Annotated in this window: 43 protein-coding genes and 1 pseudogene (1 of these 44 running past the window's edge); 19 read left to right on the forward strand and 25 right to left on the reverse strand. The window is 41.2% G+C overall.

Annotation, left to right across the window (positions count from 1 at the left end):
* Window positions 1-569 precede the first annotated feature (569 nt).
* From N3A72_00005 to groES, 4 genes and pseudogenes are all read right to left on the reverse strand, one after another.
* Window positions 570-662, reverse strand: a pseudogene (locus N3A72_00005) (prepilin-type N-terminal cleavage/methylation domain-containing protein).
* A 172-nt stretch (window positions 663-834) separates the two neighbouring features.
* On the reverse strand, window positions 835-1,131 hold the full coding sequence (locus N3A72_00010; protein MCX7917994.1) for a zinc ribbon domain-containing protein: 297 nt from the start codon (window positions 1,129-1,131) through the stop codon (window positions 835-837).
* A 117-nt stretch (window positions 1,132-1,248) separates the two neighbouring features.
* The gene (gene groL, locus N3A72_00015) at window positions 1,249-2,880 is read right to left on the reverse strand and encodes a chaperonin GroEL (GenBank protein MCX7917995.1); all 1,632 of its coding nucleotides are present in this window, start codon (window positions 2,878-2,880) and stop codon (window positions 1,249-1,251) included.
* A 128-nt stretch (window positions 2,881-3,008) separates the two neighbouring features.
* Entirely contained in the window at window positions 3,009-3,302 is a 294-nt protein-coding gene (gene groES, locus N3A72_00020; protein MCX7917996.1) for a co-chaperone GroES, read from the reverse strand.
* A gap of 673 nt (window positions 3,303-3,975) precedes the next feature.
* Between groES and N3A72_00025 the strand changes: the two genes are divergently transcribed.
* The 3 genes from N3A72_00025 (at window position 3,976) to N3A72_00035 (ending at window position 6,864) form a co-directional block, all read left to right on the forward strand.
* Window positions 3,976-5,076 (forward strand): DUF1460 domain-containing protein, encoded by a 1,101-nt coding sequence (locus N3A72_00025; protein MCX7917997.1) that lies wholly within the window; start codon window positions 3,976-3,978, stop codon window positions 5,074-5,076.
* Between the two features lie 117 nt (window positions 5,077-5,193).
* Entirely contained in the window at window positions 5,194-6,189 is a 996-nt protein-coding gene (locus tag N3A72_00030) for an MBL fold metallo-hydrolase (GenBank protein ID MCX7917998.1), read from the forward strand.
* A gap of 99 nt (window positions 6,190-6,288) precedes the next feature.
* Window positions 6,289-6,864 carry a nitroreductase family protein gene (locus tag N3A72_00035; GenBank protein ID MCX7917999.1) on the forward strand — a complete coding sequence of 192 codons (576 nt, stop codon included), beginning with the start codon at window positions 6,289-6,291 and terminating at the stop codon, window positions 6,862-6,864.
* 152 nt (window positions 6,865-7,016) lie between these two features.
* Here N3A72_00035 and N3A72_00040 read toward each other — a convergent pair whose 3' ends face one another.
* From N3A72_00040 to N3A72_00050, 3 genes are all read right to left on the reverse strand, one after another.
* Complete coding sequence (locus tag N3A72_00040; GenBank protein MCX7918000.1) at window positions 7,017-10,112, reverse strand: efflux RND transporter permease subunit; 3,096 nt, start codon at window positions 10,110-10,112, stop codon at window positions 7,017-7,019.
* A gap of 119 nt (window positions 10,113-10,231) precedes the next feature.
* Complete coding sequence (locus N3A72_00045; GenBank protein MCX7918001.1) at window positions 10,232-11,425, reverse strand: efflux RND transporter periplasmic adaptor subunit; 1,194 nt, start codon at window positions 11,423-11,425, stop codon at window positions 10,232-10,234.
* A gap of 106 nt (window positions 11,426-11,531) precedes the next feature.
* The gene (locus N3A72_00050; protein ID MCX7918002.1) at window positions 11,532-12,881 is read right to left on the reverse strand and encodes a TolC family protein; all 1,350 of its coding nucleotides are present in this window, start codon (window positions 12,879-12,881) and stop codon (window positions 11,532-11,534) included.
* 258 nt (window positions 12,882-13,139) lie between these two features.
* Between N3A72_00050 and lysS the strand changes: the two genes are divergently transcribed.
* The 4 genes from lysS to N3A72_00070 all read left to right on the forward strand — a co-directional run bounded on the left by lysS (window position 13,140) and on the right by N3A72_00070 (window position 17,966).
* Window positions 13,140-14,612 carry a lysine--tRNA ligase gene (gene lysS, locus N3A72_00055; GenBank protein ID MCX7918003.1) on the forward strand — a complete coding sequence of 491 codons (1,473 nt, stop codon included), beginning with the start codon at window positions 13,140-13,142 and terminating at the stop codon, window positions 14,610-14,612.
* Between the two features lie 74 nt (window positions 14,613-14,686).
* On the forward strand, window positions 14,687-15,847 hold the full coding sequence (locus tag N3A72_00060; protein ID MCX7918004.1) for a GuaB3 family IMP dehydrogenase-related protein: 1,161 nt from the start codon (window positions 14,687-14,689) through the stop codon (window positions 15,845-15,847).
* Window positions 15,848-15,946: 99 nt separating this feature from the next.
* Window positions 15,947-17,422: a pyridoxal-phosphate dependent enzyme gene (locus N3A72_00065; protein ID MCX7918005.1), complete on the forward strand. Its 1,476-nt coding sequence runs from the start codon at window positions 15,947-15,949 to the stop codon at window positions 17,420-17,422.
* Window positions 17,423-17,615: 193 nt separating this feature from the next.
* Window positions 17,616-17,966, forward strand: a complete 351-nt coding sequence (locus N3A72_00070; protein ID MCX7918006.1) for a hypothetical protein — start codon at window positions 17,616-17,618, stop codon at window positions 17,964-17,966.
* A gap of 60 nt (window positions 17,967-18,026) precedes the next feature.
* Here the strand turns inward: N3A72_00070 and N3A72_00075 are convergent, their stop codons facing one another.
* Window positions 18,027-19,418, reverse strand: coding sequence for an HD domain-containing protein (locus N3A72_00075; protein ID MCX7918007.1), 1,392 nt, complete (start codon window positions 19,416-19,418; stop codon window positions 18,027-18,029).
* 141 nt (window positions 19,419-19,559) lie between these two features.
* Complete coding sequence (locus tag N3A72_00080) at window positions 19,560-21,752, reverse strand: HEAT repeat domain-containing protein (protein MCX7918008.1); 2,193 nt, start codon at window positions 21,750-21,752, stop codon at window positions 19,560-19,562.
* A 180-nt stretch (window positions 21,753-21,932) separates the two neighbouring features.
* Between N3A72_00080 and N3A72_00085 the strand changes: the two genes are divergently transcribed.
* The 3 genes from N3A72_00085 to N3A72_00095 all read left to right on the forward strand — a co-directional run bounded on the left by N3A72_00085 (window position 21,933) and on the right by N3A72_00095 (window position 28,185).
* Entirely contained in the window at window positions 21,933-23,540 is a 1,608-nt protein-coding gene (locus N3A72_00085) for a glycosyltransferase family 39 protein (protein MCX7918009.1), read from the forward strand.
* A gap of 79 nt (window positions 23,541-23,619) precedes the next feature.
* On the forward strand, window positions 23,620-24,885 hold the full coding sequence (locus tag N3A72_00090) for a sugar ABC transporter substrate-binding protein (protein ID MCX7918010.1): 1,266 nt from the start codon (window positions 23,620-23,622) through the stop codon (window positions 24,883-24,885).
* Window positions 24,886-24,918: 33 nt separating this feature from the next.
* A complete protein-coding gene (locus tag N3A72_00095) occupies window positions 24,919-28,185 on the forward strand; it encodes a DUF4962 domain-containing protein (GenBank protein ID MCX7918011.1) in 3,267 nt (1,088 codons plus the stop codon).
* Between the two features lie 373 nt (window positions 28,186-28,558).
* On the opposite strand, the gene N3A72_00100 is transcribed toward N3A72_00095, so the two are convergent.
* Window positions 28,559-29,512 (reverse strand): hypothetical protein, encoded by a 954-nt coding sequence (locus tag N3A72_00100; GenBank protein ID MCX7918012.1) that lies wholly within the window; start codon window positions 29,510-29,512, stop codon window positions 28,559-28,561.
* A gap of 65 nt (window positions 29,513-29,577) precedes the next feature.
* Window positions 29,578-30,351 carry an amidohydrolase family protein gene (locus N3A72_00105; protein ID MCX7918013.1) on the reverse strand — a complete coding sequence of 258 codons (774 nt, stop codon included), beginning with the start codon at window positions 30,349-30,351 and terminating at the stop codon, window positions 29,578-29,580.
* A gap of 121 nt (window positions 30,352-30,472) precedes the next feature.
* Between N3A72_00105 and N3A72_00110 the strand changes: the two genes are divergently transcribed.
* The gene (locus N3A72_00110; GenBank protein ID MCX7918014.1) at window positions 30,473-30,799 is read left to right on the forward strand and encodes a polyhydroxyalkanoic acid system family protein; all 327 of its coding nucleotides are present in this window, start codon (window positions 30,473-30,475) and stop codon (window positions 30,797-30,799) included.
* A 64-nt stretch (window positions 30,800-30,863) separates the two neighbouring features.
* Here N3A72_00110 and N3A72_00115 read toward each other — a convergent pair whose 3' ends face one another.
* The 4 genes from N3A72_00115 to N3A72_00130 all read right to left on the reverse strand — a co-directional run bounded on the left by N3A72_00115 (window position 30,864) and on the right by N3A72_00130 (window position 36,760).
* Entirely contained in the window at window positions 30,864-32,087 is a 1,224-nt protein-coding gene (locus N3A72_00115) for an ABC transporter permease (protein ID MCX7918015.1), read from the reverse strand.
* Between the two features lie 178 nt (window positions 32,088-32,265).
* A complete protein-coding gene (locus N3A72_00120; GenBank protein MCX7918016.1) occupies window positions 32,266-33,588 on the reverse strand; it encodes an efflux RND transporter periplasmic adaptor subunit in 1,323 nt (440 codons plus the stop codon).
* 148 nt (window positions 33,589-33,736) lie between these two features.
* Window positions 33,737-35,194, reverse strand: coding sequence for an efflux RND transporter periplasmic adaptor subunit (locus N3A72_00125; GenBank protein ID MCX7918017.1), 1,458 nt, complete (start codon window positions 35,192-35,194; stop codon window positions 33,737-33,739).
* A gap of 126 nt (window positions 35,195-35,320) precedes the next feature.
* Window positions 35,321-36,760: a TolC family protein gene (locus N3A72_00130; GenBank protein ID MCX7918018.1), complete on the reverse strand. Its 1,440-nt coding sequence runs from the start codon at window positions 36,758-36,760 to the stop codon at window positions 35,321-35,323.
* A gap of 274 nt (window positions 36,761-37,034) precedes the next feature.
* On the opposite strand from N3A72_00130, the gene N3A72_00135 reads away from it, so the two are divergent.
* The 5 genes from N3A72_00135 (at window position 37,035) to N3A72_00155 (ending at window position 41,343) form a co-directional block, all read left to right on the forward strand.
* Window positions 37,035-37,331 carry a EutN/CcmL family microcompartment protein gene (locus N3A72_00135; GenBank protein MCX7918019.1) on the forward strand — a complete coding sequence of 99 codons (297 nt, stop codon included), beginning with the start codon at window positions 37,035-37,037 and terminating at the stop codon, window positions 37,329-37,331.
* 153 nt (window positions 37,332-37,484) lie between these two features.
* A complete protein-coding gene (locus tag N3A72_00140; protein MCX7918020.1) occupies window positions 37,485-37,775 on the forward strand; it encodes a EutN/CcmL family microcompartment protein in 291 nt (96 codons plus the stop codon).
* 9 nt (window positions 37,776-37,784) lie between these two features.
* Window positions 37,785-38,516, forward strand: coding sequence for a glycerophosphodiester phosphodiesterase family protein (locus N3A72_00145; protein MCX7918021.1), 732 nt, complete (start codon window positions 37,785-37,787; stop codon window positions 38,514-38,516).
* A 448-nt stretch (window positions 38,517-38,964) separates the two neighbouring features.
* Complete coding sequence (rlmD, locus tag N3A72_00150) at window positions 38,965-40,428, forward strand: 23S rRNA (uracil(1939)-C(5))-methyltransferase RlmD (protein MCX7918022.1); 1,464 nt, start codon at window positions 38,965-38,967, stop codon at window positions 40,426-40,428.
* Between the two features lie 120 nt (window positions 40,429-40,548).
* Entirely contained in the window at window positions 40,549-41,343 is a 795-nt protein-coding gene (locus N3A72_00155; GenBank protein ID MCX7918023.1) for a M55 family metallopeptidase, read from the forward strand.
* A gap of 156 nt (window positions 41,344-41,499) precedes the next feature.
* On the opposite strand, the gene N3A72_00160 is transcribed toward N3A72_00155, so the two are convergent.
* Window positions 41,500-41,934 (reverse strand): hypothetical protein, encoded by a 435-nt coding sequence (locus N3A72_00160; GenBank protein ID MCX7918024.1) that lies wholly within the window; start codon window positions 41,932-41,934, stop codon window positions 41,500-41,502.
* A gap of 145 nt (window positions 41,935-42,079) precedes the next feature.
* On the opposite strand from N3A72_00160, the gene N3A72_00165 reads away from it, so the two are divergent.
* Both N3A72_00165 and N3A72_00170 read left to right on the forward strand, forming a co-directional pair.
* Window positions 42,080-42,460: a methylenetetrahydrofolate reductase C-terminal domain-containing protein gene (locus N3A72_00165; GenBank protein MCX7918025.1), complete on the forward strand. Its 381-nt coding sequence runs from the start codon at window positions 42,080-42,082 to the stop codon at window positions 42,458-42,460.
* A 113-nt stretch (window positions 42,461-42,573) separates the two neighbouring features.
* The gene (locus N3A72_00170) at window positions 42,574-43,410 is read left to right on the forward strand and encodes a DUF3108 domain-containing protein (GenBank protein MCX7918026.1); all 837 of its coding nucleotides are present in this window, start codon (window positions 42,574-42,576) and stop codon (window positions 43,408-43,410) included.
* Between the two features lie 75 nt (window positions 43,411-43,485).
* Here the strand turns inward: N3A72_00170 and N3A72_00175 are convergent, their stop codons facing one another.
* The 3 genes from N3A72_00175 to N3A72_00185 all read right to left on the reverse strand — a co-directional run bounded on the left by N3A72_00175 (window position 43,486) and on the right by N3A72_00185 (window position 46,569).
* On the reverse strand, window positions 43,486-44,172 hold the full coding sequence (locus N3A72_00175) for a glycosyltransferase family 2 protein (protein ID MCX7918027.1): 687 nt from the start codon (window positions 44,170-44,172) through the stop codon (window positions 43,486-43,488).
* Window positions 44,173-44,302: 130 nt separating this feature from the next.
* The gene (locus N3A72_00180) at window positions 44,303-45,793 is read right to left on the reverse strand and encodes an SPFH domain-containing protein (GenBank protein ID MCX7918028.1); all 1,491 of its coding nucleotides are present in this window, start codon (window positions 45,791-45,793) and stop codon (window positions 44,303-44,305) included.
* 194 nt (window positions 45,794-45,987) lie between these two features.
* On the reverse strand, window positions 45,988-46,569 hold the full coding sequence (locus tag N3A72_00185; GenBank protein ID MCX7918029.1) for an NfeD family protein: 582 nt from the start codon (window positions 46,567-46,569) through the stop codon (window positions 45,988-45,990).
* A 446-nt stretch (window positions 46,570-47,015) separates the two neighbouring features.
* Here N3A72_00185 and N3A72_00190 point away from each other — a divergent pair, with 446 nt between their 5' ends.
* Window positions 47,016-49,307 (forward strand): O-antigen ligase family protein, encoded by a 2,292-nt coding sequence (locus N3A72_00190; GenBank protein ID MCX7918030.1) that lies wholly within the window; start codon window positions 47,016-47,018, stop codon window positions 49,305-49,307.
* Between the two features lie 211 nt (window positions 49,308-49,518).
* On the opposite strand, the gene N3A72_00195 is transcribed toward N3A72_00190, so the two are convergent.
* The 6 genes from N3A72_00195 to N3A72_00220 form a co-directional block, all read right to left on the reverse strand.
* Window positions 49,519-50,247, reverse strand: coding sequence for an MBL fold metallo-hydrolase (locus N3A72_00195; protein ID MCX7918031.1), 729 nt, complete (start codon window positions 50,245-50,247; stop codon window positions 49,519-49,521).
* A 123-nt stretch (window positions 50,248-50,370) separates the two neighbouring features.
* Window positions 50,371-51,432 carry a dihydrodipicolinate synthase family protein gene (locus tag N3A72_00200; GenBank protein MCX7918032.1) on the reverse strand — a complete coding sequence of 354 codons (1,062 nt, stop codon included), beginning with the start codon at window positions 51,430-51,432 and terminating at the stop codon, window positions 50,371-50,373.
* Between the two features lie 87 nt (window positions 51,433-51,519).
* A complete protein-coding gene (locus N3A72_00205) occupies window positions 51,520-52,563 on the reverse strand; it encodes an NAD-dependent epimerase/dehydratase family protein (protein ID MCX7918033.1) in 1,044 nt (347 codons plus the stop codon).
* Window positions 52,564-52,572: 9 nt separating this feature from the next.
* Entirely contained in the window at window positions 52,573-55,407 is a 2,835-nt protein-coding gene (locus N3A72_00210) for a beta-N-acetylhexosaminidase (GenBank protein ID MCX7918034.1), read from the reverse strand.
* Between the two features lie 244 nt (window positions 55,408-55,651).
* Window positions 55,652-57,247, reverse strand: a complete 1,596-nt coding sequence (locus tag N3A72_00215) for a phosphodiester glycosidase family protein (protein ID MCX7918035.1) — start codon at window positions 57,245-57,247, stop codon at window positions 55,652-55,654.
* A 95-nt stretch (window positions 57,248-57,342) separates the two neighbouring features.
* Window positions 57,343-57,671: the 3' portion of a phosphodiester glycosidase family protein gene (locus N3A72_00220; protein MCX7918036.1), read on the reverse strand. 1,450 nt of this gene lie beyond the right edge of the window; the window shows 329 of its 1,779 coding nt (coding positions 1,451-1,779); its start codon lies off the right edge, out of view; its stop codon occupies window positions 57,343-57,345.

Consider the following 57,671-nt stretch of genomic DNA (forward strand, 5'->3'; position numbering starts at 1 on the left):
GTCCCTACTTCAATCAACTAATTATTGATAATTTCGTTTGCGATTCCGTTCGGATAATCGAGTTTGCCTGGTCCGCCGAATCGAATAATATCTCCATTACTAATGGTTCCATTCGTCGGGTCATAATAGTTTGGCCAACCTGTTACCCCTGAAGACCATGGTTTCCAAGTTCCATAAGGTGAATCCCATGATTTTGCATAGTCTTGCTTTAAATCTGGACCCGCACTCGACATTCGCCACGCTCGACCCCAAGTATGCCCACCCCATGATTGTCGTGGATTTGACGAAACATCAATAAAATACTGTTCATCAAAATAATCATAGGTATCGTAGATAAACGGGTCTCGTGCTGGGTCTGGGAACGGATCTTTTGGTACGCGAGTAATATATGCTACTGGTGTAGTAATCGCCCAGAACCGCCAGCTACACGGTCTACCTTGAGGGGTAGAAGGAGTCCAACGATAACTAGGATAACAGTTATAATCGGTATAATAAGCTTCGCAACCAGTAGCAAGCGTCTTCATTTCACCTTTGGCACGGGATACTTTCGACCGAGTCTGTGCAGCGAGAAAGTTCGGAATCGCAATTGCCGCTAAAATCGCAATAATCGCTACGACAATTAACAACTCAATTAAGGTAAATCCATATTTTTGTTTATGCATGTTTGATTTCACCTCCTTTTTGATATAAATTCTGTTTCGGATTTCAATTTATAACTATAGCACTTTTAATTAAATTAGTCAAGTAGGAAAAGATATTTTAGGGGGTAATCTGATAAATTCGGATTATTCCAATATTGCAGAGATAAAAGAATAATCAATCGAGGAGGAAGATTTACTCCGATTTCTTTTGAGAGGTTTCTTTCTGAACTGAAGAAGTATCAGCGGATTTACTTGATGAAGAAGCATCGGTTTTTTCTGCGGAAGCTTTCTTTTTATAATCTTCGCTACGATAATCGGTAATATAGAAACCGCTACCTTTAAAAATAAATCCTGCTCCCGGACTAATCAACCGTTGAACTTTTCCGTTCCGTTTACATTTCGGACAAGTTCGAATCGGTGGTTCCGTTATTTTTTGAAATTCTTCAAACTTATATCCGCAATGTTCACAGAGATATTCGTAGGTTGGCATATGAAAAACAGTCCTAAGTTCTAAGGCATTCGTCTCAACCACAGACGATACCCTAGAACTTAGGACGAACTTATCTACTTACGAATTTTGATGCGACTTTTGCCGCCTTTTAACCTTTTAATACATATCTCCGCCGTAACCGCCGCCATGTGGTGGCATCGGTGGTTTCTCTTTTTCCGGTACATCAGTAACCAACGCTTCCGTAGTCAGCATTAATCCCGCGATACTCGCTGCATTCTGCAACGCAGTTCGGGTAACTTTCGTCGGGTCAATAATCCCTGCAGCAACTAAATCTTCAAATTCGATTGTTTCCGCATTAAATCCAAAGTTTCCTTTTTCACTTTTCACTTTTTCAACGATAACTGACCCTTCTTGCCCTGCATTTTCTGCTAACTGACGTAACGGTTCTTCAAGCGCCCGTTTAACGATTTCAACTCCGACTTTTTCTTCACCGCTCGCTTTAACTTTCTCGAGCGCTGGTAAAGTGCGTAAATATGCTACTCCACCGCCAGGAACAATCCCTTCTTCTACAGCAGCGCGCACCGCATGCAAGGCATCTTCAACCCGCGCTTTTTTCTCTTTCATTTCAGTTTCCGTTGCCGCACCTACATTGATTACCGCAACACCTCCTGCGAGTTTCGCTAACCGTTCCTGAAGTTTTTCACGGTCGTAATCGGATTTGGTATCTTCGATTTGCATCCGAATTTGCGCAATTCGTCCTTCAATATCAGCTTTTTTCCCAGCACCTTCAACGATGGTGGTATTATCCTTATCGATGGTGATTCGTTTCGCACGACCGAGGTCTTCTAACTTAACATTTTCAAGTTTGATCCCTAATTCTTCACTAATCACGCGACCTCCGGTTAAAATCGCGATATCTTCCAGCATCGCTTTCCGTCGATCACCAAATCCAGGCGCTTTCACCGCCGCACACGCTAATGTTCCACGAATCTTATTCACCACTAATGTCGCTAACGCTTCTCCTTCAACTTCTTCTGCAATAATCAGCAACGGTTTCCCACGTTGCGCGATCTTCTCTAATAGCGGCAATAAATCTTTCATCACTGAAATCTTCTTTTCGTGAATGAGAATATACGCATCTTCTAATACCGCTTCCATTCTTTCCGGATCCGTCACGAAATACGGTGAAATATATCCACGGTCAAACTGCATCCCTTCAACAACTTCCAGCGAAGTTTCCATTGCTTTTGCTTCCTCGACGGTAATAACCCCATCTTTCCCGACTTTTTCCATCGCATCCGCTATCAGGTTCCCGATTTGGGAATCGCCATTCGCTGAAATCGTTCCAACTTGAGCGATTTCTTTCTTGCCTTTGGTTGGAATACTTAACTTCTTTAATTCCTCTACAACTGCTTCAACAGCTTTATCAATTCCGCGTTTTAACGCCATCGGATTCGCTCCCGCAGTAACGTTTTTCATTCCTTCTCGATAAATTGATTGCGCTAGTATGGTTGCGGTTGTTGTTCCGTCACCAGCGACATCTGAGGTTTTACTGGCAACCTCTTTAACCATCTGCGCACCCATATCTTCAAATGGGTCTTCTAGCTCAATTTCTTTCGCTACGGTTACCCCATCTTTGGTTATCGTTGGAGAACCAAATTTCTTATCCAGCACGACGTTCCGCCCTTTCGGACCTAGGGTAACTTTAACGGCATCCGCCATTTTATCTACTCCACGAAGGATCGCGCGTCGTGCTTCATCGCTATAAAGCAACTGTTTTGCTGCCATAACCTTTCCAACCTCCTTGTTAGATTAAACCTCCAAATCCAAAATTTACACTCCAAAGTCCAAATAAATCATTTTAATCCTTGATTGATTAAGTGATTTATTTGACATTTGGATTTGGGATTTTCCATTTATTCTATGATTCCTAAAACATCTTCTTCCCGCATGATGAGATATTCTTCATCACCGAGTTTAACTTCATTACCTGAATATTTCCCGAATAGGATTTTATCACCTTTTTTAAGTTCCATCGGGATTTTCTTGCCGGAATCATCAACTCGACCCGGACCAACCGCAATCACTTCACCCTGTTGCGGTTTTTCTTTTGCGGTATCCGGAATAATGATTCCGCCTTTTTTAACTTCTTCTTCTTCAATTCGTTTGACCAGAATACGGTCACCTAATGGTTTTATCTTAATTGCCATAATGTTCTTCGACTCCTTTCCTCAAAAATTTTTTAGCGTAACTAGGTTTGGTTAGTTCAAGGTTGGGTAATAATGAATTCACCTCCTTTTCAACACATAATTTATCGTTGTAAATAATAACTATTATGGTATTGATTTATCTAGGGTTATGTTTTATAGATATTATTGAGACTGGCTATATAATAAGAAATGGCGTACCATTGAAAAGCAACTTCTATGCCGATAAAAAATAATTTATTATTTGCCTAGGGTAATCTTGTTCATGCATTTAATAAACGATTGAATTTATTGAGTATTATAGTTGACCAAGTTATTGTCAAATTTTTATAACTTTTTTTCATGGTCGAAAGATACTGTTGCGACTACGCCATTTTGGCACGAACGCCCAGACAAGTGCATCCTATTCTCTGTCATATTGGCTATTGTATCTGATTTATACTGGAGAGGAAACGGAATTGAACTGATCAATTCCGTTCCAAAGCCGTTTGATGTAAACAATGCTTAATAAAATGATATTGATTTTTTTCCATAGAGACGCCAATCTTACTTATGATGAGAAATAAGTCACATACTTTATTGGTTTTTTGAAAAGAAAATTATAGAATATAATAATTCTGATAATTAAATATTGTGCTACAATATTACCCAAAACTGTTAAGAAAGGAAACTGTTTATGTTTCGGAATTACCCAATGTATCTATCAGTATTTACGTTCTATTTCATTTTTCTTGGTTTGAGCTATAGTATCGCAAAAACGAAAATAACTCTTACTGAACAGGATAAACTCATTGCGCTTGAACTGAACATCAAACCGGATAAACTCGCTGAATTAAAAGCAAAACCGATGTATAAATTTTCAGAGAAAGATTTAGATATTTATCTCGGGTATATCCAAAAAGCGGAACCGAACCTACGTAATCGCGTTGTCCATCTTGGCCGGAAAAATATCGGACAACCATATAAAATATATCTACTCGGTGAGTTCCCGTTCGAACTCTATGATGCTGACCCGATGTATTGCTTGAAACAGAGCGATTGTGTCGTTTTCTCTGAGCATACGTATGCGATGGCGTTAGCGAAAAACTGGCGTGAATTTTTCGTTCTCTTGCAACGGATACGATACAAAAATGGCGAAATCGGTATGCTTACTCGTAACCATTACACGGAAGCAGATTGGGATATTAACAACTCTTGGTTGGTAGAAGATATCACGGAAGAATTGGTCGGGAACCGAGCGGCAACGTTCTCTGCGGATATCAACCGGGCAGCATTTTTCGAAAAATATCATATCGGACAAGATATTCCGATTCAGAAATTTTCAACGAAATATATCCCCTGCGAACTTATTCCGGAAGTTCTTGATAAATTGCAAAACGGCGATTTCGTTAATGTGGTTCGTGGTTACGATGCCCCGAGTTGGGTCGGCCATACCGGATTGATCGCTATCGCTCCAGATGGCACAGTCGATTTCCTGCATTCAACTCCACCGAAAGTAACTGAACAACCGCTATTAGAATATATGAATAAAGCGGTTAGCCGCTGGGCTGAAATTGATAAACATAACGCGTATGTTGATGAAATGAAGAAAAAAGGGATAACCTATGAACGGAAAGGGTTTTTCCGTAAAAAAGTAGCATTAAAAAAACAAGCGAAATTATACGGATTCAAATTTTTACGGCTGCGCGATAATCCGCTTGATGAACTTCGTAAACTCGATGGAGCTGATACTCCTCGAGTGACTGCACCATTAGGATTATTGAAAAACCATGAATAATGCTAAGCGTTTTTTACAGACGAATTTTTTTGCGCGCTTTGCGATTTGCTTTCTTATATAATTTAACCGCAAAGAACGCAAAGTATATGCGCAAAGTTCGCAACGTAAATCTTATCAATGAAATTAAGTCATCGGATTGAGTGGGATAACGGGGTTCATATTAATGGATTAAATTTAGTGCTGGATGCAACGAAATCGGTTCCGTGTGCATTCGTTTCCCATGCGCATACTGACCATTTCGCTAACCATGGATCGATTCTCGCTTCTGCACCAACCGCGAAACTTTGCGCCGCCCGACTGAAGTCGAAATCACGCCTACCGAAATTTAAGGAAATGAGATATAACCATCCTATCTTGTTTCATGATACCCACGTAGAACTACTTCCTGCAGGACATATTCTCGGTTCATCGCAGATTCGAATTACTTCAGGAAATCAAACGCTACTCTACACTGGCGATTTCAGATTATATCCGAGTTTAACCGCTGAACCGATTATCATCAAATCGGCGGATATTCTGGTTATGGATGCAACCTATGGTGACCCGATGTACATTTTCCCTCCCCGAGAAAGAGAATTGATCCGATTAACGAATTACCTTGATACCTGCTTATCGCATCACGTTACCCCGGTTCTATTAGCGTATACGCTCGGGAAAGCGCAGGAGATACTTAAATACCTTGGCGATATCGGCTATCATTTAACTGTCCACCCTAAAATTGCAGAGTTAGCTGATGTATATACCCAATTCGGAATCACGTTTGCACCCTATAAGAAATTGAATGAAAAAACAGTCGCTCTACCCAACCGAGTTCTACTTGTTCCACCGAATGGGCAGAAGAATGAACTCGTTGGTTCTATTCGGAAGAAAAGTGTTGCAATTCTTACCGGCTGGGCAGTAGATGATTCTGCAAAATATCGCTATCACGCCGATGAACAATTCATTATTAGTGACCATGCAGATTTTCAAGAACTGATTGATTTCGTTCAGTTGGTTAATCCGCGATTGGTTTATATCTGTAATGGAGAAAAGAATTTCGTTAAATATCTCAGAAAATTAGGATTCAATGCTCAACTGCTGGAACGAACTAGACAACTGAATCTATTTGAATAACTTAATAGCGAATATCTCGAATGATAACTAATAACGCGAACAATTACTCATTCAATAGAATCGTTATCGTTCGAGTTATTCGTTCATGGGAGGTTACCAATGAATGTTTACGAAGCTATAATCAATCGCCGGTCTATCCGCCGGTATCAGCAGAAACCGATTGATGAAACGATTCTCGAAAAACTGGTTAACGCTGCGCGATTAGCGCCCTCCGCAGCGAATTTGCAACCCTGCGAATATATTATTGTTCATGATAAAGCTATTGTTGACCAAATTTTCCCTTGTTTAAAATGGGCGGGATATATTGCGCCGGCTGGCAATCCGCCGGAAGGAGAACGACCAGTAGCATACATCGTGGTTCTCTTAAATCGGAACTGGCGAAAAGAAGGCGGTGAAGTTGATGCAGCCGCTGCAATCGAGAATATCCTGTTAACTGCGCTTGAAGAAGGCATTGCTTCCTGCTGGATTGTTTCCGTTGATAAACCGAAAGTCCGGCAAATTCTCAATGTTCCTGATTACTGCGATATAGATTCAGTTATTGCGCTCGGCTATCCGAATGAGAAATCGGTTGTTGAAGAAATGACTGATTCGGTTAAATATTGGAAAGATGATTCTGGGATATTCCACGTCCCCAAGCGGAACCTGAACACTATCCTGCACAAGAACAAATATTGAGTAGAAGCCAGGAATCCAGGCAAGTAACCATACAAAAGGTTCCATTAGCAATGCTCAATTAAAAAAATGAACCTGGAGAATTGAATATTTACGGCGCATATCGTCGAGGATTCCCGGATTCACCCTATATTAAGGTTAGTTTTATGTTTTTCTTATGCCATGCTTTCGTGGTCAGCAACAGGTTTTCTGCGGAAGTGCTGGAGGAATCTTCCGAACTTCTTACTAAATGATTCCATATAGATATAAAACACTGGGGTGATATAGAGGGTAACGAACTGCGAGAAGATTAATCCACCAACGACCGCGAGCCCGAGCGGCTGTCGGGTCTGACCACCGGCACCAACCCCAAGCGCTATGGGCAGCGTGCCCATTAACGCACACATCGTGGTCATCATAATCGGTCGGAACCGAATCAAACAACCCTGATATATCGCTTCCGCTGGGGTTTTCCCCTGAGTTCGTTGCGCTTCTAATGCAAAATCAATCATCATAATCGCATTCTTTTTCACCAAGCCAACCAACATTATCACACCGACAAACGAATAGATGTTCAGTTCAACTCCGAATAGTAATAGAGTCAATAACGCACCGATTCCAGCAGATGGTAACCCTGATAAAATCGTTATCGGATGTGCATAACTTTCATACAGTATTCCCAAAACGAGATAAATCACTAGAATTGCCATAACCAACAATATCCCTAACCCCTTCATCGACGACTGGAACGCTTGTGCGCTGCCAGCGAAATTGGTGCTGATTGAATCAGGTAAAACTTGTCGCGCCGCCGCTTGCACCTTATCCACCGCTTCACCTAAACTCACGCCCGGTTTTAGATTGAATGAGAGTGTTACGGAAGGTAGCTGCCCAGCATGATTGATTGATTGTGGACCTAACCCTTGAGATACATTCGCTACCGCATCTAACGGAACCAGATTTCCATTACTCGACCGAATATAAAGCATCGATAACGATGAGGGGTCGGCTTGATATTGGTCTTCGATTTCCATAATCACTGGATAATCGTTATTCGGTGCGTAAATGGTTGAAATCTGCCGAGAGCCATATGCGGTATAGAGCGTCTGCTCAAGCTGGTGCGGAGTTATTCCAAGCGCCATCGCTTTGTCCCGATTAATCTGAATATTCAGTTGTGGATTTCTTAACTGCAAATCACTGGCTACATCTTCTAATTCTGGCATCATTTTCAGCCGCTGCTCGAATAAACTTGCATAATAATAGAGTTCTCTGGTATCCGGACTCTGGAGCGTAAATTGATAGAGACTCCGCGAAGAAATACCACCGATTCGAATCGGAGGCGGATTGGTAAGATAAACTTTAATCCCGGGAATTTTCGCTAGTTTCGGCCGGAGTTCTTGAATAATCTGGTCAGGGGTAAGTTTCCGTTCTTCTCTGGGTTTCAGTCGCATCGAAATCCCGCCGGAATTACCGCTTACCCGTGACATAAATCTATCGATATTCGGATTGTTGCGAATAATATCGACTACTGCTTGTTGATGTCGTACCATTTCAGGATATGGTATTCCTTGCATCGCTTCAATAGATGCGGTTATCATACCGACATCTCCACTCGGAAGAAATCCTTTTGGGATAATGATAAAGAGGTACACGGTAACTATCAGCATCAATAGAGCCGAGATTATAGTTGCCCGTCGATATTTCAGCACAAGTTTCAAACTCCAATCATACGCATTCAACATCGCTTTAAATGCTTTTTCAGATGCAATAAATAGCCGGCTATGTTTCATCTCTCCCGGTGGACGGAGAAATCGACCGCTTAGCATCGGGGTTAACGTTAACGAAACAACCCCGGAAACGAGAATCGCTGAAGTGATAGTCACGGCAAACTCGTGAAATAATCGCCCGATAATCCCACCCATGAAAAGGATGGGGATAAATACCGCAGCGAGCGATAGGGTCATCGAGAGAATCGTAAACCCGATTTCTTTCGACCCTTTAAACGCTGCTTCTAACGGTTTCTCTCCTTGTTCCATATGCCGCACAATGTTTTCTAGCATAACAATTGCATCATCCACCACGAATCCGACTGATAGCGTTAATGCCATGAGCGACAAATTATCTAAGCTATATCCGAATAGATACATCACCGCAAACGTTCCGACAATTGATATTGGTAGTGCTAGACTCGGAATAATTGTTGCGGATACATTCCGTAAAAAGAGAAAGATTACCAGGATAACTAGGAAAACAGTCAGGGTTAGTGTAAATTTAACATCATTAACCGATTCTTTGATTGACTCCGAGCGGTCATAGAGAATTTCCATATTGACTGAAGCTGGGATATACTGGCGTAATGTTGGCAGCAATTCTCGAATTGCATTTGCTACTTCAACCGTATTCGTTCCCGGTTGACGTTGAATTGCGAGAACGATTGCGCGTTTATCGATATACCAAGCAGCGGACCGTTTATTCTCTACACTATCAACGACCTTCGCAATCGCTTCTAAACGGACAGGACTTCCATTCTTATACGTTACAATAACCGGACGATACGCTTCCGCTTCTGTAATCTGCCCATCCGCTTCAATAGTCAGTGTCTGCTGGGCGCCATAAAGGGTTCCGGTAGGCATATTTACGTTTGCTTTCTGTACTGCGGAGACAACTTCATCAATCGCAATACCTTTTGCCGCCAGCAATTGCGGAGCAAGTTGAATCCTGACCGCATATTTCTGTCCACCGTATACCATAACTTGGGCAACGCCATTCACCATTGAAAGACGTTGCGCTAAAATGGTTTCTGCATATTCATTGAGCATATACAGCGGGAGTGTGGACGAATATAATGCAATCATAACAATCGGCGCATCCGCTGGATTAACTTTTTGGAACGATGGCGGGGTCGGCATTTCGGACGGAAGCGACCGAAGTGCACGAGATATCGCCGCTTGTACATCTTGTGCCGCAGCGTCAATATCTCGACTTAAATTGAACTGGATGGTTATTTGAGTATTCCCCTGCGAACTAACGGAGTTCATTGAATCTATTCCTGCGATAGTCGAAAACCGTTTCTCTAATGGGGTAGCAACAGACGCCGCCATCGTTTCCGGACTGGCACCGGGGAGACTTGCAGAAACCTGTATTGTCGGGAAATCTACGTTCGGTAGGTCGCTTACTGGCAACGACCGATACCCGATTATGCCAAATATCATTATTCCGAGCATAACCAGACTGGTCATTACCGGCCGACGTATGAAAATCTCTGAAATGTTCATTAGAAAACCAAACGCTAAATGCAATCTTCGCTAGACTAAAGTTAAAAATGCTCTGCTATTTTATGCACTTAGCGCACTTATCTTTGCGTTTTTGTAGGTGAAAATTCTTAATTTTAAATTTATTTTTTTATTTCTATTTTCGCGCCAGGTGTGAGTCGTAACTGCCCATCAGTTACTACAATTTCCCCCGGTTGTACTCCTTGTTCAACAACCGATTCCGAACCATATCGCCGTCGGACGACTATCGGCCGTAATTCAACCGTATTATCCGACTTAACAATATAAACAAATTGCCCTTCTGGACCAGTTTGAATCGCTTCGTTCGGAACCACTACCATATTTAACTCCGTTGTCAGTGTTAGAATTACATCAACAAACTGCCCAGGCCAAAGGCGGTGGTCAGCATTTGGAAATATCGCTTTCAACCGAATCGTTCCCGTTGTTCGGTCAATCGCATTATCAAGGAAACTTAACGTTCCGGGTACCCGATGCTTCGCTTCGTTTTGGATAACTGCTTCTACGTTCAGCTGTTTTAATCGCATATATTTTTTCAATTGCGATAAATCCTGTTCCGGAAGAGCGAACGAAACATATATCGGATTCACCTGATTGATAGCTACAACTGGTTTATCATTGGCTTTTACAACCGAACCCTGATTGATTAAAAGACTACCGGTGCGACCGGAGATTGGCGAACGAACATAACAATATCCGAGTTGGATTTTCGCATTTTCTACTGCTGACCGAGCTGCGTTAATCGTCGCTTCTGAAGTCTTAATCGCAGCACGGTCGGCTTGCAATGTTGCTAATAATGATTCTACGTTGGTTTTCGTCTGGTCATACTCTGCTTGGGTAATCACACCGGCTTCCAATAATTCCGCCGCTCGATTGAGTTCAACCTTCGCATTCTCAAATTGCACCGAGTCCCGAATATAATTCGCTTCCGTTTGCGCATGTTGTGCAATACTTCGTTCAAGTTCAGCTTCAGCTTGTTTCAGCGCAAGTTGATACGGTTCAGGGTCAATGATAAATAATAGGTCACCTTTTTTAACCTCTTGCCCTTCTTGAAATTTCACCTGGAATAATGTCCCACCAACTTGGGGAACAACGGATATCGTTGAATATGATTCTACACTTCCAATTGTATTTCGTTGCAGCGGAACATCTTTTCGGATAACCGTAGCTACAGTTACCGGCACCATTTCAGGATTTTTTGGTTTTTTCGATTTTTCTGATTTACCACAAGAGTATAAAATCAAAAGGAGAGCTAACCCAACGACTGCAAAGCATATCCGTACTATGAATTTATGCATAAAATATATTCTCCACACTTGTTAAATTCCACTCCGCCGTAGCGGATAAATAAATGCTCATACCCGATGTTTAAGTCTTTTGTAAATAATAAAGCTTATCTGAAATTCATTTAGAACTTTGCGATTGGATTTGGACATTTGCTTTGCCCGTATCGATTCCCATTACTTTTTTCAACTTGGCGATTGCTACAATGTAATTATAGACCGCAGTTGCATAATTCGTTTGGGCGGTTGTTAAGGATAATTCTGCATCCGATACTTCCAAACTTGTTGCCCGGCCGACCGCAAAACTTTTCTGCGCCATTGAAAGCGATAATTTTGCTAATTCGACTGCTTCTTTTGAAGCGAGAATCAATTCTTTCTGCTGATTCAATTCTAGGAGCGCTTGTTCAACTTCAGTTTGTGCAGCGGTTACTCCTTGGGCATACGCTAATTTCGCTTGATTGAGTTTTGCGGTTGCTTCTCGAATCTGTCCGGCGATATACCCACCATCGAGAATCGGTAGATTGAATTTCAGATTTACTGACCAATCCTGGATATCATTCGCTTGTACGCCATCATATTCGGTATGTTCAATTGAATATTCGGCACCAAGAGTTATATCAGGGAAATATAACGATTTTTTATACCGTAGATTCATTTCATAAAGTTTTACGCTTAGCAATAGGCTTTTTATATCCGGACGGTTCTCCTGGGCTAGATTCCATGCGTTTTCAAACTCAGGAAGTTCTATCGGTTCTTCTAATGTCCCAATTAATGTAAGTGGAGTATTTGGGGGAAGATTCAATAATTGATTGAAGTTTTGGCGAGATTTAATTAACGTATTTCTTGCGGAAATCAACGCAGGTTTCCGATTTGCTAAATCTACTTTCGCGCGCGCGACGTCAGCTAAGGTATTAACTCCTTTATCAAACCGGATTTGTGCTGTTTGAAGATGTTCTTGTGCGGTTACAACCGCAGATTCGTTTACTTTAACCAATTCTTCTTGAAGGAGGATTGCATAAAATGCAGCGGTAACGTCATAGGTAATGGTTAGTTTCGATTGGGCTAATTCCATTTCTTGTACTTGGATGTTGTATCGCGCGATAGATTGCAAATAATTCTGTTTGTGGAACAAATCAAGCGATTGCGCCGCTTGGAATGCAGAGTACGCTCGATCACCGGTTCTTCCAGCATTCCCGGCGATGCTATCCAAATGTTCACCTACCGCAGTTAAATCTAGTTGTGGTAAAGATGTTGACCGAGTTTGCTGAAATTGCGCTTTAGCCGCAAGCACCGCTTCGCGCTGCTTCTGAAACTCCAAATTATGCTCAAGTGCATAGGAAATTGCTTGGTCTAGGGTAAACGAAGTCGGTAAGTTTTCCGCACTATACCCAAAACTTCCAAATAAAAAAATCAGCACCAAGGTTAATTCTCCAGTACAACGTTTCACTAACAATTTCAGATTATCTACCATAGTATTTGCGATAAAAATTAAATTTAGAGTTTATTATACCATAAGACGAATTGGTACCTCGGATGGTTCCTTTTTAAGGTTGTTCGGTAACCTATGCCATGGCAAAAGTGAGACCATTTATTTTTGTTTAACTGTAGATTACCTTGACAAAATACTGCATTGAATGAAATGATAATTATTCTATAATATATTTCAACTACACAATGAATTTTGCACATTTGTAAGAAATGATTTGGGTATCTACCGCTAACATTCAATATGAGCATAAGTGATATATATCAAAAAAAATTGCAGTTATGGCAGAATTGGGGCATTGATCCCTATGTACATAAGTATGACCGCAGTCATACCGCACGAGACATTATTAATAGCGCACAAGAATTCGAACAGTCCGGCGCCACAGTTTCAGTTGCCGGTCGATTACTCACTTTCCGGACACATGGGAAAAGTTGTTTCGGTCATATTCTGGATAGTTCTGGTAAAATCCAGATTTATGCCCGATTCGATGACCTCGGTGAACTGCAATATCATCAGTTTAAACATCTCGATCTCGGCGATATTATTGGCGTAAAAGGAACGGTATTTAAAACCCATACTGGGGAAATAACGATTCGCGTTAGTTCCTATACGCTCCTCGCAAAAGCATTACTACCGTTACCTGAAAAATGGCACGGATTGAAAGATATTGAAACCCGGTATCGACAGCGATATCTCGATTTAATTTGTAATGAATCGGTCAGACAGACTTTTTTAATCAGAACGAAAATTATTGCCGCAATCCGAGAATTCCTCGATACCCGTGGCTATCTTGAAGTAGAAACTCCGATGATGCAACCACTTTTCGGCGGTGCCACCGCTAAACCGTTCAAAACGTTTCATAACGCATTATCGTTACCGCTCTATCTGCGGATAGCACCGGAATTATATCTCAAGCGGCTGGTAGTGGGTGGATTTGAAAAAGTATACGAAATCAACCGCAATTTCCGGAACGAAGGAATATCAACGAAACATAATCCTGAGTTTACCATGCTTGAACTCTACACGGCATATTTCGACTATAATGATACAATGGATTTAACGGAAACGATGGTTAAGTTTGTTTGCCAGAAAGTGCATGGTACACTCCAAATAACGTATCAAGGAAAACCAGTTGATTTAGCGTCGAGTTGGGAACGATTAACGATTCTGGAAGCAATCCAGAAATATACCGGTATTGCTTTTGATTGGAAAGAAAATATTGAATCGGTTAAACAAAAAGCTCTTCCACTTTGCGGAATCCCAACCGAATTAAAAACAACCGATGAAATTATTCTACATGTTTTTGAAGAAACGGTTGAAAAAAAACTCATTTGTCCGACATTTATTAAGGATTATCCGGCGTCATTATCTCCATTGGCAAAAGCCCACGATGCCAACCCGCATATTGCAGAACGATTTGAACTATATATTGCTGGCCAGGAATTGGGAAATGCCTATTCGGAACAGAACGACCCTATTCTACAACGAAAAGCGTTTGAAGACCAAATTGCTGCACATCCAGGAAGTGAAGAAATTGAACCGGTTATTGATGAAGATTATCTTCGCGCATTAGAACATGGGATGCCACCAACAAGTGGGCTTGGTATCGGGATTGACCGACTGGTAATGCTATTGACTGATAGCGCATCGATTCGAGATGTGATTCTATTCCCCTTACTTAAACCAGAATCATACGAACCGGACAATCGGTGAATCGGTGAATTAGTGAAGCAACACCTATTCACTTTGTTTTCCATTCGCCGATTCGAATTCAAGGAGGTTGAACTATGGGTGAATTTATTGGTCGAGGAAGAAAAGCGCGACGCGCATATGGTTTTGACGAAATTGCGTTAGCGCCTGGTGTATTAACCATCAATCCGGATGAAGTAGATATTTCATTTACAATCCGGGATAAAACATTTGAAATACCCATTATTGCGGCTGCGATGGATGGCGTTGTAGATACTAAATTCGCAATTGAAATGGGAAAGCTAGGTGGATTAGCGGTTTTGAATTTGGAAGGTATCCAAACCCGATATCGTAATCCGGAGGAAGTAATTGACCGATTTCTTAAAGCGGAACCCGAACAAGCAACAGAGCTGGTGCAAGAGATATATCGTGAGCCAATCAAAGAAGAATTGATTGTTGAACGAATCCAGGAGATAAAAAAAGCAAATGTTCCCGCCGTGGTTTCAGCAATTCCACAACGCGCAGAACGGTTCGGTAAAATTGCACAAGAGGCTGGTGCAGATATGTTCGTTGTTCAATCTACGGTCGCTACGGTTCGGCATATTTCCACTAAATATCCAGTATTAGATATAGCGAAATTCTGTAAAGAAATGAAAATCCCGGTTATCGTAGGTAACTGTGTAACCTATGAAGCAGCGTTAGAATTGATTGCTACTGGAATTGATGCATTACTGGTTGGAGTTGGTCCGGGAGCAGCGTGTACTACCCGAGGAGTTCTCGGCATTGGGGTTCCGCAAGTTACCGCTACTGCGGATTGTGCTGCTGCGCGCGACTTTTATTTCCAACGGTATGGAAAGTATGTTCCGATAATTACTGATGGTGGGATGAATGTTGGTGGGGATATTTGTAAAGCGTTTGCTTGTGGCGCTGATGCGGTGATGATTGGGTCAGCGTTTGCAAAAGCAAAAGAAGCGCCAGGAAAAGGTTATCATTGGGGAATGGCGACTCCGCATCAGAATCTCCCACGTGGAACTCGTATCTATGTGGGAGTAACCGGTACTTTAGAAGAAATTCTTTATGGTCCAGCACGATTAGATGATGGGTCGCAAAACCTGGTTGGTGCTTTACGTACCGCTATGGGGAATGTTGGCGCTCGAAATATCCGCGAAATGCATTTAACTGAACTGGTTATTGCACCGGCAATTAAAACGGAAGGGAAAATTTTTCAGAAAGCACAACGAGTCGGAATGGGTAAGTAAAATATAAACTACCTACGAAGTACCAAAACATGAATCGGGTCATGATGCATTGGGGATACCGAAATTGGTACTTGATACGAGGTATTTATCACCTGAAACATGATTGATTTAACGATTAACGAAGAACAACTGAACCGAACGATCCAACGAGCGCGAGAAAAAAACATCGTTATCCCTACGTTTGAACAGATGAAAAATCCGAACCTTATCCCCGATACAATCAAGGATAAGTTAAAAAATATCGGGTTATGGGATATTAACGCTTATAATCTTTTTCGGATAACCTGGAAAAATGAACCGGTTACAAAAGGAGGACTTTTTAACGGGGTTAATTTTATTGAATTACCATCTGAACTAACCGGCGTTAAAGCCCGAATTATCGGTCTGCTGGGAAAATGGTTTCCTACCGGCGCACATAAGGTTGGTGCTACGTTTGGCTGTCTAGTTCCCAGATTGGTTACTGGACAGTTTGACCCTACTTCGCAAAAAGCAGTCTGGCCTTCTACCGGAAATTTTTGTCGTGGTGGCGCTTATATTTCTGAACTTCTCTCCTGCGAATCTATTGCCATCTTACCAGAAGGAATGAGCCAAGAACGGTTTGAATGGTTATCGAAAGTAGCTGGCGAAGTAATCCAAACTTCAGGAACTGAAAGTAATGTCAAAGAAATTTTTGATAAAACTTGGGAATTGAGGAAGACGAGAGATAACGTCGTCATATTCAATCAGTTCGAAGAATTAGGTAATCATCTCTGGCACTACGCGGTTACTGGTCATGCGATGGAAGAGGTGTTATCTCAAGTAATGGGTTCGAAAGAACGGTATGCAGGCGTGGTTCTCACCACTGGCTCATCTGGCACAATTGCCTGTGGCGATTATCTAAAAGAAAAATTTCCAACGAGTAAAATAGCTGCTGGTGAAGCTTTACAATGCCCGACCCTTCTGCTGAACGGTTTTGGCAGCCATCGCATTGAAGGAATTGGAGATAAGCATATTCCCTGGATCCATAATGTAAAAAATACCGATATGGTTATTGCGGTTGACGATAATAATACTATGGGAATCATCCGACTATTCAATGAACCGCTCGGGCTGGAATATTTAAGAAAAAAAGGCATACCGCTAGCGATACTTGATAAATTGCCGCTGCTAGGTATTTCCAGTGTAGCTAATATGATTATGGCAATCAAATTTGCTAAATATTTCGAACTGACTAACCAGGATATCATTTTAACCGTTTTTACTGATTCGATGGAATTGTACGGCTCTAGATTAAAAGAACTGGAAAGAAAATTTGGTTCTTACGATACTACGGATGCAGCTATTGATTTCCATCGTAACCTTCAGGCATTAACGACTGACTATATGCAAGAATTAACCTATCCGGATAAAAAAAGAATCCATAATCTAAAATATTTCACCTGGATCGAACAACAGGGAAAGAACTTAGAGGAGCTAGAAGCCCAATGGTATGACCATGAAAATTACTGGGGTAATATTCACCGCCAAGTTGATGAGATCGATAGATTAATTAAAGAATTTAATAAGCGAACCGGAGTTTTAAACCAATTAGTCTAATTAGACTGATTTATCAGAAGAATTGACTTACCGAAAGCAAATTATCCATTGGATAATTTGCTTTTTTTATTCCCCTTGTCTAACTTCATAAATATCGCAAAGACACTCATACCCTCTTCAGTCGCGATAAAGTAATTATACCAATCCGCATCGTAGGATTGGCATTTTATCGGGAAAGGAGGGGTGATAACCAATGATTTCTGTAGAACAAATCATTCCATTACTAGCTGGTTTTTCCAATCGAGTTAACGGACATAAGTTTTCGTTCCATTTTCTTCTAGAGCTCGTTAAAGAAGTAGTTGAAGCAGTCGAACAAGTTTATTGTCTATCTCGAGAAGGAAACAGCAAGGAAAAGAAACAAATCGCATTAGATACAATCGAACATCTTTATCGGCAAATGGGAATTGATATTCCTAAAATACCCGTTTGGCTTGAACTATGGTTTGTTCGCACGATAACCAGCGTAATTATTGATTGGTTAGTAAGCGTATATAACGAGAAAAAGATTTTTAATCATACCCGAACGGTATCAGAAAAAACATAGTTCCAGCTCTTACCTCTGGCATTCATGGCGGACGAGGTTCATTAACCTCGTCCGATTTTATTAAAGATAATCACTGATGCGAATCTGGGCTTCTTCTGGATCAATAACTTGTTCTATAAATACTGGATAGATATTTTCTATTTCATCTTTTTCTGCCAAATCTACCAATACAATGTCTGAATATTTCTGCCCATGTTTATCTGCTATAATCCGGACTTTCGGATGCTCCGGGTCATCTGAATTGGTCTGGAGTACAAGCGCTAACTCACCGGTATTAAGTCTAACCAAACTGCCAACGGGATATGCACCGAGAATGTTTGCAAAATGTTTAACTAATACAGGGTCAAAATCTACTCCTGCCATTTTTTTCATAACTCCTATGGCTTCACTCGGGAGATGTAATCGATTATAGGGGCGATTCGTTGTTATTGCATCATAGCAATCGGAAATTGATACGATTCCAACGAAGCGGTTCCAATCAGTTTTTCGCGATATTGCCGGATAGCCACCGGAATAGTTATATTTCCAATGATGGCCATAAATTAACAATGCCGGAAGTTGCGTGACATATTTTGATTTCAAGATTAATTTCATTCCTTCAACAGGATGTTGTTTCATTATTTCCCATTCATCATCAGAGAGTTTCCCTGGCTTATTCAAAATTTCCGCAGGAATAAATGTTTTCCCTAAATCGTGAAGTAAAGCGCCCATGCCTAATTGGAGAATAAACTCCGCATCTAAGCTTAAATGTATCGCCTGCGCTAAACTTAATATGCAAACATTTACACTATGGGAAAACAAATAGGTATCAAAACTTTTTATTGATGCGAGACTCATTAAAATCGAAGGGTCATCCATTAAACTCTCAACTATCTGCTTGACAATTGGTTTAACGCTATCGACATTAATAACCTTTTCCGTTGAAGCGGTTAACATCGTACTTTCAACCAATTTCGTCGTAGCAGCATAAATCTGTTTCGCCTCTTCCCAGCGCGATTGGGTACTCGATGTTTTCTTTTGTTTTGCCGGTCTACTCACCTGAATATGTGTTACATTACGTCGTAATAATTCATTGTGAAATGCATTCTCAATTTCATCCATTTTCTCTACCGCATGTACCGCATAGACAAATGACCGTAATTCTTCAAATTCTAGTCCAGATAAAAAGGTTATGCTCCCCACTCCGCGCTTCTTAAATAACCCAACAAACTGATGGATTAAAAACGAAGTTTCCATAATCGGTTCGTTCTGATAGAGCAGCTCTTCTTCAACAAAGACAAACGTTACTTCCTTTGATACTTTAATCAAATCAACTAAATTTGCATATACATTTTTTAACCCTTGGTCAACAATCGGATGCCCAGGCGGGTATAATAATGCGTTACTTAATGCAAAATTGAGTTGGGTTATCGTTTCGTTCAATTGTTTAACGGTTATTTCTGAAAGAGCCATAACTCATTGAATTCGAAAAACAAACCTAAAGACCGAAAACAGGTCAACCTGCTCTGAAAAAGCTGGCATGAGAGTTTGGTTTTGCCGTTTTTGAGGTTTTACGTTTATCTTTGATGGTAATATTTGATAATCAAATTTGCTTTATAGTTGTTTCTCTAATGTTTCACAAACGGTTCGTACCGCCGTCCGTTTATCCTTACATCCTGAACGAATCGTCGCCTTAGCTTCTTCTGTACCGATAAAGGCTAATGCTCGGGCGACCTCAATGCGAAGTAAATCATACTGTTGAGCGAATAACCAGTGTTTTTGCTGAAATAATTTTATCAAAGTCGGAACCGCTTGTTCAATCTTATGTTTACCGAGTAGCTGTATTGCCCGCAGTTGAAAACTTCGATTCTTTTTATTTGTTTTCCGTTGCCCAGCATAAGTTATGAGAAACTTTATTGCTTCATCATTGTTCAAGTTAGCGATTCCATCTAATGCAGTTAGCCGAAGTTCCGGATCTTTCTCATTATTAAACCGATCAACCAGCCAGGCAAACGACTGTTGATTAGAAAATTGACTAATCATATAAATCGCTTGTTTCCGCACCGCAGGATGTAATCGCGGAAGAAGATTTATAATCGCGGTTTGCGCTCGTTGCGTAGCAATTTTACCGATGATAAATATGATGTGTTCCTGAACCCGCTCTGAATCCAAATGAACCGATGATTCTAAATATGGAACCGAACTATCTCCGAATCGAACTAGCAGCATTTGTAATGGTTGATATATCGTATGTCCGATACCAATTTTATTAAGTCTATCAACTATTCCGGGGATTGCCGGAGTCCCAATAAGAGTTAATAGCTCGAGGATAATTTGTTGGTTTTCCAATCCAGAAATATCGCTCGATTTTTCTGGAGATAGCGGATACTGACCTGGTACAGGTTGAAATGGTTGAGTTGAAACGGTTTCTAATGCGGTTAATAACTGATTGATTTTTTGCGGATCAATGAGCCAGGTATAGAAATCATGAAGTTTTTGTTGCAATTGTTGTTTTTCTTCGGAGAAATCGCCGAGCTGAACAGATTGCATTAACCGATGTATCGTTCGATATACATCATACAAACAAGTATATTGTCGTGCTTCAAATAATTGATTTACCCCGGTTTGTAGCGCTTGGAGTAATTGGAAAAATGATTCTTTATCTGTCTCTTTTTCTAACATTTCTAGGAGAATAATCACCGATTGTGTCAGCATTCGATAAGTCGGATACTGATTTAATTCCTGCTGAAGTTTAGTAAATTGTAATTCATCTTCTTCCAGCTGACGTCGTTTAATCAATAAATCCATATATTTATTGATTAATCTTTCGGTTCTTTCCCCATCAAGTGGAAGCTGATAGAACAATGAACTGATTTCTTCTAACTGGGCGTGCTGTTCAGATTCACTTGCGGTAATTAAATTAATTAATTCCGAATCATCCAATTTATTCAGGATTTGTTTCACCGCATCAAGTTGTGTTTTATCCACGTGCTTTCCAGTAGTTATGGTATGCAACGCTACCGTTGGGTCTTGATGTAATAGACTTAGCGCTAGTTTCCGGTGTAGTCTGTTTTTTTCTTCTTCAGGACAATTTTCGATAAAATTCTGGATTCGGTTTATCACATTCCGAGTAAGCTCAGCTAACCTCGATACCGAAGCACTACCTTCCAATTGGACGGTTTGTTGAACAGTTTGTGCTTGTAATTCTGCGATTCGCATCGGGTCGTTCATAAACTCGGTTAATAACTGCATTTCAACAGTATCTAATTCTGGAATTGTACCCTGCAGGTATTGGATAATATTCGCAATCCGGTCAGGGGTTGCTTCTAACATCGTAAACGTATCAGGTTCATCTTCGGTAGTTCCAGAACCAGGTGAACCTGGTTGATATTGATATTCCGTGACATCAATGTGCGTAATTTCACGGGAAGCAAGTGCCGGTTTGATTCCGCCTTGATTCCGCAGAAGTTTTACATCAAGTGAAAGCACTTGAATGAATTCTTCCAATTCCTGTAAACTTACCCCGGAATAAAATAAGATACTATTGATCCGTCGTTTTTTTAATTGTCGAACAAATCCACGTACATTTTCATCTTTCATCGAAAGTGGAATTGCACCAAGGTAAAGATTCTCGCCCGAAATATTGAACAGAAGATAACCCTCTGCTGGTATGATCGTCTGAAGTTGTGCCGCTATTTTCTGTAATGTATCTCTTACTGCGGGATGCGATGGTGAATAGAACCAGGTCAGTTTAAGAATACGATTTAAATCACGAACTAGTTGTTCGGTCTCTTTCATTGATTCCATGAATTGCTGCTATAAACATTAAATGATTAATGGCCTCTGCCAATTCTTGCTTTTAGTATATCCGAGAAGAGACTGGCGGTCAACTAAATTCACTAGGAAATAAAAATTAGATACATAGTAAATATTGTTTCCCGAATATTTGCTAACCAGAACAATACGGTATAATATTTGATTATAGGTATGAATACTGGTTTTACTTTCCATAAAATAGATAATTCTTGGTTACTATTAAGCTTAGGAATATGTAGTTATTTTATCCTAATGGTTACGTTCATTTCAACCGCATATCTCGATTTCGGAGATGGGAATTATCTTTATATCTCACAACGGATGTTGCAAGGGATAATAATCTATAAGGAAATCTTGTCTCCGCAACCGCCATTACATTTATTTCTTGGTGTTCTTCTCCTGAAGCTCGGGGCGTGGATTGGGAATCCCTTATTTATTATCCGTTTATATACGATTTTTCTGCGCATAAGTCATGCGCTACTTATTTATGTCGTGTGCCAGAAAATATTTGCATCTGACGATAACAAAAAACATATCGGGTCGTTAGCTGGAATACTCTATTTATTTCTACCGATAGGATTCTGGTGGAGTCGCGGATTCCAAACCGAACCAGAAGAAATCGCATTAATGTTGGCAACCTTATTATTTTTCCTTCGGTTTGATGTTAAAGGAATGGTTCTTGCCAGCGTTTTATCTGCATTCGGTATTTTAACTAATATGACTTTCGCACCATATTTTTGTTTAAATCTTTTTTATGTATTTATCCGTAGTTGGATATCTCAAAAAAAGGTTCCAAATGAGCAATCAAAAAAAATAACATTCCAATCCAGAATTAAATCCTTCCGACTGGTTTTTGCTTATTTATTTCCTGCAATAAGTATTTTGGGGCTAGTCTCTATTGTCATGACACTCTATACTGATGGACAATTTCTGCAGAATGTCATTTTCGACCAGGTTGGCACTTATCCTAAAGAAAATACTCTCCCGTATATGCTTGGAAAAATGAAATGGATTATCGGAATTATCTTAACTCTTGAAGGACCGCTAATTGTATCCGCATTGGTCGGTTTATTTTTTTATCTCCGAAAAGCTAACGATAACCAACAGCATTTTATTCTTCGTCCATCGTCCTATATTTTTATCTATAGTCTCGCGTCTCTCGGTTCATTCATCTTCGCTACCAAAGGCGGGACTGTAGATTATATTTTTACTCTCGGCGAACCTATCGTAGCAATTTTCAGTGCGTTCACGATAATTCTAATCATCGATACATTAACTATATGGATTAAACCGTTATATAGTTGGTCGGTTGGAATAATTCTTATTTTCTTGTTATCATCTCCAGGGATTAAGCAAGATATCTGTACCCTACAGGGAACCAACTATGAATTAGATGAAAAAACAGTCGATAAGGTAGTTACCGCAATTCAGGAATATACGCTACCGGAGGAATTGATATTCGCGCCACCATATTTTGCATTCCTTGCAGAACGGAAAATTGTCGGTGAGTTCTCGGAACAATTTGTCTGGTTTATGAAATATTATAATTATATTCGGTATCGGGAAGGGAACCCGCAGACGATACAATGGATTGCGGCTATGGCACGTGAATTCGAAAATAAACAGGTTAAATTTGTTATGTTAAATATTGACCCGACTCGGGGTCAACAGACTGGGAAAATTTATCCGATTAGGAAAGCAGTGGATGACCATTACCAGCCGATAGGAGAAATTCGGATGCGCAACGAAACATTGACCATATTTTTACCGAAAGAATAACCGCAGAGAACGCTAAGTTTACGGAGAAAACATAAAATTCTCTGCGAGCGCTGCGAACGCTGCGGTTAAATTAATGTATATGAGTTCCTATATTAAAATATTAGGGGTATATGTTCTCGTATTATTATGCATCGGTTGCGGTAAACCAATTGAACAGGGAAATAAAAAGGTTAAAATCCGCTATCTGACGTATGAGGTTATGCCGGAACAGCAGAAGTATCTAAAGCAGATTGAACAGAAGTTCGAGCAAGCATACCCGAATATCGACTTAAAAATCGAGACCTCAACCAGCGGGCTGCAGAAACTCTTGATTATGCTCGCGGGCGGTGATGCGCCGGATGTGTTCCTCTGGAACGATGAAAATATGACCCCGTTAGTTGAAAAAGACGTCATAGCGGATTTAACCCCGTTGATTAACGCTGATAATCTGGATTTAAATGCTTATTTTCCAGAAGTTACAAACGCATTTACGTTTGAGAGTGGTATTTATGGTTTACCGGTTCAATTCGATACCGATGCACTTTACTATAATAAGAATCTATTTGATGCCGCGAACCTGCCGTATCCAAACGAGAACTGGACTTGGGACGATTTCTTAGCCGCAGCAAAAAAGCTCACGAAAGATACTAACCACGATGGTAAACCAGACCAATTCGGCTGTTTGCGACCGGATTATCTATTGGTTGCACGAAGTAACGGCGTTAGACTCTTTAGTCCAGATTTAAAAAAATGTATCTTGAATACTCCAGAAGCAGTCGCAAGTTTAAAGTTCGTTGCAGATATCGAAACCAAATATAAAGTCTGCCCGACGCAGGAGCAGATGCGTGACCGTGCAGGGATTCAGGGTGAAAATCTCTTTGCGACCGGTAAAATTGCGATGTTCGTTGGTCGAACCTATCAAGTAGTTGAATTAACTAAGGTAAAAGAGTTCGATTGGGATATCTGTCCGTTCCCGAAAGGGAAACAAGGAAGGGCATCGCGATTACAGGCGGAAGCGAATTGTATGTGGGTTGGAACCAAGCATCCGAATGAAACCTGGGAATTTATGAAATTCTATTCTTCAGAAAAAGTATTATCTATCACTGGCGCAAAAAAGAATTCTGTTCCGGCGTTAAAATCAGTAGCGTTATCGACCGTTTACTGCAGTCCGCCACCGGAACATATTAAATTGTTCATTGATGCCTTAGCTTATGCGGAACCCGCACCGCGAATGACCAACTATAACGAATTTTTAGAAACGATTTTCCGCCCGGAACTGGATTTAGTTTTCCTGAATCAAAAGAAGCCGGAACAGGCAATTAATGATATTGTCAGCAAAGCGGATAAATTCTTGCAGGGAAAATAAGCATATTGAAATTAATAACTTTGGTTAATTTGTATGCGATTGCAAATTATTATCCTAATCGTTTTCCTTCTTGTCCCCACCATTCTTTTTGCTAAAGAGGTTTGGAAACCGTTATCGCCTGAAACCGTTTTGGTTCAGAGCGAACAAGAATGGAAAGCGACAAAAATTGCGAAAAATGTATACGATCAATTAGTTATCCAGAAAAAGGTTGATTTGTCCGTTAAAGAAAAAACTTTTTTTTCATTTCGATACCAGATTCATACCAATCGAGAAATCCTTTACCTCCAGGTTACGTTAATCCCCCTAAAAGGGGAACCCTATTTCGTTATCCTACATCGTCCGACTCCTGACGAATGGCATACCGTGACGTTATCCCGCAACGATTTCCGCACGTTCAATTATACGATTCCGAACTCGGATATGAAAATCAAAACGATTGAACTGAATTTACATACTCGCCAGAATAAATATTTTGACCCGGATTTAGCCGAGAGTTCTAAAAATTTATCCTTAAAGGGATATCAATCTTCAACTAAAGTCGAGTCGAAAAATATCATTCCAAAATCGGATGAAATAGTGATTATTGAATTCAGTGAAATCCAAATAGATAAAACAATAAAAGAAGTAGCTAGGCTTGAATCCTTCTTCTGGCCGAAAAACGGAGAACTGGTTACCGCGAATCCGCCGTTTTTCAACTGGCAGAAAATCCCCGGGATTGATTCCTATACTATTCAATATTCGCAAGATTCATTATTCTTTTCAGGAACGGTATATAGCTATCATATCTCCCAGAATTATTTTACTCCTGATGCTCTTCTCGATACCGGCCGATGGTATGCACGGTTGGAATATCGTAGCAATAAAAAATTAGAATATTCTTCGGTGATATCATTTCTGGTGACTAAGCATTCACGCGCATTTATTCCGCCGCATTTACCGGAGAGAATCAATCAATCGCATCCGTATTTATATATCACTCCAGATATAATGACGACATACAGAAATGAAAAGTCAGGAGTAAAAAAAGAGTTATGGTTAACGATTGATAATTACGTTCGTACTATCTCATATTGCTTCGTTCCCGAAGAACCGGAACAATATCCTAATGGAATCTGGAATTATGAATATTGGCGGAACATGGTTGATAAAAGCGGAGCGGCTCAGAACCATATTATCTTAAGTGCGTTCCATTATCTGTTAAGCGAAGATACCGTTTCCGCGGAGAATGCGAAACGGATTATGTTGGAGGTATCGAAATGGGATATTGATGGTTCAACCGCGGTTAGAAGCTGCGACCACGCTGCGCAAGCGCTCTTGTATAGTCTATCCATCGGTTATGATTGGCTCTATGACTATCTAACTCCGGAAGAACGACAGCTAATTCGGAATTGCATTGTTTCACGAGCTGAACAGATGGCAGCACATCTTAATCCAATGCAAGCTGACCCGACAAATAATCATCCTTGGTTCAATGCGTCTGCGCTTGGTATCGCTGGACTGGCGGTATACAACGAGCTTGCGGAAGCAAAAGATTGGGTTGAATATACCAAACAACTTTATTGCGGTGTATTCCTTTGTCTCGGCGGACAAGATGGAGATTGGCACGAAGGGATAGATTATTGGTCATATACTTTATTTTTCGTTTTCCAATGGCTCGATTGTTTACGGAGCGCTACCGGGCTGGATTTATATGCATATCCATGGCTGCAGCATACCGCACGATATAAAATAGTTACGCATCCCCCACAAAGTTTAGGGGTTCCTTTTGGTGATAGCAAATCTCGTCCACCGAACGAATTTGATGCACTGATTATGCTGCGACTTGCCAGTCGATATCAAGATAACCTTGCGCAATGGTATGCGAAAGAAATTATTAGATCTCCAATTAGAACTTGGCATGTATATTTTTATCTCTGGGATGACCCGAGTTTACCATCATTTGCACCGATAAATCTACCGAATACTTCAGTATACCGCGATTCAGGAATTGTGGTATATCATTCGGATATGACAAATCCTGATGAAACGATGCTCGCATTTAAATCCGGTCCATATTTTGGGAGACGGGCGGGGCACGCGCATCCTGACCAAAATAGCTTTGTTTTCTACGGTTATGGTGACCCATTGCTGATTGATTCCGGCTACTACGATACCGGCAAGGGGAATTATTATGGCAGCCCGCATCATCGCGGTTGGACAGTTCAGACAAAGGCACATAATACCATTTTAGTTGATGGCTATGGTCAAGCGATATACACACCCGGCGCGGATGGCAGCATTACGCAATTTTTAAATCTCGGGACTATGGCATATTTCGCAGGAGATGCTTCAAGTCCGGAAATATATAGTAGCCGATTAACTCATTTCGTTAGGTATATTATTGCTCTCGATAACAGGTTATTTTTTATCTATGACAACGTCGCTAGTAGTCAGCCGGTTCGATATGATTGGTTGCTCCATTCGAGCTATCCATTTTCCATTGAGAAAGAAGAAAAACGAGTTAAAATTATTGGCAAGAAAGCGAAATTGTCGTTGCAATTCCTAAATCCTGAGAGTTTAAGTTATACCTTATCATCAGGATTCTATCCTCTAGCAGAACGACCGAAACCAACCGACTTTCCAGACCAATACCATTTCTCAGCGTATCCGCGCTTAGATGCTAAAATTGACTGGGTGAATGCATCAACGTTCGGCAATCCGGAACAATATACGAACCAACCGTGTATTAAAAAAGAAGCGATGACGTGGCTCGCTGCAATATATCTAACTCCTCTCGGAGATACTACTGAACTAAATATTATGCCTATTTCTACCTCGAATTGGCTTGGTGGAACAATCCAATTACCGGAACAATATTATCATTATCTTCTCTCTCGGGATTCGGGGATAAATAAACTCGAATATCGGGGATATTCGTTTACCGGCAAAGGAGCGGTTATCGGGTTATCTACCACGGGGAAAGTTAATCGGTTATTCCTGCTTGAAGGTAGAGAAGTTAAAATGCTGGGAATGAGTATGTTTAATTCGACTACTCCAGTGACAATATTAGGTGAAATCGAAAAGAATCACGCTAACCTGCAACTAGCAGTTACAAAAGACGCTACGATTGACTTAATCCCCCTTGGTGAGCCGAAAGAAATTTATATCAATGGAATTCTGCAAGCATCAGGAAGCAACCTTTGGAAATATAATTCTGCAACTGGCAAAATCCAACTTTTCCTACCTGCAGGAACACATACCATTGCGGTTACCTACCTTGCCGACGAATTTGACTCGTTTAAACTCAACTCTGATAAATAAGACATATTTAATTAAAAATTAGTTACGAGATTAAATCTACCATGTATCAATAAAATAAGTTATTTTATGCCAAATTTTGCAATAGGCGTTCTTCTTTTCTTATATCAACTCTTGCATAATCAGGGAATTCGGGGTTAAAACCCCAAGATTTATGTATGCACTTTTTTCTCCGAGATAAATCTCAGGGCTATTCACTCCTCGGAACAAACTAGCTCCTATCTTCAGATAGGGGAGAGAAGCGTCATCCAGAGCATTCAGAGTATCGGATATTAGTCCATTAATTGTTGCTAATGCAAAATTGGGGGGTATATGGAATTTAAGTTGATTTGATAAAATTAAAGCAAGCGTAGTATTATTCTTAAATAGCCAGAGTTTATTCTAAAATTGCCTCAAAATCAATCAGTTCAATTGGGATAACATTTAATAATTCAGCCATAGGTATTCCGGTCGCTTGAGTTGGAGTGAACTCTAAAATCCAACCTATCGTTGGGCAGATATCGATTTGCGATCGGATTTTATTACTAACATAATTCTTTTTGAAATCCGGACCTACTGCTAAAAACATTAGATGCCGGCATCCATCGCAGTCATCTCCGTGGTGAGCGAATCCACCGTGGGTATCGCCATGCCGACCGTGGTCATTTGTTATGATTAAATCAGTATTATCCCGATAGTAAGTATCGGAAGTGATTTTACTCCAGAGATTATAAACGAGACGGTCTGCATTGAAAATCGCACTAGTATAACTACTCCAATTACCGGAGTGACCGGCAACATCTACATCACCAAGATTAACCAAAACCAGTTTTGGATGATAAAGGTTCATAATCGTAGTGAGTCTATCGAAAATTTCATTATCGGTACCATTTGCGGCAACCATCGCGCCATATGGAGCGCCATCGTATCCTGAGGTTGTTGTGCTATAGGAGAGGATATTCAATTTCCCTTTTCCCACCACCACCCAGGTTAAAGTAGAGTCAATTCCCTGTTGCTCGCGGTAATATTCAAAAAATGTCCGATGATATGGCCGTTGGGTTCCGTCATTAGCTATATCCTGCCACGTACCAGATTCGATACTAGCATGCCCGGAATTGGTTACCGTTATCCCGAGATTATAGAAGCTGGTATTAATCGAACCGAGTGGTCGGAGGTCGTTCCAGATATGCGGGATAAGACAATGGTCAACATTCGATGAATTATCCCCAAACGTTTCAGTATACCGGGCACCATCTATAACAACGACAAATACATTCTGGGTTTGATATGCTCCGACTCCCGATGCGTATAAACCAATAAAACCAACTACCACAAAATAGGTTAACCGCATAAATTTTGATTATTAATTCATTTTCCTGTATGATAATAATTTTAGCGTATTTCTTTTCCTGTGGTTTATCGGTTACCGAGGATTTTCTCAATATTACCAACCAATATCTGGTTGACTAACTCTTGTGAGAACGCTAAATTTTGCATAAACTGCGTATATACTTCAATAACATGTGGGATTTTTTCATACGCAGCGTCAACGCCAAATAATAATTTTGATTGCGCTTGTTTCCAATAGACGAGATTATCGAAAAATGATGGCGGTTTATCTACTAGCGAAAATATCGCCCAGCTTAAATCGAAATATACATTCGGATTCATCGCAGCTACACAACACGCTTCATCAAACCACGGCGTACCTAGATGAGCGCCGATAATAGGTATCTCCGGAAATGCACGCGCAATTCCATCTAGATATATTGGTTGCATTGTTGCCGAATCAGTACCGTAATCTTTATCCGTTGGAATTCGGGCTGCGATTCCGGTATGAAATAAAATCGGCATTCGATACTTTGCCGCTTTTTCATAAATCGGATAGTATTCCTTTTCATTATACGGCTTACGGGGATTAATAATTTTAAGTCCTTTAAATCCTTCTTCATAAAGATAATCTACTCGGGATGGCGCATCGATACCAAGCCGAATATACCCAAATCCTACAATAAACTCTGGATATTTCTGAAACGCCTCCCGTACCGCATCATTCCCCGGCTGGGAATATTGTTCACCGCAAGCGGATAAACAGACTTTTTTTATTCCGTTCTTTTTAGCAATGTTAACCAAGGTTTCGACCGCATTCGGTTCACTGTATAAATGCTGATGTGCATCAATCAATTCCATACCATTATTTTCCTTTCTGATAGATAACCCCGCTTTTATTCTACCTGTTTTTTGCCTAGTCAGTCAACTTTTATTAGGTGGTGTTCTATAGTAAAATGATGTAGTATAGGAATAACCGATTATGCCAAACATCAGTCTTACTATTCCGCATCACCTTAGCCGAGCAAAAGCGTTATCACGGATTAAATCGCGGTTAACTAAACTGAAATCAGAAAATCGAGAACATATCCGCGAGGTTAAAGAAGAATGGAACGGGCATATTGGCAAATTCAGCTTTCTGGCTTTAGGTATGAATTTCTGCGGGAAGATAATCGTTGAAGACAACCAAGTTCTTATTGAAGGAGAGATTCCTTTAGTGGCAATGTTCTATAAACCAGATATCGAAAAGAAAATCCGAGCAGAAGCAGAAAAGCTTTTAACCGCAGAGAAGATGAATGATTGCTGTTAAGATGGTAAGAATATATGAAGTTATGGTTCTCAGCGTACGCTGCGAACTCTGTGGTAAGATAGTCTTATTCGTAACGAAGTGCATCAATCGGGTCGAGTTCCGCTGCTTTCCGTGCAGGATACATGCCAAAAATAATCCCTACCCCAGCAGAAATACCGAACGCCATGATTATCGCTTTCATACTGACAATCGTCGTCCATTTTGCATAGAAGGTTATCGCTTGGCCTAATCCAACACCTAGGAGAACACCAATCAATCCGCCGATGATACTGATGATTAAACATTCTATCAGAAACTGACCAAGGATATCGCGTTTGGAAGCGCCAACCGCACGACGTATCCCAATTTCTCGAGTTCGTTGGGTTACCGTTGCCAGCATGATATTCATTATTCCGATACCGCCAACTAATAGCGAGATGCCAGCGATTGCGCCCATAACGATATTAAATATCCGCTGAGTCCGTTGGCTCTGTTTCAATAATTCTTCTGGGATAACCAAGTCATAATCACCGATACCGTTATGTCGTCGCGATAACGCAGCATTAATTAAATTCGCCACTTCTTTAATATGCTCAGAATCAGTCACCTGGATATTAATTTCGTTTAATCCTTTCGACCCGCCAAACCGCATTATCGCAGTGCTAATTGGAATATAAATATCTTTATTGACATCACGTAAACTAGCCGCAGCGATACTTTGCGATACTCGCCGGTCTTGCATAACACCAATTACCGTATACCAGCTATTACTGATTTTAATTTCTTTCCCGATCGGATTTTCTAACGGGAAAAACTGTTTTGCAACTTCTGCACCAAGCACCGCTACTTTCCGCTCTTCAGCAATATCGTCGTTATTCAAAAATCTTCCCTGTTTAACCGGATAATTGGTTAACATAGGATATTGCGGACTGGTTCCAACAATTCGCGATTTCGGAAATTTCCGACCGAGCCGCGCTTTTGAATTCACTTCTTTCACCGGAACTGAATAGACTATCAGATTGGTTAAACTTGATAGATATTGGGCATCTTCTAAGGTCAGACCATCCGGACTAAGTTGTTTTGCCCGTTCTTTTTCCGGTCCTTCCAGCTCAACTTTTTTTATCAGGATATTATTAGTCCCCATCAATTCAATCTGGCGAATTGTTTCTTGCCGGGCGCCTTCTCCAATACTTACCATCGCAATCACCGCAGCTACTCCGAAAATCACACCCAACATCGTTAATAACGACCGCAGTTTATGACTTAATATCCCTCGTAACCCAAGTTGGATACTTTCACTGATATTCATAGATTCAAGTTAGCAGTTCGAAAAGAAAACCTTGAAAACTCTCAATAAATATTCAATATTCAATATTTAATTTTCATTTTAAATTAAAATTTGCTCATTGAATATTTTACATTGCATGTTTTTTTATCGACTCTTTCAAATCGCTAGTACCAAATTGCTCAACTATTGCCTATCTATCCTATTCTGCTTCTTCCTGCGGTAACAATATCTCTTCGCCACCTTGCAGCCCTCGGGTAACCATAACAAATTTATCATTTTCCTTACCCAACGTTACTTCACGCCGTTCCCGTTTCCCATCCTTTTTCTTGACATAGACAATTTGTTTCCCTTGTTCAGTTACTACCGCATCTATCGGTACATATACCGCTTGTGGAACCGTATCTAAAATAATCTCCACTTTACCCGTCATTCCCGGACGAAGCCGAGTATCGGATTTATCAAGTTTAACAGTTATTTCAAACACCTTAAATCCGCTCGATTCTTCTTCTGAAACATAACCTGCTCCTTGCGATCGGGTTCGGTCAATAGCTAAATTTCCAATCTGAGTCACGGTACCGTAGAGAATCAAATCGGGTATCGCATCAAGTCGAACGCGCACCGGTTGACCAATATAAACTTTCTGCCGGTCAGTTTCATCAACCTGTGTCATCACGACTACTTCGCGCAAATCCGGAATCATCAAAATATCGTTTCCCGGCCAGACCTGGTCACCTTCTTTAATCGGCTGCATTCGCCCGCTACGCCAAGTCTTCAAATAAACCACTAATCCGTCAGCTGGCGCAAATACCGTAGTTTTACTTAATGATTCCATTAATTCTTTATAGTCTTTTTCATACCGGCGCGCTCTATCTTCAGTCAACTGAATATCAATTTCCTTAACGATTTCATCCGTACTCTCCGACTCTAATGCTTTCAGATAATTCGCTTCTGCGGTTTCTGCCCGCAGCTGCGCACGACGATACGCAGATTCAGTATCTTCTACCTGCCGAAGTGGAACTAATTCTAGTTTCGCTAATCGCTGCATTTTTTCATATTTCTTTCTCGCTTCTTCGAGTTGGACTTTTGCATAATCTAAGTTTGCTTTCGCTTCTTGCAAATTCAACGACCGTTTCGCCCGCGCTAACCGTTGTGATTCGAGAGTCTTTTGCAAATTCGCCTGTTGCTGTTGATACCGAAACTCCTGTTCTTTCACTTGGCGGTCTAAATCCGTTACATCAAACCATACTATCGGTTCACCAGCTTTGACAAAACTACCTTCCGGAACCATTTTCGTGATTTTCAATGCACCCCACGACCGTGGTATCTGCGGCGCAGTTACGGTTACCGAACGCAACGCTTGAATCACTCCGGTTTCATTTATCGCAACCACGAACTCACCTTGCTTTGCGATAACCGTGGCAGCGTCTGTTTTTTGAATTTGTTTCCGTGGAATAAACCGATATACCGCGAATGAAATGATGATGATAAGAATAAATGAAATAAATAAATGGCGTAGTTTCATTAATGTAGTTCAAAGATTGACAGCGTGAAACCTATTGCAAACATTAAATTCTTGAGCTCGATACGTATCACTGGGTAATCGGAGATTATTTTGAATTTTTCTAATCTACTAATAATTATCTCCAGTCTATCCGCTATTATTTCTATTGTTATCTTTCTCTACCGCCACCACCGCGTCTTCCACCAGGTATACCTGGTGGAGGACCAACCGGTGACCCCGTTGGCATTCCTGTTGGAGCGCTACCCATTTGTGATGGACTCGGTTGTGATTCTAGCTTCTTCGGCAACCCCGGTTCTTTCAACTCTTTCGTTGGATCACGTAAACAGATCGTTTCTCCGCCGTTTAATCCTTTTTCGATAATCACATAATTCCCATCATTTTTCCCAAGGATTACTTCCCGACGAACCGGCACCTTGCTACTCATTACATAGACTACCTTTTTATCTTTATACTCGAACACGGTTTCTAATGGAACCGTAACCACATTTGTGAACCGGTCAATGATAATATCTACTTTCACGGTCATCCCAGGTCGTAAATCATTCGAAGCACCCGATGGTTCAACATCAACAACTACTTCAAACACTTTCACGCCACTCGCTTCTCTCTGCATCCAAAACGGGGCATCACCAGCTCCTTTATCTACCGCTAAGGTTGCAATTCGCGAAACCGTCCCTTTCAAAACCAAATCCGGTAGCGCATCAACATGGATGATTGCTTCTTGCCCATTTTTAATTCGGGAGATATCAACTTCATCAACCTGCACAATCGCAACCATTTTCGATAAATCTGGAATTGTCATGATATTCATTCTTGGCCAGACCTGGTCACCTTCTTGAACTTTCCCGAAAGTACCGCCGCGCCAGTTCGTGCTATACACCACAATCCCATCGCTCGGCGCAGTCAATGTTGCATCTTTCAGTTGGTCTTGATACTGTTGCAACCGCCGTTGCGCTTCAGCAACACTCGCTTTCGCTTGTTGCAAATTGATTTTTGAAGATATTTCACCGGATTTGCGGGTTTCTTCCGCTTTCGCCAGTGCTATTTCCGCATTCTGTACCGCCAATTCTGCGCCAAGCACCGCAAGTTTCGCTTCTTCTAAAGCGGTTTCTGGAGTAAGTTGCGCATCAAATAACCGTTGGGTGCGCGCAAGTTTGGTTCGTGCACTTTCTAATTCCGCTTGGGCGTTTGCTAGTTGCGATTTTGCTGATTTCACGCTCATATCATTTTGATATAAATTTAACCGTTCATTCTCTTCTGTTTTCTGATAATTCGCTTCTTCTGATTTCAGGTTTGCTTCTAAATCTTTAATCTGCTTTTCGATTTCGGTTGTATCTAACCAGACAACTGGATCACCTTTTTTAACCGCTGTTCCTTCAGGAACCATTTTTACAATTTTCCCCTGCGTGTTTGCAGTGATATTAACCGATTTAGCAGCATCAAGTTTACCGACTTCACTAACGACAATTAAAAATTCACCTTTTTTCGCTACCGTTGTAGCAATATTCGTTGGTCTTTTACCATGTTTGTTTAGATAAAAATATACCACCACAATGAGAGCAACTATCCCTACCAGACAGCTAATTAAAATGATTTTCTTCTTCATAGTTTAAGAAAAACGCAGAATTTGATTCATTGGTTTCATGTTTGTAATCTTGCTTGAATCTAATAACCGCGTTGTGCTGCTATTGTTTCAATGTTCAATGTTCGATATTCGAATTTGGTTCTATTTTCATAAATGCGGGTCGGATGCTGTGACCCGGTCGAGGTTCGCAATTGCTCTCAAATAACTAATTAAAGCATTCGTATAACTATTCTGCACCTCGGTATAATTATTCTGTGCACTGACCACATCCAGATATGAAACTAACGCTTCTTCATAACTTAATTTTGCTAAACGTAAACTTTCTTCCGCAGCCGCAACGCTTTTCTCAAGAATCGATAAATTCTCCTGCGCTTCAAGAACACCGAGTATCGCCTGTCTAACTTCGAGCGCGATACTTCTCCGCGTTTCTTCAAACGCAATTTCATCAAGTTTCTGCTGTGCTACCGCTTGTAGATAGCTTTCTTTTAATGAGAATCGGTTCTGCCATAACGGAACTGACCAAGATAATGACGCTGCCCAGCTTGAATTCGATAAACTAAACGCATCACCAAAATCTGTTCCACTATCTGACCGGCTATAACTAGCATCAAAATTTATTTCCGGCAATAACTCCCGTTTCGCAATTTTCAATTTTATTGCATCAAGCGCTAGGGTGAGTTCAGCTGCGCGGTAATCCGTCCGATTCCGATACGCTAGCGCCAGTGAACTATCGAGATTCACTGTTCGCACAACATAGTTTATCGTAGTATCTATGGTTAATGGCGTACCCAACTCTAACCCGAGCAGATTGACAAAATTATCTAACGCACTTTCATAATTCCGTTTCGCACTTACTAACCGCGCTTGAGTTTGCGCTAGCTGAACTTCTGCCCGAATAACATCTATTTTCGCTACCAATCCTTCTTCTTTTTTCGTCTGCGCAGCTTTGAGCAGCCGTTGCGATTCATCAACTGCATCTTCGGCGATTTTGATTGACCGCTGTGCCCCGATTAGACCATAAAACGCAGCGGTTACACTATAGATGAGCGATCGTTTATTACTCTGTAATGTTCGGGAGATAGCAATTTGTTCATCATAGATTTTCCGACCGAGCGCAGTATAATAAGCATTCGTTCCACCGTAACCTTTCAATAATGGTTGCGAGAACGATAACGTTGCGCTCGAACTATATTCGGCATCACCGTTTTGGGAATGGTCAATATCTCCGGTTAAACTAGCGGTACCGCCGGTAATGAAATATTTCGATAACGAAATTCCCGCATTATCTGCCCATACGGTATCTCCGTCGCCGGAAAAACTTTCTTTTCCACTAACCGTTCCTTTTACATCCGTTTTACTTTTCGTAATCCGATAGTTCGATTCGCTGATTTTCAGCTGTTCCCGAGCTGAGCGCATATCTAGGTTGTTATATAACGCTATTTGGATACATTGGTCAAGCGATAAATTCTGATACGAACCGAGTGCTAATGTTGTCGTAGAATCACTTAGCGCAAAAGTGAAAACTGGGGTGATTAAGCTCAATAAAAATAACAAAGAACTAATTTGGTTAACTATGCGTCTCTTCATTGGTTTGAAACTCCCTATTTATTAACAAGACGTAATCTAATGAGATTTGGTTTAACTATTTATTATATACTATTATAGAGTAAAATACGGTATGCCTGTGGAAAATATCAGAATTCGTTTGCAGAACTTCGCTGATTTGATTACAATTATTACCAGCAAAATATAACCGCAGAAACCACAGAGAAAAGAATTTTTTGATGGTAAATATGAAGAATTAATCTCAGTGACCTCTATGTGCTCTGCGGTGGACATAATATGTTGTTTGAGGTAAACAATGATTTTAGGGAAAGTTATTGGCACCGTGGTATCAACGCAGAAAGACCCGAAACTTACCGGAGGGAAACTGCTCATTGTTCAGCAATATGACGTTGAAATGAAACCGATGAATTCGTTTCAGGTTGCGCTGGATTCAGTTGGGGCTGGTGATAATGAAATAGTACTTATTGCTACCGGTAGCTCTGCACGGCTCACGGCAGTTAGTAAAGATAAACCGATTGATGCGGTGATTATGGGTATTGTTGATACTGTCGAATTAAACGGAAAAGTGGTTTATAAAAAGTTCGAGAAATAGAAATCATAAGACTTTAACCGCAGAGACCGCAAAGACCGTAGAGAAAAGAGTTTATTCCGTTAAATAGTTCTCTGTGCCTTCTGCGTTCTGTGCGGTAAAAGATTCCGATTCTATTTCAGATTTCGAGATTCGGATTCAGAATTTGGTGTAATTATGGACATTGGGAAGATTATTGGCGTTATCGTTGCAACACAGAAAGACCCGAGTTTAGCGGGAACGAAAATCTGCATTGTCCAACCGCTAGATGAAAATCGTAATCCGGTTGGAAAACCGATTATTGCTACCGACCATACCGCATCGGTTGGAATGGACGAAACGGTATACTATGTTACTGGCGGCGATGCTGCGGTTGCCCATCCTGACCGGGATATGCCGGTAGATATTGCGATAGTAGGAATCGTAGATTTCATCGATGTTTCCGCTCCAATAGAAAAATCTGGGTAATCATTTCCTATGCATAGACCGATTTGTATCGCGCATCGTGGGTTTTCCGGGATTGCGCCGGAGAATACCTTGATTTCGTTCCAAAAAGCGATTGAATTAAATCCGGATGCATTCGAACTCGATGTGCATTTAAGCAAAGATGGCCAACTGATTGTTATCCATGACGATACAGTTGACCGAACGACTAATGGTAAAGGGAGGGTTAAAGAACTTACTTTATCAGAAATAAAGAAACTGGATGCCGGCTCCTGGTTCGATACAAAATATCAAGGGGAACGAATCCCAACACTCGCTGAAGCACTAGAATTAGCCAAAGATAGAACGATGGTTATGGTTGAGTTGAAAGCAGAAGGTACTGCGGAAAAAGCAGTGCCACTGATTGAACAATTCGATATGGTCGACCAAGTGGTTATCTTTTCATTCCATTCCGAATATATAAAACTCGCGAAACAACTGAACCCGAACTTATCTATTCTCCATTTATTCTGGGTTAATCCGCTGGAGAAAGAAGTTATAGTTCCACATACCATTATCAACCGAACCTTAACCGCATTTGCGAACTGTATCGGAATCAATGGGAACGCGTTAACTCCGAAATTATTACATACTGCGCATCAGCGTGGGCTTGGGGTTATGGTATATACTATCAATGAAGAAAACGATATCAAGAAGATGCTCGATATTGGAGTAGATGCGATTGGTTCCGACCGGATAGACCGATTGCTAAAACTAGCTGGATAATCAGCTTATAAATTCCATTCATTTTGATTTCAAATTCACTTTATCCACCCATGCCAAAATGGCACCGACTGGTGCTTTAATTTTGATTGTAACCGGAGGGAGATATAGGGATATCGGATATCCTATATCTCTCTCTCCACTCTCAATCCAGTTGCACTCTAAATACTAAAAATGCGAAAACTGTGTTTTTGCGCTCCAATTTCGGCTTGGTATATTTTTTTGTCTTCTGGGATTTATGGGATTATGCCTGGGAATATCTTTGGTAAGAAAAAAGGTTTCGCAGTCCTTATCAGCTATTTCAGAAAAATACCAAAATTTAATTACAAAAGAATACCTCCAATTCTGATGGAGCGCTTCCTTCTTAAACTTCTTTACCCTATTTTCTGATATAATTTCATAGGAAAACCTGATTACAGCGATTAAAAACCTATTCCCACGATATTATTCTATGCCATTAAATCTACCACTAGAACCATTTGAAGTCGAAATATCGGGATTATCTTCTCATGGAGAAGGGGTTGCCCGATATGAAAACAAGGTTATCTTCGTTCTCGGAGCACTTCCTGGAGAGAAATGCAAAATTCAAATCGTTTCCCGATATCGGAAAATGGCTCGAGCGAGTATCGTTGAACTCCTGCAACCGTCTCCAGCACGAGTTAATCCTCCTTGTCCCCATTATCCAGCTTGTGGAGGGTGCCAAATTCAGCATCTCAATTATTCTGAGCAGTTAGCGTATAAACAGCAGACGGTATCCGATGCTTTATCGCATCTTGCGAAACTAGATATTCTGCCAACCGCAGTGATTGCAGGAAAAGAGTTTGCCTATCGGAATAAAATGACGTTTCCGCTGACGGTTGATAACGGCAGAATTGCAGTCGGTTTGCATCCGCGGGATGCGTATCAACAAATCGTTCCGATCAAAAATTGTTTATTATTAGAAGAACCGCTCCAGCAGATTCTCGAACCGATAGTTGAAGCGATTAATCAAGCTTTTTCTCCCGAAGATGTTTATATGCTGCAAACCGAACAGGGTAACCTGCGGTATTTAATCCTGCGGTCGTTTAATGGAATTCTCGCTGTTGGGCTTGTTCTCCGCGAAAAGAAGCTGGATAACCTGAATCAGTTTGCCCATCTTGTTAAACAACTTCCTGATATCAGCACCGTGTTTATCCATTTGAGTCCAGACCGTAACGATTATCTCTGGACTGAAGAGAAAACTGAAATTCTGTTTGGGGAAAAACAATTCCCGATAACCCTAACCCTAGACTTAAAAGAAATACCATTCTCCGCTGAAGCAGAGTCGATCAAGCTATTTGGGTTCGCTGGAGTCTCAACATTTCTGCAGGTAAATGCCGTAGTTGCCGAGAAATTATACGAATATATTTTGCACCTGCCGATTTCAGGAAATCAGGTAGCAATAGACACCTATTGCGGAATCGGGTTATTAGCACTAGGATTGGCTAAGCGATTTAACTATGTTATTGGGATAGATTCTGATACTTCAGCAATTCGATTTGCGCATCTCGCTGTTCAATCGCAAAAGATATCAAACATCGAGTTTATCGCTGGACCTGCAGAAAAAGTGTTTCGAGTCTGGAAGAAAGAAGGGCATTTTCTAATGCCAGAGTTTTTAAGCCAAGAAACTATCCAGCGGTTGCTTGACTTGACAGACCGGATTGAATTGGTTATCCTCGACCCGCCACGGTCGGGGATTCATCCGAAAGTAATCAAACGACTCGGCGAACTGCTACCGAACGATATTATTCTGGTCTCTTGCCATCCAGCAACGTTAGCGCGAGATTTGAGTTTGATAATCCCGTTCGGATATCAGGTTCTTTCAGTTCAACCGTTTGATATGTTTCCGCAGACGTTCCATGTTGAGACCGTAGCCCATCTCCAAAAAGAATCTTAACAGGAGTTTGAGCGGATTAACCGGAATTTATTCTTCAAAAAGTTAGCGAAAATAATGCTTCATATAGTATTATAATGATATCTGTTTAATCTTAAAAAATTGGTGGAGTCAATATTGAAAATGAAAATTTTTATTGCAACAGATCTAGAAGGTATCAGCGGGCTTTGTTCGGAAGATCAGACATTCTCTTCTACAGGAAGGGAATACGAACTTGCGCGAAAATATATGGCTGAAGATGTTAATGCCGCTGTGGAAGGCGCGTTATCTGTAGCTCAAAATGCACAGGTTATCGTCAACGACGGGCACGGTCGCGGATATAATATGTTTATCCAAGACCTTCATCCGGCAGTGGAATTGTTCAGCGGTGAACTGCGTCAGTTTGGATTAGATGGATTAGATAAATCGGTCGATTTAATGTTCTTAATCGGATACCATGCGATGTCAGGAAGTGAAGGGCTATTAAACCATTCAATGTCAAGCAGAACTATCAGCCGGATTTGGGTCAATGGAAAAGAGATTGGGGAAATTTTTCTATCTGCAGCCATAGCTGGTGAATTTGGCGTACCGGTTGGGTTGGTTACCGGAGATACAATTGCGGTTAAAGAAGCGCAACAACTCCTCGGACATATCGAGACGGTCGCTGTCAAAGAACCGGTCGCCCGGCAATCTGCAAAACTTCTCCCGGTTGAACTTGCACGGAATCGGATTCGAGAAGCTGCGAAACGAGCAGTTGCACGAAATCACCAATTTAAACCGTTTAAAGTAAAACCACCGGTTGAATTGAAAATTGAATTTATATTAACGCAACATGCAGAACAACAGATGTTAATACCTGGTGTCGTCCGGCACGATGCACGAACATTAAGTTATCGGGGAAAGAATATGCTCGATGCATTCCGGTTACTTTATTTTTAATATCGGGGATAACGAACTAACCGGACTACGTGCAATCCAGCGGTTGAGCAAGCAGTATCTTTCTCGATTCCAATAAGGAATAGAAAAATAATCGCGCATAGTACAACAAATCCGCTTCAGATAGGAAATCGGGAAATCGCTATTCCAATAGGGAAATCAGTGGACGGTTGGCGGGGGTGTTTTAGTTCCACGTTGCGCTGCGGTTCGAAGTTTTTCTAGCTGATTGACTATTTCTGCATATTGTTCCGTCAATAGTTCGCGTTTCTGTCGCAACCGTTTTTCTTCCATTCTAAACCGAGTCTGCTGCTGGAATAGACCGCTTGCCATAATGAATGCGATGATTAACATAATTAACGCTACCCAAATCAACGGCTGCATCAATATTTTCGGCTGATACCAGAACTGCGGTATATTCCAAACGGAGATAAGGAATAACAGTGCGGCAAGTGCGAGCAGTAGAAAAATATACAAGAGTCGGATTTGGCTTTTCTTCCGCATGTTTCTCACTGCAGTTTCATACTCCCGAATTGCGGCATCGAGCGCTTCTTTATGGTCAAGCATTTCGAAAGTTAACTCTTCAAACGATTTCATATATCAAGCACACAATTACAATTACACCGATTATTCAATCAGATTACAGAATTATTATTTTAATTATACCATAGAGAACAGGGAAGCGAAACTGAAGATATGCTATACTATTTAGGAATTTTTATCTTGAGAGGAGCAAATCTGTATGCGAGCGAAACGAGGGAGAATTGAACGAACGGTAAGTACGACTTTTTATCTCGTGGAACGCTGCGTTAAAGAACCACTGTTTAAATGTTCGATGTGCGGGCAGTGTATTGTTCGGACGACTGCATACGCTTGTGCGATGCGATGCCCAAAACAGTTGCGAAACGGTCCTTGCGGCGGATCAATGGAAAATAAATGCGAAGTGTATCCGGAACGGAAATGCGCCTGGTCGCGAATTTACGACCGTGCCCGATTACTCGGTGGACTTAAAAAACTTGAATGTATCCAGCCGGCAATTGATTGGTCGTTATACCGCACGTCCGCTTGGTATAATCTATTCACCGGCAAAATTACGGTGTCTGGGCAACGAATTAAGAAATAAACTTTTTAACCGCAACAACGCAAAGTATTTATTATGTAGAATAGTTGTAATAATCTGATTCCTTTTACGAACCAAGCTAAACCTTGCGAGCTTTGCGGTTAGCGTTATATATCATGAAAAAAATATTTATTTTTATATTTTTCTTGTTGCTTTTACTACCAGATGGATATCCGGTAAATGAAGTTTCTTCTCCCGCGACAAAGACGATTGGACAGACGTTTGATGGAGAGGAATTATTGTATGATATCAGTTTTTTCCCGATACCGAATGCTGCCTACGGAAGGTTTACTTTTGAAAAGAACCAGAATGGTCCGGGCTATATTATTACGTTGGAAGCGCGAACCCGACATCTGGTACGTCTGTTAACCCTGATGCGGAAAGATTTATATCGGTCGTATGTAGAAGAAGTTGATGGCGGGAAACGGTTACGGTCATATCGGTTTGAAAAAGAGGTATCTTATCTCGGGAAAACCCGACGGAATATAACCTTTGCCGATTATTCCACGCATAAATTAAGCTGGAAATCTTGGGAATACGGAAAATTAATTAAAGAAGGTGAACAGGATATCGAACCAGGGAGACTACTCGATGACCCATTAGTTGCATTTTATAATCTCCGATATGGCGTGTATGGAACAATAGATTTTGGAAAAACGATTACCATTGATTCTATCCCTATTCGAAATAAACCTGCAGAAATTATTATCCATATCGCTTCTAAAGAAACCACTAACAAAGAACGGAAACGGTTAGTTATCCAGGAAGAACGAGACTATTATCTCAATGTCGTGTTAGCAAAGGAAACCTTCAACACGAAATCCGGAAAAATCAAAATCTGGCTCTCGAAAGAACAAGGAAACGGATACGGACCGTTCAAACCAGTCTATGGCATCGTAGAAGATGTGATTGCGATTGGTGATGTATCGGGAGTACTGAGAATAAAAAAATAATATTAACTACCACCAAGTCACCAAGAGCAATAAACACCTAATTTTTTTATACTTAGTACCTTAGTGTCTTGGCGGTCAATCTTTAATTCGGTATTTCAGAAGGATATATACTGCAACGATAAAATCTCGCCAGCCGATTTTTTTCCCTTCTTCAAACGTTCGCGCTTCAAAACTAACCGGTGTTTCGATAATCTTATATCCTCGTTTTAACACTTTTGCCGTTACTTCCGGGCAAAACTCGAATCGCGTGCAGGTCAATGGAATCTGTTTAATCACATCTGTGGTGAACGCCTTATATGCGGTCGCTTCATCCGTAATTCGTTGACCATAAAGGAGGCTCACTAACCATGCGAGAAGATAATTCGCAATCCGGTTCGGTAACCGCATCTTTTTGATACTGCCAAGAAACCGAGAGCCATAGGCAACTTTAACTTTTCCTTCGACAATCGGCTGGATTACCGCCGGAATATCTTCCGGATTATACTCTAAATCCGCATCTTGAATGATGACAATATCGCCGGTAACATGCGCTAATCCGGTGCGAATACTCGCTCCTTTCCCCTGATTTTTTTCATGGCGGAGAATAACAGTATCAGCTGGAAACTTCGCTTTTTGCTCTTGGAGAATCTGCCAGGTTCTGTCGCTCGAACAATCATCAACTAAAATCAATTCTTTATCCAGCGGTAGTTTCCGAACGCGTTCTAACACGGTTGGCAAGAGCGCTTCTTCATTATAAATCGGAATAACAATAGAAAGTTTCATGAATAAACAGCCACGGGGACAATTTTCATTTTAAATTGAGCATTTAGCATTTTAAATTTAACAGTTGCAATGCTAAATTTGCAATTTGAAATGAACCGTTTCTATTTTTTAGTGTCTCTGTAGCTAAATCTTAGTTCTTCTTCTCTGGAGTTTGCTGTAATCCCGGAATCTTTTTAACCAATTCCTCGAGGTTAACCCCGCTCAACGCTTCAACTACCGGCGGCAATTGCGCAATTACATTCGCAATATCTTTCGTTACTTTCGCTGCACCAGCGCTATCTCCGCCGGTATTAACGATAACGATTTTTTCAGTTTTAGTTAACGGTTCCGCTATCGCTTTAGCTATTTCCGGCAGTTTCTCAATCAGAATTTGCGCGATTGCCGCTTCATTATACGCCTGCCATGCTTCCGCTTTCTTCTTATTCGCTTCCGCTTCACTAAACCCTTGCGCTTTAATAACATCCGCTTGCGCTAGTCCGCGCGCTTTATTCGCTTCCGCTTCCGCTAGTCCAGTCGCTTTAACCACATCCGCTTGTGCGAATCCCGTCGCTTTCGTATAATCCGCCTGACCGACCGCAGTCGTCTGCAACCGATACTTTTCCGCATTCGCTAACGTTTCGACTTTATACCGTTCCGCATCCGCCGGCTTCTCTACCATAGCGGTTAACTCTTTTTTCTTCCGTTCGATTTCTTTTTCCTGAACATTAATCGACATCTCTTTTTCAACTACTTGCACCTGCACTTCTTCCCGTTTAACCGCTTGACTGGTTTTAAACTTCTGCAAATCATACGCTAAATCCGCTTCCGCTTTCTTCTGATTTACCGCAGCGGTATATTCCGCTACTCGCATCTGATAATCCCGTTGCGCTTCAGCAATTTTCGTATCTGCAGCGAATTTTGCGGTCTGCCCGTCCCGGTTCGCTTCCGCTGAACGAATCGTTGCATCACGTTGCGCTTCCGCTTCCCCGATAATCGCATCCCGTTTAACCTGGGCAATCCGTGGTTTTCCAAGCGCTTCCAGGTACCCCGTTTTGTCCCGAATATCGCGAATGGTGAAACTCACTATCGTTAATCCCATATTCGCTAAATCACTCGAGGCAACTTCTTGCACTTTCTGCGCAAACGCATCCCGGTTACTATACGCTTCTTCAACGGTTAACGTACCGAGGATAGCGCGCAAATGGCCTTCAACCGTCTGGATAGCGATTCGGGTTATTTCCGGCTGGGTTTTACTCAAAAACTGTTCAGCAGCGGTCGCTATCGAAACATCATCGCCTTTAACCTTAATCTGAGCGACGCCATCAACAATAATCGGCACACCGTATTTAGTATATACTTCCGGAGTAGTTACATCGAGGGTTATCAATTCTAATGAGAGCAAATCCGACCGTTCGATAATCGGCCAGACGAACGCACCACCGCCTTTAACCACGCGAAATCCGACCGTTCGTTTCGTTCCATCCGGATCACGAATTGTCCGTTTTCGACCGGAGATAACCAACACAGTATTCGGTCCGACTTTAACATACCGCCGCGCATAGATTACCGCACCTAGAAAGATAACGATAACAATCGCTACTGCGCCAAGTATTACAAACGAACCACCAACTGCATCGAACATAAAATATTAAACCTCCCTTGTTCTCAAGAATGTCTTAATGCCTAAATTCCAATGTCACATTAACCAGTAACGAAAAAATGGAAAAAAAATAAATAACTAAAAAATTAATGTTCTAACAGGTTTTATGGTTTTCGTTTCTTCGTTCTTCAATGATTTATGACATTCGACAATATGGCATCTGGCATTATTAACAATTATTCTGCTATGGTTTTTTCTTCCGCCGCTGGTTCTACGTACACCGTATTTCCAACTACTTTTACGATTTTAACACTCACGTTGCGGTCAATCGGATTACCATCAGCGGATTTCGCCGGTGATGAATATCGGCTCCCGCGCTGGATATACGCTACTTCACCTAAACCAGTTGCGCTAATCGGAGTAATCACTTCGCCAATTGTTCCGATCAACTCACTAATCTGCGCTTCACTCGAACTTTGGGTTACACTGAACAATTTCGCAAATAGCATAAATACTATCGCAGCAATCGCTAACGCAACTACAACTGAAACCAAAACACTTACCAGCGCAGAAACTTTTAATGCAAATAATGCAATTAATCCCATTGCACCGAATGAGGTTATAAACGTTGCTATCACCACCGGAGATAACGGCGAAAACTGGAGTTCACCGCCGGAAACTTCTGTCCCGACATCATGTCCGCCGATATCCACTTCATGCCCACCGCCGAAATCAAAATGATGCCCGCCAAGGATAGTAGCAATAATCGCGTAAATCAATCCGACTAATAAACAGAAGAAATACAACGCCGCTAACATTTTTGTTTCACCACCTTATGAATACTTTAACGTTAAGTTTTACGATTTGAATTTTAGGTTTAGAATTTATTTTGATACGATTATCCTACTCCGAAAACATCAAATTTGCAAGTACAATCAATTGGTTTTGGACAGAAATATGAATCTATCCAATAAGTTTACACCGAGTAGACAAAATTCAAAAAGTAAAGTCTGAAATTCCAACTTTTGTAGACAGGAACATATTTGCTCGACTATTGATTCTATTTCGATTATCCAGTAGATAGCTATCATATCAAATTGATTTTGTGAACAAAAACAAACTCCAGATTCCGGAGTTTGCTGGATAAGTCAATGGTTAACTTTTTGTCTTTAAAAATTTCCTTCTTCATGCAAATGTACTGAGCTCTTTTCAATCAGGTTTAAAGTTGCCAAACCCGACTGTTTTAGGTAATGATATTACATATATGCAACTAATCAAATGGTTAGATAAACTCTGGTTCATTGGATTAATCGTTCTATTCTTTTTTGCGCCAATCATAATGATTCGCTGGCCGGAAGGTGGGTTCCATAACTTGGTACTCAAAGAAACCTTCTGCCAAGCGCTTATCCTATTTTTTTTATTCACCGTCCTTGCGAAGAAACTCATTGAAAAGAAACTAACCTTCACCCGGTCATCGTTAGATTTCCCTTTTATCGCATTGTTAATTCTCGCTGGAATTTCGATATTCTACTCTCCGACGGTTTATACCAGTTCGCAGGAGTTTAGTAAACTGGCGCTGTTTATCATCTTCTATTTTCTCGTCATCGACCAAATTCAAGACCGAAAAACAATGTATCTCTTATTTATCCCAATCATCGCTGCAGGAATTATCACCGCTTTTTTTGCTACTTGCCAGAACCAGCAGATTTATCTCTGGGGATTTCTTCCTCGAGCGGAAGACCGGAACCGGATGATGGCAACGATGGGACATAATAATGGAGTTGCCAGCTATCTGATGATGACTAGTTTCATCTTACTCGGCTGGCTCCTGCATGCAAACCGCAAGCCATCGAAAAACATCGGGATTATAGTTCTGCTACTCTGGTTCTTATTTGTTATCGTAGCGACGTTATCCCGTGGGGTTTGGATGGGAACATTCACTGGTCTGATTATATTCAGTTATTTCCTGATTCAGCGATATGGTGCGAACAACCTCTGGCAAAAATATCATAAAGCGATTATCGTCGCGTTAGTTATCCTGTTTGGATTTATCGGCTTGCTATCGGTTAAAAGCCCGCTGAACCCATGGAATGTTTCGGTAGTTAAACGATTTTCTGAAACCTGGTTAACCTGGCGTACCTACGTTAGCGATACTCGGATTCGGATGTGGGCGACGACTTGGGAGATGATTCGCGACCATCCGGTTCGTGGAGTCGGCCTCGGTGCATTTAAATATCTCATCCCCCTATATCATGGAAAATACTTCGAACGATACCCTGATTCCAAACTTGAACCGACCAGCGCATTAACCAACCAAGCGCACCAGGAGTATCTCCAGCTCTGGGCAGAACTCGGAATATTCGGGCTTCTCATTGGACTCAGTGCGCTATTTATCTATCTCCGCATCGGCTGGAAAACAATGAAACGAATGAATGAATTGGAAGTAAAACATCCGGAAAATCAGGTTTCGTATGCAACGTTATTCGCCGGACTCTATGCCGGAAGTATCGGAGTTCTCATTCAATCGCTGGTAGATTTCCCGCTCCATATTGCGCCGTTAGCATTATTATTCCTATTTATGGTCGCGTTGGTGATGAATGCGAAACGGATTATTGCAATCAAACCGAGTCCTGTAATAGATACCGAACCTTTACAACGGTTGAATACTCGGAACCTAGCTATTATCATCATTGCATTTATCATCTATGGGATTACACTCATTCCATTATCTATCGTTCTCCTAGCCAATAAATATCAACAGAAATGCGCATATTATCTAACCCGTGCAAGTGGATTAGAAAACGACCCTGACCAATCTGAACGAATCAGGCTACTCAAGCAAGCGATTGATGCCGGGATGAAATCAGTGCTATTGCAACCGAATTCCGGTCGAGCGCAATACTATCTCGGACTAGCGTATTTACGGTTCGGGAATTTGAATCTGGGGATTGAACATCTCAAACTGGCGCAGAAAGATTTAGAATATCGAGATTTACATTACGAACTTGGGCTCGCGTACGAACAGCTGGAACGCTACCCTGCGGCAATAACCGAATATAAGAAAACCGTGTTTATTTATCCGCCGTCAACCGATGCATTAGACCGACTAGCGCAAGTGTATGAAAAAATGGGGCGACCACTTGACCAGTTTGACGTGTGGAAGAAGATTCTCAAATATAACCCGAACTATATGGAAGAAACGATAGCAAAAAAAGCAGCACAATATCGGCAGATGCGACGATATGAGTTAGCGGAACAGGTTTATCTCTGGGGGATAGGAATTGATTCAACTAATACTACGTTATATCGCGGATTAACCGGATTGTATCATGCAACAAAACAATATGATAAACTCATTTCTACCGGATTACGGTTATTGGAGCTGAATCCAAATGAACCGGTAGTATATCATCGGCTGGCTATCGGTTATCTCGCGCTAGGGAATTTCGGCAAAGCGAAACAATATGCGGAACAAGCATTACAACTGAATCCGACTAATCCGCTAGCGAAACTCGTTCTCCGCGAAGTCAACCGAAAGAACCCTGCAAAATTATAACATCTGCCACCGAGACCGCAGAGAAATTTGGAGTATTATTCGTAGAACCTAAGACTACGTTTCAACTCTTTCTCGCCAAACTTGCTTGCAACGATTTATGAATCGATTCCGCATTCTTAGCGGAGTAAAGATGAACGAGCTCGAGCTCGTTCATCCCTGTTTCGGATAGTGTTTGTTTCGGATTTCGATATTTAATATTCGGATTTGCTTTTCACTGCAGGTACTGCATAACGATGATTTGCGTAGGTTTCGGCAGTTTATCTTTAGAAATTTCAAGTTTAGAGACGGTAGTCTGGTCAACCTTTTCTGTTCCGCCTTTAGATAAGAACTCGGCAACGGTAGCTAACGGGAATTTGACCGCATCGGTTTTATAATGCATCGGGATAACGATATTCGGTTTGAGTTGGTCGATAACTTTCCAAGCATCCTGCCAATCGATCGTATAGGTTCCGCCGACCGGAATCATGAGGATATTGATTTTCCCAAGCTGTTCAATCTGTGATTTGCTTAAGGTTGTGCCCAAATCACCAAGATGGCAGAAGGTAATGCTATCAATCGCGAATTTAAAAATCGTATTCTTACCCCGCTGAACCCCGAACATTTTATCGTGGAACGATTCGATACCGATAATTTCGACTTCTTTAACTTTTTGTTTTCCCGGAGAACGAAGAACGGTCGGATTGCCGCCAATTTGCTCAACATAATTATGGTCAGCATGTTCATGACTAACCGTGACCACATCGGCAGAAACGGTTATCGGTTTATATCCGATCGCGCCATCGAACCCGCCGGGTTTATACGGGTCAGTAACCACTCGGAATCCCTTTTCTCCGGTGATAACAAAACTCGATTGTCCATACCATAGCACCGTTACGGCGAAAACCGAGCTGCTTAATAGCAAACATACAATCCCAATACTCAAAATAACTATTTTTTGCATAGGATACCCCTCCTGTATTATAGGTATAGGTATCATAAACCTATGTCAATGAATTTGTCAAGATGGAATATATAAAACTTTAGAAAGCGTTGCTCTCAACGACTTCTGCGGTGAATGATTTTTTTAGGAGAGCCATTCAGCAAGATGGGATTGAACAAACTCGTCATCGTTTAACCAAGGATACTCGCTGGCGATACGGTCTAATTCTACCGCCTGACCGGGAGATAAACATAACCTAGGGTCAAGACAATGGGAATACTGCATCAGTCCTTGCCGGCGCAGAATTTCGTTTATCCCAGGTATACAACCGGCAAAACTATTCGCCGCATCGAAGATAACCGCATTCGCATCGGTTAATGCGATATGTTTCTGGAGTAATGTAGGTGGTATCGGCTGGTTGAAATCTATAATTGTATGGATTTCCGCTAACAACTCAACCGCAGTTTTAGTCCATACTGCCCATTGCCCGAGTAATCCGCCTTTAAACCGCAAAGTTTTTATTCCGGAATTGGTCGTGAAGCTATACGGAGTTAATAAATCGGGAATAATATTATCATCGTTGCCGGTATAGAGTGCAATATCATGTTCTCGACCAGCCATCGCTACCGCCCGAACGACATCAAGCGTTTGGTAGCGGTTAAACGGTGCAACTTTAATTGCGACTACATTATCAAGTTCAGCAAACTTCCGCCAGAAATCAAATGAGAGGATTCTGCCACCAACCGCCGGTTGCAGATAGAATCCCATAATCGGAATGATTTGGCTAACGGTTCTGCAATGGTAAATCAACTCTGAATCAGTCGCTTCTTTCAATGCACTTAAACTTAACAAGGCAATGTCGTATCCGAGGTTCGCGGCTAATGCTGCTTCTTGAACCGCTTGTGCGGTTTTTCCGCATACACCAGCGATTTTTAGAATTGCTCGCTGATGTTTGTTACTCAACGTATCAATCGTGTTCGAAGCGAGTTCTAATAGCGGTTCAAATAACCCGAATTCGGGTTGCCGAATCTCGAATTGGGTCGTATGTACTCCAACCGCTATTCCGCCCGCTCCTGCTGCAGCATAATAACGGTATAACGCTACCTGATGTTTCTCGTCCAACTTCCGATTCGCATCGAGCGCAAGCGGTGAAGCAGGGATAACCACACCGTGCTTTAGTAATTCTAATTTAGATTGTGATAACATTGGAGATATACTTCTGTCAAGTTAAATTGCAAAATTAGTATTGCAAATTTCAAAATGAAAAATGCTAAATGCTAAATTTGAAACGCGTTATTTCTTATCCAGAAACTGTCCATCGGTAACCTGAAAATGGGTCGGTTTCCCAAGCAGTTTACCACCATGCTGAATCCAATCCGCAATCATAGTTATCATTTCCGAAACGGACACTTTCGGTGCTCCGAATAGTCTATATGATTGACTGGGATTGCTTAAATATGCTTTTCCCGAATCGGTTCCAGTAAAGGTTACCGGAACATTAAATAATGTTCCAAACTGCTGCGCGATATATTTAACTGAGAGAATCTCTTTTCCTGTAACATTTAGAATCTTAGGCGGACTAGCGGTATGCGCTAAACATAACAACGCCCGGTTGATAGCGTCTTCTTGCCAGATAACATTCGTCCAGCTAACGGTTAAATCAACCGGTTTTCGTGCATAGACCTGTTCTGCAATGTCAACCAGAACACCATACCATTTTTCTACTGCATAATTTAATCGGAAAAGAAGAACTTTAGTTCCATATTTCTTCGAATAATATTCAAAAATCCGTTCACGAGCTAAACAGGAATGCGCATACTCGCCGATAGGAGCTGGCGGATCTGTTTCTTTGCTGCCGCCGGATTTCGGAGAGGTTAACGCATAAACGCAGCCGGTAGAAAACGCAACGATATTAGATTCTTTAAATGTTTGGGCGACATTATTCGGAACGATAACATTAATCAGCCAGGTTAACGGTTCAGAACCGAGTTCGCCGAATTTCCGACCAACCAGAAAAATGATGTTTTTCACCTGCGGGAGTTTCTGCACCTCTTTCAAATTCAATAGATCGCAGCGAATTAGTTTAATTCCTGCGGCGGTCAATATATGCTCTTGTTTTTCATCGAAATTGATATCTACCGCGATAATTTGTTTTTTAACTTTCGCCTGACGACACGCAATATCTGCCAGCATCGCTAATGACGGTCCGATTTTGCCGCCTGCACCGAGAAGCATAATATCGCCATCAAGCCGTTTCATCATCTGGAGCAATTCCGGATATGGTGTCGCTCGAGAAATAAAATTGTCTGAATCAACGGGAAGCTGTGGTTTAGTCATACGGTATTTTTAATTTACCCCTGTAATAGCTAGAATAACTGGACTCGCTTCGGTTCCAAATGACCGAATAGCAATTTTCGTAAGTTTCTTATCCGGATTCGGGTTCTCCCAGATAACGTCCCACATCCCGAGTGGCTGTCCCAGATTCGCGTTCCCTTGCCAAACCAGACGACATCCGAGTCCGGTTCGAACATCATTAAATGCGAAGATATTTCTGCCGTAAATTAGTTTCTGGGAGGTTTTTGTTCCATCGGTATAGAAAAAGGTTATTTCGCCAACGTCAGTATTATCATTCGTTCGAAATGCAGCGGTCATCAGAAAATGGAGTTCGGAAACGCGAAGGTGGTCTAATGCAACCTCGAGCTGTTCCGGATAGCTTCCTGTCGGATTGAATTTGCCAGAGAAAACCACAGCGGATTCGTTGCGCGAATTCGGATGTATCAGAAATTGGGTTTCTCCAAAAAGGTTCCGGTCTTTCGGAAACGCTGATAAGTCTAAATCTCTACCATATCCGAGCCAACCAGTTTTTCGGTTATCATCATCCAAACGACGGTTATATACTTCCTGTAAATCAATGAAAAACCCTGATTTCTTTTCCAATATTGGTTTTCGTTCTGACCATACATCGAGAAAAACCTGTTTTGCGCTAAACGGTAGTTTGCTCACTTCAAGATTATCTCCCGTCCAGGCATAATTCGCTGCCCAAAGATATGCCCAGTATTGGAACCAACTCGGCTCATTGCCGTCAATTTTAAAATTAAATCCTGCCCAGGTGGTTTGGAGATACCCTTTATTTTTATACATCCGGCAAGCTTTTGCCAAATTCCGGATATTATTCGCAAAATACCAGCCGCAACCAATCGCATCGAATCCTTCTTCTTTCCAAAGTTTTAAGGATTTGAAGGTTTCTGGAGTATCCGTTGCATCATAATGCCAATCGCAGATAACGACATCTTTCGGAAGCAGTGCCCGCCGTTTTTTCGCTTCTGCAACCGACGGCGCAAACGCTGCTGAACTCGCTTCATCTCGATGTAAGAACATATCGCCCCAAAGCATAACTTTTATACCCCGTTCAGTTAACCAAGTATGCAGTTTATTGATATCTTCCATAATCAAATCCGTTGCCGTTTTTCCGAACTTTTTACTTCGATAAGGAAACCGTGCGTCAGTCGTAACTTCGTCATGTCCGATATGGAAATAGCGCGGTTTGAAAAATTCGAGCGCTTCCTGAAATATACTGAATATAAAGGTATATGTTTCTGGATTGGTGACGCAATAGGCATAAGGTTTGTCTGGGTCTTCCGCCAAATCCAGATGCTGGCTGTTCGTAAATATCCATTCCGTATGACCCAGAGAAGGAATTAACGGAATAAGTTCGATATGATACTTTTTTGCCGTATCAACAACTTTCTGCGCATCAGACTTAGTCATACCATATTGAGCGCTGGCTATTTCCGGATGTGAATCCCATAACAGATATTCTACCTGCCAGATGAGTGTATTGATTTTATATCGTGCCATGAGTGTGCGAACCGCTTTCGCAATTTCATCGCCGGCATCTTTTCCAGATAGACAATGGATACCGCGAAATTCTAATGCTGGATAATCAATGATTTCAGCGCCTTTCAGATAGATACCCTGGTCGGTAACTTTTACTAATTGGAGGAGACTGGTTAACCCATAGAATATGCCGGTATCAGTATTCGCAGTAATAAAAACATTATCTGCATCTACGCTCAGACAATACGCTTCATTATTATCCGGTAACGTTAATCCTTTCTCTTCACACTTTCTATAAGGTATCGTATATCGCAGTTTCTCACCTAATACAATTGCGGGTTCATTTTCTTTACCGGACGGCACTTCATCGTAAACAACCATCGGTTGGATCTGATATAACTCTTTTAGATCTCGTAAAAAGAATTCGATGGCATTTTCAATCGTTCCCGTTGGCTTTTTCCCAAGATATATTTTAGTTCTATTTGACACCGGAAATAGCTGACCGGTATATTTTAGATGTTTCGGAATCGGAATAATATAGTTCTGTTCCCAATTCGGGGTTTGCGCATTATCAACTACTTTAACTGATGGATGGATAGAAGTCATACCGGATGAAGTAGATTCGAATTTCATCTGTTGCGGAAATTTCATTGAAATTGTATATGAAATCCTTTTTTTTGGCGGAATATCTCGTTCAAGAAATCCTAGCCAAAATAACGGTTTATTTTCATCTGCCCATTGGTTCTTCCGATAATCGAAAAACACAGGGTCACTCTGCGGGTCGGAAGTTATTTCTATAGGCCCAATACGAGAGGTCAGGATAATTCTACTAAATCCGCGAGCGACCATACTCTCAGCAATACCGCTGCTTCTCGCTTCGACTGGAATTATTCCTAGGAGAGAACGTTTTGCGGTTCCGGTTATTGCAGAATAGGATTTCCCGATGATTAAAAATGGATTGAATCCACCGACGTTCCATTCGATAATTGCCGGAGTGTCCTGCGCTAAAGTGAATTCGATTGTAGTCGTATAGGTATTATCCGGTAAGAGAATAAACGTTTCGGTTCCAGAAAAAGGACAATTATGTTCTGCAGATAAATAATGATACAGGGTTATCTTTTTGCCTTTCTTATACGGCTCAATTGTTGCTTCTTCCATTAATTTCGGCTGGTCATTCATACCATAAATTCGTGATAACCAGCCGGGAGTCATCACCCAGAGTGAACTGCCATTAAAAACTGGTACACCAAATACGGTTAGTTTCACCCCTTGACCGGGAATATATTGGAAATCCATATCCCCGACTTTCTCTTTGATATCATATCTAATTGCAGAGTTCGCCATACTACTCAATGATACTCCTATACAACCAATGAGCAATACTACTATAATACTTTTGCTTATAACTAAACGCATCTAATGATTCCTCCAAAGAATCAATTAAAAGAGAAAAGTACATAGTTGAAATATCATAACAAACTTCGTAATTGATAAGATAGTATAAATAAAAAAGCAAAGGCTACTGCTCGAATTTATCAGGATAATATTCAGCCTTTGCTTTCTATAAAATACACGACTAATTCTAATGCTATTCTAACATCGGCATCGGATATATCTGTTTATGTTCACCTTCTGACCCGAAACCATGTATCCCAGCTGAAACTTCAGGATAAGCCTCGAAATCAATGAGTTGGATAGGAACGAGAGCAAACGCTCCTTCCGCAACCCAACCTACGCAACTATCGAAATCTACTCTCCACCAATATTGTCCTTTCGCATAGATACCGTTCAGGGAATGGTTGGTTACAACCCCGAGTTTATTCCCAGCAAGCGTAGTGATAACATCGTAATTCGTTCCCGGACCAAGCCGAACTTGGGTACTAGTTACGGTCGTTACAGTCGCATAAGAATAGAACAAGCTCGATTTATTCATGGGAATAACATTAATCATCATTAACCCATTCGCATTTGCGCGTTCTGTCCCGCCGGAAGGATAGTTTTTCACCTGTCCGTTTACCCAGAGCGTTGACGACCCGCCGCCATCAAGATTAACCGCAAACTCTGCCCCGAGCGTATCCCGACAGAAATATCCAAGTTCAGGTAGCGACATCCCGATACTATTTGTAGTCCGGCCATCAGCAACAATAAAATAAATATACGTTGAATTATATGCGACACAAGTTCGTGGATGCCGCGTGGTTACAAACGAATTGGTCATAGACCAATCCGCAACCGGTACCTGACTACTGATAACGGTATAATATTGACCGCCAACAAACGCAAATGCGCGAGTCCAATCTTGTGCAGGAATTTTGCCGGTATATGCATTCACTTTAAGATGAATCTGAATTTTAACTTGTTGGCCGGGATTGCATTGGTTCAAGAACGTGGTTTTAGTTCCACTAGCGGATAAAACTACTGCATCAAATGGTATGAATGTTGACCCTTGATTTTTCCGTACCTGAAGGATAGTGCCGATTGAATAATAGACGTTCGTTGTTGGATAAATGAATGTCGGTTCAGTCATCTGGACTAACACTTCGGTTCCGGAATCATCCGTATAAGTTTTCTCCGCATATTGCGGGGTATAAAGGATAAGTTCATTTGTTCCGCGAGGACGGTTAACATGCGAAATCGTCGCTGAACCAACCGAAGTGATGATAACCAGATTCGTCGTATCTTCACCGGCAACATATCCTGCTAGTGCACAGGTTCGGTCGGATTTCCAAACGAACCCGTTCCCTTGCGGATATGTCTGACCGGAAAAAGATTTACAGAACCAGCCGGAATGAATCACGCCGTTGATAGCATCCCCCGTACTATTTATATCAAAAAAATCACCGTTGATAACCGCAATAACCTGCGCGCGATTGCCCCAGTATTTATTATCTGACGTAGTACTTCCCCAATAGCTTAATGAATCGTTATATCGGTTTGCCATTCCACTAACCGTTTCCCGGTTATTGAAACTCCGGAGTTTCCCTTGACCGAGACAGGTATCTATATAAAGATTGGTTGATGAACGAGACATCCGCGTAACGAAAATACGCACCGGTCCAGCAATAGTATAGGAAGAATAATCTATGCCTGGTCCAACATTCTGCCAAGCAGTAAATCCAGCAGAGGTTAAAAACCAACTTGAGATAAGTACCGCAACAGATAATACATCACCGCTTATTTTCATAACAGTAAAAAATAATGTGCAAAGTCCAGACGCTGGAATTTGCTCAATTCGATTCTTATTCAGCGTAGCAGAATTAACATGAATGTTTTTTTATATTATTGCCAATTTTGTTTATTATCGGGTTCAATGACAGCTTCAAAGTCAACCAATTTAATAGGGATAGATAGTTCATTAACCCAACCTTGGACTCCACCAAAATCTACCTGCCACCAAGGTTCTCCATTCATATATATTCCATTAAGAATATGCGGAATTATTGTTCCAACCTGCAGCGCCGGAATAGTTGTTGCTATACCAAAACCTATTCCCGGACCCAACCGAACCGGCGTAGCCATAAGTGTAGTTATCGTATCATAAGAAGCAAATCTATTCGAATTATTCGACGGAATAAACGCAAGTTGATTTTCTGACACCCACCCTTCCG

Source organism: bacterium (genome assembly GCA_026416715.1).
In the GTDB taxonomy this organism is placed as follows: Bacteria; UBP4; UBA4092; order JAOAEQ01; family JAOAEQ01; genus JAOAEQ01.

What these genes read in the sequence shown, in the direction of transcription:
- N3A72_00010 (MCX7917994.1), bottom strand. Translation starts at nt 1,131, where the DNA reads ATGCCAACCTACGAATATCTCTGTGAACATTGCGGATATAAGTTTGAA.
- groL (MCX7917995.1), bottom strand. Translation starts at nt 2,880, where the DNA reads ATGGCAGCAAAACAGTTGCTTTATAGCGATGAAGCACGACGCGCGATC.
- groES (MCX7917996.1), bottom strand. Translation starts at nt 3,302, where the DNA reads ATGGCAATTAAGATAAAACCATTAGGTGACCGTATTCTGGTCAAACGA.
- N3A72_00025 (MCX7917997.1), top strand. Translation starts at nt 3,976, where the DNA reads ATGTTTCGGAATTACCCAATGTATCTATCAGTATTTACGTTCTATTTC.
- N3A72_00030 (MCX7917998.1), top strand. Translation starts at nt 5,194, where the DNA reads ATGAAATTAAGTCATCGGATTGAGTGGGATAACGGGGTTCATATTAAT.
- N3A72_00035 (MCX7917999.1), top strand. Translation starts at nt 6,289, where the DNA reads ATGAATGTTTACGAAGCTATAATCAATCGCCGGTCTATCCGCCGGTAT.
- N3A72_00040 (MCX7918000.1), bottom strand. Translation starts at nt 10,112, where the DNA reads ATGAACATTTCAGAGATTTTCATACGTCGGCCGGTAATGACCAGTCTG.
- N3A72_00045 (MCX7918001.1), bottom strand. Translation starts at nt 11,425, where the DNA reads ATGCATAAATTCATAGTACGGATATGCTTTGCAGTCGTTGGGTTAGCT.
- N3A72_00050 (MCX7918002.1), bottom strand. Translation starts at nt 12,881, where the DNA reads ATGGTAGATAATCTGAAATTGTTAGTGAAACGTTGTACTGGAGAATTA.
- lysS (MCX7918003.1), top strand. Translation starts at nt 13,140, where the DNA reads ATGAGCATAAGTGATATATATCAAAAAAAATTGCAGTTATGGCAGAAT.
- N3A72_00060 (MCX7918004.1), top strand. Translation starts at nt 14,687, where the DNA reads ATGGGTGAATTTATTGGTCGAGGAAGAAAAGCGCGACGCGCATATGGT.
- N3A72_00065 (MCX7918005.1), top strand. Translation starts at nt 15,947, where the DNA reads ATGATTGATTTAACGATTAACGAAGAACAACTGAACCGAACGATCCAA.
- N3A72_00070 (MCX7918006.1), top strand. Translation starts at nt 17,616, where the DNA reads ATGATTTCTGTAGAACAAATCATTCCATTACTAGCTGGTTTTTCCAAT.
- N3A72_00075 (MCX7918007.1), bottom strand. Translation starts at nt 19,418, where the DNA reads ATGGCTCTTTCAGAAATAACCGTTAAACAATTGAACGAAACGATAACC.
- N3A72_00080 (MCX7918008.1), bottom strand. Translation starts at nt 21,752, where the DNA reads ATGGAATCAATGAAAGAGACCGAACAACTAGTTCGTGATTTAAATCGT.
- N3A72_00085 (MCX7918009.1), top strand. Translation starts at nt 21,933, where the DNA reads ATGAATACTGGTTTTACTTTCCATAAAATAGATAATTCTTGGTTACTA.
- N3A72_00090 (MCX7918010.1), top strand. Translation starts at nt 23,620, where the DNA reads ATGAGTTCCTATATTAAAATATTAGGGGTATATGTTCTCGTATTATTA.
- N3A72_00095 (MCX7918011.1), top strand. Translation starts at nt 24,919, where the DNA reads ATGCGATTGCAAATTATTATCCTAATCGTTTTCCTTCTTGTCCCCACC.
- N3A72_00100 (MCX7918012.1), bottom strand. Translation starts at nt 29,512, where the DNA reads ATGCGGTTAACCTATTTTGTGGTAGTTGGTTTTATTGGTTTATACGCA.
- N3A72_00105 (MCX7918013.1), bottom strand. Translation starts at nt 30,351, where the DNA reads ATGGAATTGATTGATGCACATCAGCATTTATACAGTGAACCGAATGCG.
- N3A72_00110 (MCX7918014.1), top strand. Translation starts at nt 30,473, where the DNA reads ATGCCAAACATCAGTCTTACTATTCCGCATCACCTTAGCCGAGCAAAA.
- N3A72_00115 (MCX7918015.1), bottom strand. Translation starts at nt 32,087, where the DNA reads ATGAATATCAGTGAAAGTATCCAACTTGGGTTACGAGGGATATTAAGT.
- N3A72_00120 (MCX7918016.1), bottom strand. Translation starts at nt 33,588, where the DNA reads ATGAAACTACGCCATTTATTTATTTCATTTATTCTTATCATCATCATT.
- N3A72_00125 (MCX7918017.1), bottom strand. Translation starts at nt 35,194, where the DNA reads ATGAAGAAGAAAATCATTTTAATTAGCTGTCTGGTAGGGATAGTTGCT.
- N3A72_00130 (MCX7918018.1), bottom strand. Translation starts at nt 36,760, where the DNA reads ATGAAGAGACGCATAGTTAACCAAATTAGTTCTTTGTTATTTTTATTG.
- N3A72_00135 (MCX7918019.1), top strand. Translation starts at nt 37,035, where the DNA reads ATGATTTTAGGGAAAGTTATTGGCACCGTGGTATCAACGCAGAAAGAC.
- N3A72_00140 (MCX7918020.1), top strand. Translation starts at nt 37,485, where the DNA reads ATGGACATTGGGAAGATTATTGGCGTTATCGTTGCAACACAGAAAGAC.
- N3A72_00145 (MCX7918021.1), top strand. Translation starts at nt 37,785, where the DNA reads ATGCATAGACCGATTTGTATCGCGCATCGTGGGTTTTCCGGGATTGCG.
- rlmD (MCX7918022.1), top strand. Translation starts at nt 38,965, where the DNA reads ATGCCATTAAATCTACCACTAGAACCATTTGAAGTCGAAATATCGGGA.
- N3A72_00155 (MCX7918023.1), top strand. Translation starts at nt 40,549, where the DNA reads ATGAAAATTTTTATTGCAACAGATCTAGAAGGTATCAGCGGGCTTTGT.
- N3A72_00160 (MCX7918024.1), bottom strand. Translation starts at nt 41,934, where the DNA reads ATGAAATCGTTTGAAGAGTTAACTTTCGAAATGCTTGACCATAAAGAA.
- N3A72_00165 (MCX7918025.1), top strand. Translation starts at nt 42,080, where the DNA reads ATGCGAGCGAAACGAGGGAGAATTGAACGAACGGTAAGTACGACTTTT.
- N3A72_00170 (MCX7918026.1), top strand. Translation starts at nt 42,574, where the DNA reads ATGAAAAAAATATTTATTTTTATATTTTTCTTGTTGCTTTTACTACCA.
- N3A72_00175 (MCX7918027.1), bottom strand. Translation starts at nt 44,172, where the DNA reads ATGAAACTTTCTATTGTTATTCCGATTTATAATGAAGAAGCGCTCTTG.
- N3A72_00180 (MCX7918028.1), bottom strand. Translation starts at nt 45,793, where the DNA reads ATGTTCGATGCAGTTGGTGGTTCGTTTGTAATACTTGGCGCAGTAGCG.
- N3A72_00185 (MCX7918029.1), bottom strand. Translation starts at nt 46,569, where the DNA reads ATGTTAGCGGCGTTGTATTTCTTCTGTTTATTAGTCGGATTGATTTAC.
- N3A72_00190 (MCX7918030.1), top strand. Translation starts at nt 47,016, where the DNA reads ATGCAACTAATCAAATGGTTAGATAAACTCTGGTTCATTGGATTAATC.
- N3A72_00195 (MCX7918031.1), bottom strand. Translation starts at nt 50,247, where the DNA reads ATGCAAAAAATAGTTATTTTGAGTATTGGGATTGTATGTTTGCTATTA.
- N3A72_00200 (MCX7918032.1), bottom strand. Translation starts at nt 51,432, where the DNA reads ATGTTATCACAATCTAAATTAGAATTACTAAAGCACGGTGTGGTTATC.
- N3A72_00205 (MCX7918033.1), bottom strand. Translation starts at nt 52,563, where the DNA reads ATGACTAAACCACAGCTTCCCGTTGATTCAGACAATTTTATTTCTCGA.
- N3A72_00210 (MCX7918034.1), bottom strand. Translation starts at nt 55,407, where the DNA reads ATGGCGAACTCTGCAATTAGATATGATATCAAAGAGAAAGTCGGGGAT.
- N3A72_00215 (MCX7918035.1), bottom strand. Translation starts at nt 57,247, where the DNA reads ATGAAAATAAGCGGTGATGTATTATCTGTTGCGGTACTTATCTCAAGT.